Source organism: Pseudoalteromonas sp. MTN2-4 (assembly GCF_042848605.1).
Lineage (GTDB): Bacteria > Pseudomonadota > Gammaproteobacteria > Enterobacterales > Alteromonadaceae > Pseudoalteromonas.
Map to the genome: position 1 here is coordinate 1 of NZ_BTGK01000003.1, position 57671 is coordinate 57671.

Consider the following 57671-nt stretch of genomic DNA (forward strand, 5'->3'; position numbering starts at 1 on the left):
GAAAGTGGTGTGTCAACGCATAACAAGGTCGTCAACGCGGACAAAAAACTGTTGGCTGTTACGCTTCGCTTCACATTTTAGCCAACAATTTTTTGCCGATTACAACGGCGTTATGTGCTTCCAGCGCCAAGATATAAAGTTTTAATCGGATGAAATTTAAGAAACCTATAATTTGGGCAATATCACTAGTTATTATTTGTGTTGTTGCTCTTGCAATAACACAGCCTGTATTGGTCAAAGCTATCTTAGCCAAGTACAAATCTACTGATCATTTTCTAGTTCTACAAGCTGATAATCGTATTAGATACGAAGCGCCTGCAAAGCGAAGCGCTCTTATTCTGAGTGGCTTCTTAAATGACAGCCAAGGTGCAGTAGAGTACGCGCTTAACGCTAATTTCAAAAAGCCAGTGGAGATTTATATATGTGCCTCCCAGGAGTCTTTTAATGAATATGTGTTTTTATCCAAAAATGTTAGAGGGGCTGTGTATTGGGGCAAGTTGTTTTTGTCTCCAGGCGCATTCAGTAGAGGAACAGCCAAAAGATTAACTTCGCATGAATTGACGCACTACCTTTTTTATACTCACCTCGGTGAGAAAGCACATATGGAAGGAATTCCGCTATGGTTTAGAGAAGGGATCGCTGAGTTTGTCGCCAATGGAGGGGCTGATTACACAGTAGAAAAAGAAGTATTGGAATTAATGAGTCACAAGGAAAAGGAAGCCTACTTGTCAGGCAAATTGAACTTTTTGTTCTTTACTCAAAATGCAGCTGATGCAGTAACTAAAGACGGAGTTGTAAACTGGTTACTCTATAGAGTTGGTGCATTGATTGTGCATTTTATACACGACTCAAATCCCCAAGAATTCGATAACTTGATAAAGTCACTTCTATCCGGGGTTGAGTTCGGTGAAGCTCTTCAAGAATCTTATGGGAAAGATACTGAATCTCTGCTTAAAGAATTCACCCTGTATCTATCTCACGAGGATTAAAACGATGGGAAACACATCTATGACGGCTTATATCTTAGTGGCAATATGGATAATCGGTGGCTTAGCCTTATATTTCATTGGTAAACGCCGCGGTCTTAAATTTGGTTTTCTGCTCGATTTAGCAGCAGCCTTCTTGGGGCCCTTTTCTATCCCATTGGCTTTTCTATTAAAGCCCAAAAACCGTACATCATAAATGAGGCACATAACAAGCCAATCAACTTCGCGCCTTTGGCGCCGGACGCAGCAAAGCTGCGCCGGTTATTGGGGCGTTGGAATGACTCCCACTGTCAAGTTAAACACACTGATCCCTGCTTAACTTTTAAGCCATAATTTCTCATCTCGAATTAGAGCGAGTTAATACATTGGATGAAGCAAGTAATTTCGTCGGTTTTAATGGCGAAGCGTCGCCCCGGTGATATTCGTTGGTTACTCGTTTTCATGAGCAGAGCAGACCTTACTTAACTCGACGTGGCACCTGTTTTCAGTCTATGTTCGTGGTTCAATTCTGCGTTAGCAGCATTGCCATCTTAACGCCGTCGGTGGTTGTGCCACACCCGATGCTTAACCCAATGCATTAACTCTAATTCGTTCATATTAAGCGGGTACTCGAGCAATTCGTAATTTTGGATTAACGGGGACTAGCACCACTTCTTTTGCGATTGCCCAGATATAAGCAATCATTTCACGGGCAATGGCGATGACAACGAGGTTGTAATGTTTGCCTTTATTAATGAGCTTCTTATAACGTTTACAGAGTCTTAGTTGTGCTTTCCATGCGATATCAACAATCTGTTTTGGTAAGCCTTCTTGTCGTTTTTGTAACTCGGTGGATATGTTAGCAGCATGACGGTAACTATGAGCGCCTTCGACTAATAACCGCCTTGCGCGACCATTGCCACATTTAGTAATTGCGCCAATATGTCTTTTACCGCCGCTCGAGTGTTCACTTGGTACGAGGCCAAGATAGCTCATTAGTTTACGGGGATGGTCGAAGCGCGTTAAATCACCAAGCTCAGCCACAACACCAGCGGCTACGAGTAAACGAACACCGCGCATAGCCTGAATGGCTTTCACAACGGGGTAGTAACGCCACTGATACACATGGTGAGAGAGTTCGTTGTCGAGTCGCTCCAATCTTGTAATTCGTTCGTTAATGGTTTGAATAAACTCTTGTAAAACGATTTGCTGTGCTGGATGCGGCAGTACTAGTACCTGCATAGTTGATATTGTTGCGAAGAAGGAGCGCTTTTATCTGGTATTTGGCATCTTTTAAGTCTTTCATCGCGACTTCTCGAGCGCGAGATAAATCACGAACAGCTTCATCTTCCGGCTCAGGTACATAAATAGGGGTTAAGTCTTCAGATTTGAGAAGTTTTGCAAGCTTCAGAGCGTCACGCCTGTCAGTTTTTACGCGCTCCCCAGGCTTTTTAGGAATAAGCGAGGGTGCAACCACGTAGCAGCAATGTCCAAGAGAAGTAATTAAGCAGTAAACCCAATACCCACAAGGGCCAGCTTCATAAACAAAATGCAGGGTTGCACTGGGATATTTAGATTCAAATTGACTGATAAGCTTTTTAATAGCGACTTTAGAGGAAGGAATTCGGCCGTGATGGATAGGTTGAGCGCCGCGTTGGTCTTCAATATAAGCGACTTCAACAAACTCTTTATGAGTATCTAAGCCAATGAAAAGTATGTTATGTTTAGTCATGCTAGCCTTTGCTATTTAGTTATTTGACAAACTAATTATGGCTCTGGCTTTAAGCTAACCCACGAAAATGCGGAGGCTAGCACTGTGTGGGAGTCATTATGTCTATGTTTCAAGGAGGCTTAGGTGAAAATCGGACTACAGAGTAAAACCCAAGTTAAGAATGGAGTTATCCAATCATACTGGTTTGAAAACGAGAGCATTGGCTTGCCTAAAACTCTTTTCCACAGAGTAACCCTTCCTCTTACAGAGTTTGATTCTGGTTTAGATTATGATGAGCAGCCTACTAAAACTGAAATTATTTTAGATTGGTATAAACTGGACTTAAGCTCACCTTCAAGGTTAGATGGAATGAATTTGAGTCACTCAATTTATACAGATGCCGAAGGTTCTGTTTATATTGGTTGTGCTCATAACTGGTGTGATGTTAAGGAACTAATTATCACGAAAAATGAAGACGGAAGTTTCAAGGTGTCTGGAACTATTTTCGTTGAGTTTGAAAATGAAGGTGTCGGTGAAAACGAAAGTTTTACTTTTCAAACGTGTTGCGAGTACATTGAAACATAACAAACGCTTCAACCAAAGGACGCAAAACAGCAGGCTTGCGCTCCTTCGTCGCTAATTTTAGCCTGCTATTTTGCGCCGGTTAAGCGAGGCGTTATGCGGTTTTAGATAAGGACGTGCAATGAAAAGAATATGTTTAGTTACTCATTCAGAAGCCAGTCACAGTGTTGAACGTCTGGTTGGTGGTTGGTACAACTCTGAGTTAACTGAAAAAGGTGTAGAACAAGCCAAACTGATTAAAGAAAAAATTATGGAGCTGGGTTTTAATCCACACATACACAATGTCTTTTCATCCGACCTTAATAGAGCAAGACAAACCGCCGAGATTATCCGTGGTAACGCAAAAATCCATTTGGATAGTCGATTAAGAGAAATGTCTTTCGGTAAAAATGAAGGATTACCACAAGCAGACCATAATAAATTAATTCGCTTTCCACCTAAAAAGGGAAATCGTCTCGATCATCGTATTTGTGAGGGAGCAGAGTCACCAAGAGACGTGGCAGTTAGGGTTGTAGATTTTGTAAAATCAGTTTTGAGCAATAGCGATGAAAATACTATCGTCGTTGCGCATGGTTTTTCAGCTAGCTTTGTCATTGCTGCTTTCCAAATGATCGACATCGAAAGTATGGCGTACATTGATTACAAACTTGGTTCAGGGAGTATTTCGGTACTCGAAATTGACGATTATTTTCACAACCATGCTATCAAGCTATTGAACTACCAACCGCATAACAAACCAATCAACACGGACGCCTAACGCTTGGCTGGGTCGCGTTGCTCCCATTTTAGCCAAGCGTTATCCGCCGGTTATTGAGGCTACATGGACTCCCCCGATTGTCAACGAATTCACCTTTGATAATTAGATATAAGACTGCACCTCTACATTCGGCCTATTGATTGAGTATTAAACTCGGACCTAGATGAGTATTCGTTAGACGAGCTTTTTAAGCTCACTCGCCATAAACAGGCTATGGCTTCCTCGGTCTGACCTAATTGTCATCGATGCCTTCGCAGGACTCGAGTAAAACAGATAAACCTTCAAAACTAAATAAATCGTGTTACTTCATAATGGTAGCTTTAATAAATAGTGCATAGTCATTCAGATTAATTAATGACCTTGTAATCTTCTTGTTTAACCATCAGCGTCCAAATAAGTCTGGCGTTTCTTGCAGCTAATGCGACATCGGCTTTGAGATATCCACGACGAGCGATAAGCTCACGTATCCAACAACTGACTTTATCTTCTTTTTCTCTTAGATTTGCCATTACAGCTCTTGCCCCATGAACGAGGCACATTCGAAGATATTTATCACCACGCTTAGTAATTCTTCCGAGTCGTATTTTGCCACCTGTGGTGAACTGGCGAGGTACTAATCCTAACCATGCACAGAATTGGCGGCTATTTCTGAATAACCTAGGGTCAGGCACATTGGCTGTAACAGCAGTTGCAACTTGCTCACCGACACCTCGAATGGTCATTAAACGCTTGGCGACAGAGTCTTCTCTAACCTGTTTCGATAATGCTCGGTCATAACTGAGTATTTGTTCATTTGCTTGTTTAATACGTAGCCATAGATTGCTTGTCATCTCTCGCGCAAGATGGGGAAGTTTATTATCAGCGTCTTCTAAAATATCCCCAATGACATCATGTAAGCTGTAACGACCTTTGGGGATGATGATACCAAACTCGCTCAGCAAGCCTCTAAGCTGATTAATCATAGAGGTGTGCTCTTTAACTAAGCCTTGCCTAACTCTATGGAGAGTCATAACGGCCTGTTGTTCGGCGGTTTTTACAGGAACATGTCAGATATTAGGTCGCATAGCGGCTTCACAAATTGCTTCGGCATCGTTATTATCATTTTTACCGCCGGTACGAAAAGGTTCGATACTTTCGTTTATATGAAGAACGCGGCGATAATCGCCACTTGGTGACCAAGAAGTTTAAACTCTCGCGCCCAAGAATACGCACCAGAGCAGGCTTCCATGGCGATGAAGCAAGGATTGAGTTGTGCAATAAAGGCGAGTAGCTTTTTACGCGATAATGTTTTCCTGAACACAACCTTTCCATGAGCATTCATTCCAACAAGAGAGAATGAATTTTTTGCTAAATCGATACCAAGTGTTTTAATGTTATTCATGATGGATCCCTCTTATTTGAGTGTCGCACCTTAAACATGGCACAAGTGCCTAGAAAGGGGGAGTCCATCTCATTCGTTAGGCATCACTGTTCCCCTAAATTGTAGCGTTTTAGAAATAATAAAGAAAAAGAAGATTAGATGAATCAGCATAGTGAAAATATATTCTGTGAGTACACCGTTGACTCTTGGAGCGACTGTATAGAATTATTTAAAATTATTGAAGGGTGGGTCTTTAGAGGACAGGCTGATAGTGACTGGTCTTTACAAACTACCCTTGAAAGAGGGGCTAAAATAAACACTACCGATATTAGAAGTGTTCCTCAAGTAGAGCAAAATATCATAGATAAGTTTCAACGAAGAGCCGTCCATTATTTGGATAAACTTCCAGAGAAAGAAAATATTTTGGAGTGGTTATCTTTAATTCAACATCATGGTGGCCCAACTAGGTTATTAGATTTTTCATACTCTTATTATGTTTCACTATTTTTTTCAATAGACCAATCATTTAAAGAGTCTTCAGTATACTGTCTTAATAAAGATTTGGTTAAACAGAAAGGACTAGAAACAGAAGAATGGAGAGGGCTGGATGATGAGAATAAATTCGGAACTAGGGAGTATTGCAATGATGCACTTAAAGAACAAACCTTAAGCCCTTTAGTAATGCTAGTTGAGCCTTTCAATATCCATGAAAGATTATCCAGACAACAAGGATTATTTGCCGTACCTTTTGAAGGGAGGCAATCATTTGAATACAACTTGTCACTAACAGTAAATCGTTTTCAAAAAGAGTTACCAGAAAGTAGGGTAATAGATAGTTATGTTGATGAACTTGATGTACTGCAAGATGAATGTGCATTATTGAAAGTTAGGATTCCTAAGAGTTTACATAATGAAATACGTAAAGAATTAAAGCTAATGAACATTACAAGTGAAACACTTTATCCTGGAATTGATGGATTCTCTAAGTCATTATATGGCGAATTTGACTTAAATATATCTTAATTAATTGTGAGAAATGCCTAACAAAAGGCTGCAATATGACCTCCGACCACTGTCACCTTTTTTGCGATGGAGCGGCAAAAACGGTGCCATTGGCCTCCGGCAGTTGAGCCGAGCGTTAGGTTTACAAGTATATCTGGAAGCATCAGGATGAAAACGGGCAATAAAAGACTACTTATCAGCTTATTAATTATAATTGCTTTAATCACTACGGGAGCAATCTTTTGGAAAGTAGGTAAAGATGAGGTTTTCTATCTTTGTAGTAATTTTTCGGAGGGTGTAATGAAATCAAGTGTAGCTAGGCAACTTGATACAGCTAACTTATCCAGCTACACGCATTCTGTTAACGAAAGTGGTTCAACTATTGTGTTTAGTAGTAAGCTCTTTTTTGTCACCAATCAATGTGTAATCGAATTTGATAAAAGTGATAAGGTTGCCCTTGCTGGTTTTAAGTAAACCTAACAAGTGCCTAAACCAAAGGACGCAAAACAGCAGGCTTGCGCTCCTTCGTCGCTAACTTTAGCTTGCTATTTCTCGCTGGTTAGGCAAGCGTTGGTATTACTCCCACTGTCAAGTTAAACACACTGATCCTTGCCTAACTTTAAGCCATAATCTCTTAACTCAAATTAGAGCGAGTTAACGCATAGGATAAAGCAAGTAATTTCGTCGGTTATCTTGGCGAAGCGTCGGCCCGGTGATATTCGTTGGTTATTACTATTGCTAGTAACAGAGCAGACCTTACTTAACTCGACGTGGCTGCTTCACAGCGACACTGTCTTCAGTCTATGTTTGTGGTTCAATGTTGCGCTAGCAATATTGCCATCCTAACGCCGTCGTTGGTTGTGCCACACCCGATGCTTGACTCAATACATTAACTCTAATTCGTTCATATTAAGCAGGTACTCTAGATAATCTTAATTTTGTATTTACTGGTGTGAGTACAATGTGTTTTGCAATGGCGCAGATATAGGCAATCATTTCTCGCGCAATCGCGGTGACCACAAGGTTGTAATGCTTGCCTTTATTAATGAGCTTTTTATAGCGCTTGCAGAGCCTGAATTGTGCTTTCCATGCGATATCAACAATCTGTTTTGGTAAACCTTCTTGTCGTTTTTGTAACTCAGTTGATATGTTGGCAGCATAGCGATAACTATGAGCACCTTCGACTAACAATCGTCTTGCTCGACCATTACCACATTTAGTAATTGCACCAATATGCCTTTTACCGCCACTTGAGTGTTCATCAGGTACAAGACCGAGGTAACTCATCAGCTTACGCGGATGGTCGAAGCGGGTTAAATCGCCAAGCTCAGCCACAACACCAGCAGCCACAAGCAAACGAACCCCATGCATAGATTGAATAGCTTTAACAACGGGGTAGTAACGCCATTGATAAACATGGTGTGCTAGTTCGTTATCAAGTCGCGCTAATCTTGCCATTCGCTAATTTATAGTTTGAATAAATTCTTGTAAAACGATTTGTTGTGCGGGGTGCGGCAGTACTAGTTCAGTGAGCCACCGTAAGTGTTTGAGAGACCAGTTTGCAGTGCCTGCATAGTTGATATTGTTACGAAGGAGCAGTGCTTTTAGCTGGTACTTTGCATCTTTTAGGTCTTTCATTGCGACCTCTCGAGCACGAGATAAATCACGAACATCTCCATCTTCCGGCTCAGGTACATAAATAGGGGTTAGGTCTTCGGACTTAAGTAATTTAGCTAGTTTAAGGGCATCACGCTTGTCAGTTTTTACGCGCTCACCAGGTTTTTTAGTAATGAGTGAAGGGGCAACTACGTAACAGCAATGTCCAAGAGAAGTGATTAAGCGATAAATCCAGTAACCACAAGGGTCAGCTTCATAAACAAAATGCAGGGTTGAATGAGGGTATTTAGACTCAAACTGACGAATGAGCTTCTTTATGGCTAACTTGGCTGAAGATACTCGTCCAAAATGAATGGGTTTTGCACCCCGATTATCTTCAATGTAAGCGACTTCAATAAACTCTTTATGAGTATGTAAGTCATTGTGAAAAGTATGTTGTGTTTAGTCATGCTAGCCTCTGCTGTTTAGTTATTTGACAAACTAATTATGGCTATGGCTTTAAGCTAACCCACGAAAATGCGGAGGCTAGTACCGTGAGGGAGTCATAATGTCTATGCACTTATTACAAAGTTAGTTTTTTGTTTAGAATAATTGCTATAGTGTAGTTCTTCCATTAAACATTTTACGATAAGAACTTACATTACAGGTTAAGAGACTACATAGTTGAGTTTTTAAGGGGTACTAAATATGAGTACAGAATCTGCTCAAGAAAAATCTAGTAATAAAAGCACCATATTAAAAGCAGTTTTAATTGGCTTTGCAGTTGGTGTGGCATTTATGTTGACCGCAAAGTTTGTAAATTTCGTTATTATGTAATTGCTATGCTTTTGTGACAGGCAGTTAAAATTAGGGCTAACAATATTAGTACCTTGTGCATCAAAAGATGATGAAGCGAAAGAACATTTTAAAGTTGGCTATGGGTCCATTGTTCGCTAATTTTAGCCAACATTAATACGCCGTTTATTAAGGCGTCATATTTCAAGGAGGACTAAGTGCAATTTCCAGAGCTAGCAACACCTCGGTTGATTCTTAATGAGTTATCAGAAAGTGATAGCCAGGCTTTACTTGATATTTTCTCTGATGAAAACGTTATTAAATTTTACGATATTGATGTTTATGATTCTGAGAAACAATCTTTGGAGTTAATTAAATTTTTTAATCAACGATTTGCTGACAAAAGTGGTGTTCGTTGGGCTATTCGAGTTAAGAGTACGGGAAAGTTAATTGGTACGTGTGGTTTTAACTCAATAAACCTAAAGATGAAAAGTGCAGGTATTGGGTACGAGTTGTCCTCAAAGTATTGGGGGGTTGGGTATGCTTCCGAGGCCGTTAGTAAGATTATACAATTTGTATTCTCTAATGGCCAACCATTAGGTGAACTCTACCGTATTCAAGGTGATACTATGATTGGAAATACAGCTTCTGACTCGGTGTTAAAAAAGCTGGGTTTCAAAGAGGAAGGAATTAGGCGTTCCAGTGGTTTTTGGAAAAACGAGTTCCATGATTTAAAGTGTTTTGGCTTAATAAAGCCTGAGTTTAAAGAAATATAATAAGAGACTAAACCAAAGCTAACTTTAGTCTGCTATATTGTGTCGGCTAAGCAATGCGTTATTCGCCAAGGAGGTAATGTGGAAAATAATTACTGGTTCATCATTTTAGCTTTTGTAGCTCTATTAAATTTAGTTGTTTCTATTTACTTGGCTAAGAGGACTGATTTAGAAGCTTTTCAAAAAATAGCTCAGATTATTATTGTTTGGCTAATTCCAGTATTTGCACCGGTTGGGTTGTGGTTATTCCACCGCTCACAAGATGCACCTTTTAGTTCATCAAAGCCTTTGGGCGGTGGTTCAAGCGATAGCTCAAATATCACTGGTGGCGGAGATTAAAAGGCTTATTGCAATTGACTATGGCGTCAATAACAAACTTTAAACTTTTGGCGTCTCCCACATTACACCATCTCTGAGTATAGAACTTAAAAACATAATTATTTTGCGAACGCACGCTATAGATGCCACTTTGCGCGGTTTGCTTGCTGTGACAAACTAGGTTGTACTAAAAGCAATTTGGTTACGAGTAAACATTTTAATTATCAGGACCTTTAAAGGTTACATCTTCTGTTTTTAGTTAGAACAAATGATGTTCTTGATTCTGTACCTGATTATGCTTATTGGTATACACATATATCTTGCTGCGATGTTATATCTTACGTATAGAATGAGGCCTCATCAAATTTAGAAAGTAGGTCATGTAAGCTCAGTTTAAACCGTATAAGAAGGAGAATTTCTAATTATTGAGGTTAAATAAATTAAAATGCCAAAAAACATTGATATTTTTGCTCAAGATGTCTTAATTATTAAGTAAAGAAAATAAAAAATAACTTTTTCTTCCAATACTGTATCGGATTGATCAAAACAGCTATGAGTGAACAAAAAATATTTCTTTTCAAAGACTTTCCTGCACAAATACTTGCACTTGATTTCGAAGATAAACGCAAGTTATTACTTCCTTCAATTTATTTTTGCGTCGCTTTTTTCTTCTTATACTATACTTTTCTAATAGTTCCTAAATTTGGCACTGATTCAGTTGTTTTCATTATCGACAATATTGGTGGGTTATTCATTATTTCAGGTTTCATCGTGAGTTATTTTTTATCACGTGTTTACAAAAACCACTTCGTGCTTTTTTTACCATCATTGATGTCAGTATTCACAACGTCACTTTTTCTGCTTCATCAACCTTTTTATGAGTCGGTTGATCACCTATGGATCTCTTCACAAATTATCGGCATTATTTTCTCAATTTACTTAGGTAGCCCTAAGTGGAATGTCTGTTTATTCATACTTAATGCACTTATTCCTCCATTAATTGGTGTTTTTTCAGATCATCTCAGTCCAACAAACATTATTTACAAACAAGCGATTGTTTATTACGCCAGCGTGATATCTATTTATTTGTCATACAGAGTTTTAGAAGGAAAATCTGAACTTGCACTAGCAAGAGATAAAGCAATAAATACAGAAGCGTTTAAATCACAGTTCCTTGCCAACATGTCACATGAATTACGCACACCTATGAATGGCGTTTTAGGGAGTCTGCAATTACTCGAACGTGAACCACTTAATCATAAGCAGCAGCAACTTCTATGTAATGGTATTTCAAGTTCAAAGCTTCTGCTTTGTGTGCTTAATGACATACTTGATATTTCAAAGCTTGAATCACGCCAGCTTAAACTTGATATTAAAAGTGAAAATATTGTTTTGACTATTGAAGAAGCAGTCAGGGAGATGAGCTACCTTGCTTCTGAAAAAAAACTTAGCTTGAACTTTAAATATGACCTAGAGATGGAACAGTTTTGGCAATTTGATTCGTTGAGACTCAAACAAATCATGTTGAATCTGTTATCTAACGCAGTAAAGTTTACCGAGCAAGGCCAGGTTTCTGTAAATCTTTCACAAAAAACGACGAACTTGGAAATCTCTGTTTCTGATACTGGCATTGGCATGAGTGAGGATTTTCTTCAGCAAATTTTCCAACGTTTTACACAAGCAGAGCCGTCTACTTCAAAGCAATATGGTGGTACAGGCCTCGGAACCGCAATTTGTTTTGAGATTGTTAGTTTAATGAATGGTCAAATCGAGGTGACAAGTGAGTTGGGTAAGGGAAGCACTTTTACCGTAAGTTTGCCTTTGCAAGTGAGTCAAACTCATGATGTAGAGCAAGTAAAAGAACAAGATATAAAGGTGCCAAATGGCGAAGGGCTTACAACTTTAATTGCTGAAGACAACATGATCAACTATGTCGTCTTCGAGGCGATGATGTCACCCACAAATACACATATTTTATTTGCTAAGGATGGGGTAGAAGCCATCGACTTATTTTCAAAGTCACATGTGGATATTATCTTTTTAGATATTCAAATGCCTAATATGGACGGTATAGAAGCATGTAAAGCAATTAGACAACTGTCAAATAATATACCGATCATAGCAATAACTGCTAACCTTTTTGAAGATGACATTAGAAAATATGAAGAGGTAGGCTTTGATGGGTATTTATCTAAGCCATTGGACATGCAAAAACTATATGACCTTTATGCTTCATTTACTCATCAAAGTAGGGCTAATTAGCCAACTAAGCTTTCGTAATCTTTAAAAGTTAGTGCGGTTATGAACCGCAGATTTCTTGTTAACTTGCAAGCTTATATTAATCGACTTCTCCGAAAGCACCATAAAAATAACGCGATTTGCAGCCCAGCTACCCCGCTGTAAAACCACAGTGTGTCTATACCCCCTGAAATGAATATGACCATGACGCTGAATAAAAGAAAACCACCTAAATAGCACCAATGACTGCCGTTAAAAAACTTAGTTGCAATGAAATGAGTCGGTAAGCCGAAAATAACCCAGCCAATAATAGAAAAAGTAAAGTAAAAGAGGCCAACAAAGGTAATTGAGGTGTAGAAGTAATATAAATCAATTGAAACATAACTTGATTCGTTAGACCAAAACAGCACCATGAATGGAATAAACGACATCAAGATGGCTCTAAATATTGAGTGAAAGCTGTGAAGCACTGGTTTTTTATTGAGGCACAACAGAGTGCGGGAGCTAGGTTTCATCGTCTTCATTTAACATCGCCATTAGAGCAGGTCTTACCACAGACAGAATGAGCACGATTATGACAATTGCACCGAGTGCTAACCTAACGGTTTTAAAAAACCATGGCGTTTGCCATATCTCTCCAGTTTCTTCTTGTAACTTTTTCTGTTTCATGAATTCGTCATAAGCTTTATTTAAATCTGCGTGTTTGGTGATTTCTGGATACTCGATAACATAGTCAATTTTAGCCAGCGAGATCCGTGCAAGCTCAGATTGTGCTTGGTCAACATAAAGCATGTGGTTTTTAACATCAGCGCGATATTGAATACGCTCTTGATCTAATACATCGGCAATTTTTACCGAGTCGACTAAGCGCATGTCTTGAATAAGTGGTCTATAGATAGGGCTTTCGCTTCTGGCCCATATAATAACAAAAATGGCTATGATGAGTGATATACCAAGTGTCATCATTAATTTGAGTTCTTTTGTGATAAGTGTATTGATGTTGTTTCTCCAAAACTTCGATTCTAAAGCTTTAATTCATAATAGTTATTTTCTTGGAGGCCCATTAAATCACAGAGCCTCAATGACTCTTCTTTTAAACCGCTCCCGCAAACAATCTCGCATGTGTCTTTCTCGCATATTCATCAGACATGCCCGATAAATAGTCGGTTAGTACGCGCATTCTCGCATTTTCATCTTTTGCTTCTTCAAAGATCACTTGGGTTGTGTGTGGCAGTAGTCGCATTGGGTCGCTGGCGAATGCTTTGAATAAATCCATTAAAAGGTTTTGACCGCTGAATTCTATTTGCTGCATTTTGGGCTCGCGGATGAGTCGCTCGTAAACGAAAATTTTCAGCACTTGCAGAATTGCTGCGAACTCGGGTTCGAGTTTCACGGTGTTTTTAAGTAACTCTGATTCAAACGCGTCGTTTTGTTTTTGCATGCTGCTGTTTACAATGAATAAGTTTACAAGCTCGCCAATGGCGTCTTTTCTGAGTGACTCGTCATCTGAGAATAAGCGCTGCGTGAGTGCGTCTAAGTTTTGCTTTAACCAAGGTGAGTCCAGCGCTTTGAGTTTTGGCATGGCATAGTTGTGCCAATCAGAGGCCGACAATGTCTCAGTGGCAATGGCGTCTTCTAAATCGTGAACGGCATAGGCGATGTCGTCAGCCATTTCCATGATGGCGCAATCGAGCGACTTAAATTGGGTTTTATTTCTAAAGTCATCCCAAGGTTTATTCGATTGCAGTAAGTCTTTATCGGCGTTTGAGAAAGGCGCGAGTACCCAGTCAAAAATGTCTTGGTCGCAGTTATACACGCCTTTGGCTGGCAGCCAGTGGTGGGCAGTAATAAATGGCGAAGCAGGGTCGTGCTCGGCTTGCGAGTGCCAAAGTTGGTTGATTAATGCCGGATATTTTATAAAGCCCAGTAAGGTGCGGCGAGTAAGGTTCATGCCGAACCCTTTTGAGTAAGGCTCAAGTTTGGCGACAATGCGCAGTGTTTGGGCGTTGCCCTCAAAGCCACCGTGTTCGCGCATCATAAAGTTCAGTGCGGTTTCTCCGCCATGACCAAATGGCGGGTGGCCGATATCATGCGCTAAACATAAGGTTTCAATTAAGCTTGTGCTTGGAAACAGTGAAAAATCAGGATGGCTATTTTGTAAGTGGCGTAATAAGCCGGTACCAATTTGTGCAACTTCGAGCGAGTGAGTTAGTCGGGTGCGGTAAAAGTCGTTAACGCCAATTGACATGATCTGAGTCTTGGCTTGCAGTCGCCTGAAAGCGGCTGCATGAATAATACGAGAGCGGTCAACTTGAAAAGCTGAGCGGTTATCGTTGGGTCTATTTTTACGTTGTTCACATCGTCTTTGCTGCCAAATCAAGTCCATAAATCCTCGAATATTCCTCATTCAGGTGTATCAAAATAGTGACATAATCTCAGCGTATTTTGGGGTAATTCGCCTTTATTGGCGAATTTATATATAATTACGCGCTTTTGAGTTCATTAATAGTATACATAGTGCAGGTTACAATTGCTTTTCGCAACGCATAAAGTGTGGTGTTTAGCAGGTAACAACCCATTCATGGAAGCGGGGAATGTGCTGTTTTATCGGAGAAAAAATGCTAAGAAATTTACTTAAACTGGTTATTGCTGTGGTTGCAATTTATGGTTTGATTTACCCATTTATTCAGCCTGAAGAAGTGATTGAAGAGGTGGTTGAAGCGCCTGTTCAAGAGCAGCTACCAGTAAAAAAAGTGGAAGTAGAAAAACCACTTCATGATGTAGAGTTACCAGACTTTGCAAATATCAAAGATGTAAGAGCCAAGAAAAAGGCATTCTTTGATTTCATAAAACCTCATGTAGTAAAAGAAAACCAAGCTATTTTGCAGCAACGCGCGTCGATTGAGATTGCATTAATGATGCTGCAATTTGAAGAAGAGTTGACCTCAACACAAGTTAAAAAACTAGACGATATTTTTGCTTATTACCGTTTGGGTGATGCCGACTATACAGTCGAAAGTCTACAAACTGCTTTGGTACATGTTGATATTATTCCAAAAGAATTGGCGCTAATGCAGGCAGCCAATGAATCGGCTTGGGGTACATCAAGATTTGCACGAATTGGCCTTAACTTTTTTGGACAGTGGTGTTACAAGAAGGGCTGCGGTTTGGTTCCTAAAAGACGCGCAGACGAAGCTGCCCATGAAGTTGCAGCGTTTAAGTCTGTGAGAGCCAGTGTTAAATCGTATTTTAGAAATTTAAACACCCATAATGCGTACACCGAGCTAAGGGCAAAACGTGCACAATTACGTGCTGAGAAAAAGCCAATTGATGCAACAGAGCTGACTGCAGGCCTGCTTTCTTATTCTGAGCGCGGTGATGCGTATATTGAAGAATTAAATGACATGATCCGTCAGAACAAGGCTTATTTTAATGAAGAATAAATTTTTTGCGCTCGCGTTAGCGGCTATTGGGTTTGCTCAACCAGCTATGGCCGATAACTTTGTAGTGTCTTACGATGGCTTTCACGACCGTTTGAAGGTGATTGAAAAAGGTGAGTTCGAGTTTGCCCGCGTTAATTTTTACATTGTTGATATTGCTACACTTGAGCCGTGCAAAATTGCCAAAGGTAAAATTGTAACTGAGAACAGTGAAACGCCTTTAACTTACACTGAAGACGCGCAATTACTACTCCCTTACGACGACAAGCTAGACAAAGACAAAGCGGTATTGGTCATCGAGCCACAAAACCCAAAGCATGATTGTCAGTTAAAGTTTCAGATTGAAGCTGAACACTTTGGGTTAGAAAATTTAACCAAAGCTGACATTTATCAGCTTCATCATGAGTTTGATGAATTATTATCGGACTTATCTGGCTTCTTTGTAAGTAAGCTAATGAGCTTTTTATTGCCATCGCAGAAAGGAGTCTCGGTTAAGTTTGATAATCAGGTTGCTTTCAAGCAGCCCGGTGTCAGTTGCGCGAATAACGTGTGTAAATTTACAGTGGAAGACAGCTGGGAAGGCGATGATTTTAAATTTACCAGTGATTCCATGAGTGCAAAGCCTGTATTAATCACACCTTGGATAGAGAAATAAGCGTTTAAATTAACGGTTTCTTTTATCGACCTTGAGAAAGCGGTGAGTTATGAACTCAGCGCTTTTTTTATGGGGGTTAAACCCGACATAAAGTCGGTACTACCGGGGTTTTAGAATTTGTGAAGAGGCTTGATGCTTCTTTGTGGGTTTGCGGGTTTTGATCCGACATAAAGTCGGTGCTATTGAGATGTGGTTTATAAAATAGGGCATTGAAACAGCAATTTTGTACAAAACAGATTGCTTAAATAGTGTTATAAAAGAAATACTATTATTTAGAGGCAAATCGGTTGGCAAAAGAGCAGGCAAAATATCACTATGCCGATGTATTAAACGGCCTTGAGGTAGTCGATGCACAATATGAGCGACAAACCTTTTCTAAGCATGTTCATGAAGGCTATACCATTGGCTTGATTGAGCAGGGGGCGCAGCGTTTTTATCGCAGTGGGGCAAATCATGTTGCTGCTCAAAATAGCATTATTCTAGTTAATGCCGATGATGTTCACACAGGCGAAACAGCAACGGCGGGTGGCTGGAAATATAAAGCCCTTTATCCGACTGTTGAGCACTTTAATCAAATCTCTAAAGATTTAGTAAATAATCAAAGCCTCACACCTTATTTTAAAGACTCTGTGATTGAAGATGCTCGAATAGCGGCCCAGCTCAGATGTATATTCGAACAGATTGAAAATGGGGCATCAAAATTACTTATTGAAACGCTGTTGTACAGTACCTTGGCACAATTAGCGGCTGGCTATGGTCGTCATGTCGAAGCTGTAAAAGCAGCCAGTGTTGATGTACAAAAACTCAAACTCGCGAGAGAGTTTTTAGACGAATATACCCAAGTTAACGTCTCGTTAGAGCAGCTAGCTAATATAGTTGGCTGCAGTAAATTTCACTTTGTGCGCCAATTCAATCAGGCATTTGGTATCACGCCCCATGCCTATCAAATTCAGGCCAGGCTTATCAAAGCAAAGAAGATGCTTCGCACTGGTGCATCGATTTTAGATACCGCTATCGGCTGTGGTTTTCACGACCAAAGTCATTTCAACCGCCATTTTAAAAAAGCATTGGGCACAACCCCTAAACAGTTTCAACTCACGTCAGTAGTAGCCTAGCTAAAACCAACCCTCAAAATAGAACACTTATTTAAGAGGATGGGTATAAAAGCAATTTACGAGCGCAACTTTGTACAATAAATTGTTTTGCACACTGATTATGCTTTAACGATAAACTATTCATCGTTGAGCTTTAAATATGGCATCATCCAAACCCTTAATAGAAGAATTAGACAATACAGCACCTATGCAAGCTGAAAATCAACAAGGTAATTTGAGTATTATTGTGCGCGGGTTCATTGATATGTTTCCGCTCTGTGTGGCTGTGATCCCGTGGGGGATCTTATGTGGTTCTTTAGCCATTCAAGTTGGGTTGTCGCCTTGGCAGGCACAGGCCATGTCTTTGTTTGTTTTTGCAGGAGCCGCGCAGTTAGCTGGCATGCAATTAATTGGCTTGGGTAGCCCTGCTATGCCGATTTTATCTTCAACATTTGTAATAAGCTCTCGTCACTTATTATATTCAGCAGTTTTTCAGAGTTACGTGAAAGATTTACCCTTGTTTAAACGTTTCGTTTTTGCCTTTTTTTTAACAGATGAAATGTTTGCGTTGACTAACGCCTACATCGCAAAACATAAACGTTTTTGTTATGTATATGCGGTTGCGTCGGGTATTGCCTTTTATGTGATGTGGAATCTAGCCACGCTGGTGGGCATAGTGGCGGGTAATAATATAGAGAATCTGCAAGCCTACGGATTGGAGTTTGCGATTGCGGCAACTTTCATCGCTTTAGTGGTGCCAGCCATAAAAGACAAACCCGTTTTTATGTCGGTATTGGCAAGTGGTGTCTCTGTTCTGATTCTAGAGCTGTTAGCATTTGAGTATGCATTAATTGCCTCAACTTTTATCGGTATGTTTACTGGGTACTACTTTGCAAAAAAGAGTTCAGCAAAAGAGAGTACCACAATAAAGAGCGAAGCGAAGAAGCGTGCCGTGAGTGTCGAAACTAAACAGGAGTTAAGGGATGAATAACGATCTATTGATAGTATTAATGACTGCCATCACTTTCTCATGTCGATATCTATTTTTTATGAAGTCACTACCAATTAACTTGAGCCCGAGAGTAAAACAATTGTTGCAGTACACAGCACCATCAGTGTTGACTGCAATGTGGGTGCCGATTGTGTTTTTAGGACATAAAACGGAAGGCGTTGCGTTTTTTCATAGTCCATTTTTGTATGCTGGATTAATTACAGTGTTGGCGAGTTTAAAAATTAAAAATACCTTGGCAGTGGTGGTTATAGGTATGGGGTCATTTTTGATACTGAATTGGGTTTTATGATTTGAGAGTGAAAAGCTAAAAGCTAAAAAGTCTGGAGTTATACCCCGCGTAAACAAAACGCAGCTAAAAAGCTGCGTTTTGTTTAGAGTAAAAAGTAAAATTTAATAAGCGTCGTTATGCACTTTTGCTGCGCGACCAGATGGGTCGGCATTTTCTTGGAATGCTTTATCCCAAGCTAAAGCCTGCGGGGTTGAACATGCAACTGATTTTCCGTGTGGTACACATTTCGCAGCGGCTTCACCTGGGAAGTGCTCTTCAAAGATTGTGCGATAGAAATAGGCTTCTTTGCTATCAGGGGTATTGATAGGGAAGCGATATTGCGCATTTTCAAGTTCAGAATCAGATACTTGCTCTTCAACAAACTCTTTCAAAGAATCAATCCAAGAATAGCCTACGCCATCAGAGAACTGCTCTTTTTGGCGCCATAACACTTCATCAGGTAAATAGCCGTCGAATGCTTCACGAACGATATGCTTCTCAATGCGGCCATCTTTACACATCTTGTAATCAGGGTTGGTGCGCATGGCAATATCAACAAACTCTTTGTCTAAGAATGGTACGCGCGCTTCAACACCCCAAGCGGCCATTGATTTGTTCGCGCGCAAACAGTCAAACATATGCAGTTTTGAAACTTTACGGTTTAACTCTTCATGGAATTCTTGCGTATTTGGCGCTTTATGGAAGTATAAGTAACCGCCAAATAGCTCATCAGCCCCTTCACCTGAAAGTACCATTTTAATGCCCATGGCTTTAATTTGACGCGACATTAAATACATTGGCGTCGATGCGCGAACCGTAGTTACATCATAGGTTTCAAGGTGATAGATCACTTCTCGTAGTGCATCTAACCCCTGTTGAACGGTAAAGTGAATAGGGTGGTGCACTGTACCAATTTCATCTGCAACTTTTTGCGCCGCAGCTAAATCAGGTGAGCCTTCAAGACCAATAGAAAAAGAGTGTAGTTTAGGCCACCATGCATCTGACTCATCGTTGTCTTCAATACGTTTCGCGGCAAACTTTTGCGTTATTGCCGAAATAACCGATGAATCTAAGCCGCCAGACAGTAATACGCCATAAGGTACGTCACACATAAGTTGGCGTTTAACTGCAGCTTCAAGACCGTCTTTTACTTCTTCAGCACTGGCTGGGTTGTCTTTTACAGCATCAAATGACTGCCAGTCACGTTGATAGTAGCTATGTAGCGAGCCTTCTTTTGAATATAGATAATGACCCGGAGGAAACTCTTCGATGCTGGTGCAAATCGGTGTTAGCGCTTTCATTTCACTGGCGACATAAAAGTTGCCGTGCTGATCGCGACCCGTATAAAGTGGAATAATACCAATGTGGTCACGACCAATTAAATAAGCATCGTTTTCTTCATCGTATAAGCAGAACGCGAAAATACCGTTCAGATCGTCTAAAAACTCAGGGCCTTTTTGTTTGTATAGCGCTAAGATGACTTCGCAATCTGATTCGGTTTGAAATTCAAAGTCAGTGGTTAAGTTCGCAGCAAGTTCTTTGTGGTTATAGATTTCACCGTTTACTGCGAGAATATGGGTTTTCTCAGGATTGTATAGTGGTTGCGCACCACTTGAAACGCCAACGATTGCTAAGCGCTCATGGACTAAAATGGCTTTATCTGATGAATAGACACCTGACCAATCTGGGCCTCGATGTCGCAGCTTTTTAGACATCTCAATTGCTTGTGTTCGCAACTGAGCGGGATCTGTCTTAAGTTCTAGTACTCCAAAAATAGAACACATAATTACCTCATTCCTGTTAATTGCTGTCTGCGCATTGCCTGTTTTGTCAGGCATAGTTAAAGAATTGTAAAATTGCGCAGGTACAGCCTCTATAACTAACAGAAAATTTTAGTTAAGTCACATAGATAATTAGGCTTAAAATGAATTTTTTATGTCAAAGTTGGTGCAATAGCAAAGCGCTATTGCACCAATATGAAAAAGAGGGTGAATTGCTGTGATTAGTGTGTGGTGCCAGCGGCTAATTTGAGATCAGCCTCGCTTGAAAGTCCATTTTTTATCAATAGCTTGAGTGCATCAACAACCGTTGTTTGACTCATGCTTGGTGCACCACCGTGGTGCACAGCTTGCTCTGGCAAAAATGGAATATGGATAAAGCCACCTCGGATTGATTCGTCGTTCTCACCAAAATGGCGCGCTATATAATGCAGTAAACCAAACATCACATGGTTGCACACATAGGTGCCTGCCGTATTCGAAACTTCAGCCGGAATACCTGCTTCAACCAAGCCTTTAAACATGGTTTTGATAGGCAACTTGGCAAAATATGCAGCGGGAGCATCAGTAATTATGGCAGTATCAATGGGTTGGTTACCTGCATTGTCGGCAATGCGGGCATCGTCGATATTAATGGCGATACGCTCAATTGAAATATGAGAGCGGCCGCCTGCTTGACCAATGCACAATACTAAGCTTGGCTGATGTTTTTCTATCGCTTGATATAAGTGTTCAAGGGAGCGGCCGAACTCACAAGGCAACTCTACACATTCAACCTGGTGGTCATTAATGCTTTGACCATGTAATTGTTTTACCGCTTGCCATGATGGGTTAATACTTTCTCCACCAAAGGGTTCAAAACCCGTCAGGAGCACGGTCTTTAATTCGGTCTTGGCCTGTTTAGTCATTAAAGATCACTCCGTACATTAAGAAAATATTGATAATAAGTAATGCAATGGCCGTTGGGATCTGCACTTTAATAACTTGATATTTGTCTTTTAAATCAAGCAGTGCGGCAGGCACAATATTAAAGTTCGCAGCCATTGGCGTCATCAGCGTACCGCAGTAACCAGAATACATGCCTATGGCAACAAGCGGTGCTGCAGCGGCGCTGTGGCCTTCAATTAAAAACGGTAGGGCGACACCCGCAGTCATCACAGGGAAAGCCGCAAAGGCATTACCCATGATCATGGTAAATAGCGCCATACCAACACAGTACAACACCACTAACATAAAGCGGTTATCTGGCGAGATAAATAGCTTCACGAGGTCTTGAATAGCCGTGCCGGTATTAGCCACGATAAAGACACCACCTAACATGGCGAGCATTTGCGGTAAAATGGCCGCCCAGCCAATTGAATCTACCAAACGGCGCGATTCAGAGAGTGCTTGGAAAGGCGAGCCTGAGGTAAAACGCCAAGCAACAATCAGTGCAACACCACATGCGAGGGTGAGTGAAGCAAGCGTTACATGTTTTTGGTCAAATAAATACACCTCAGCAATATTCAAATTACTTAAGAGCAATGTACAGACCACAGTGACGACTGGGATTAAAACTGCGGGCACAAATAACTTATTGCCTATTCGCTTAGCGTCACTTTCAAGTTGCTCTTCTGATGGCTGATGGTAAGAGCCCATCGAGACTTTGCCAAAGCCAGCAAGTAAGGCAATGGCGATGACACTAAAGCCAACCCACTGATAGGTGAGAGACTCGCCAATTAATTGTATTGAGAGATCACCAAATAAAAATACATTACCAAACAAGAACCAAAATAGGGCTGTGGTGTATTTTTGCGGATGCTGTTTATCTTGTAAGGTTTTAACCACTAAAAACATCACAACAAATCCAATCAAAAGATAGATGTTTTCAATTGAAATAATGGCTGTGCTATTCACTGTATTCTCGTTTACTGGGGCACTCATGATAATGCCCCCTCAGCGTTTTTCGTTTGCTGTGATTTATGCTCTGCAATGAGGTTTCTAATTTTTGCTTCAAAGCGCGCAAGACGGAACAGGTGAACGATTAAAGCGGCGATAGCAGTTGGAATAGCCCAAAGACCAATGTGTAGAGGCTCAATGCCCGCAATGCCATTTTCTTTTAAGAAGGCGTCCATCAAAAGTACAGCGCCAAAAGCAATAAAGATATCTTCACCAAAAAACACCGCGATGTTGTCGCAAGCCGCGGCGTGGGCACTAATTAAGTCTTTAATTGGTTTAGGTAATTCACCATGCGTATTCGCGGCGGCACCTAATGCCATAGGGGCAAGTAATGGGCGAACTGTTTGCGCTTGGCCCGCTAGACTTAAAAGGCCTAGCGCCGCAGAGCATTCACGTACCACAAAATACATGCTTAAAATACGGGCGGTTGTAGCGCCTTTAATGACAGCAATCCAAGTTTTTGCTCGCTGCTGCAGACCGTAGCGTTCTAGAATAGCTATCACAGGCAAGATAAGTAAAAAGCTAGCGAGTTGGCGGGAGTTCATAAACTTTTCGCCAAAGGTTTCGATTAAGGCGATAAAGTCCATGTCCACAGCTATACCTGTGGCAAGACCTGCCGCGGTCACAACCAGTAGTGGGTTGAACTTTAAGGCAAAGCCAACCACAACGACTAGAATGCCAATCAGCGGCATATAGTTTAAATCAAACATGATGTTACTTCTTATTTTCTAATTGTTGTTTTGCGATTTTGAACCGCGTTATTTCTTGTTCTTGTTTTTTCAATGCAGTGTTAGCCACATCAAAATCTACCAGCTCAAAGCGACAAGTTTTAGTTGGCGCTAATTGGCTAAAATGACGTAAGTCTGCTTGGATCACAGAGGCAATAATTGGGTACCCACCTGTTGTTTGGCAGTCATTGAGCAAAACAATCGGGGTGCCTGTTGGCGGTAATTGAATAACGCCGGGGTGAACACCTTGCGAATCAATGCTTTTTTGGTGCGTTAACAATGAGGAGTGTTCTAAACGGGCACCCATACGATTACTCAAGTCGCTGATCGTCCAAGTTTTCGATAAAAGCTGTGCTAAATAATTCTCTGGCAAGATATCACAATGTGGGCCTTTGAGTACTCTTACCACGTTTGTATAGTCAGAGGGTTTTACAGCCAGCTCTGAGCAAGGAGCTAAGCTTTCAGAGAATGGAATGCAGTCAGCTTTTTGCAGCGGGTTTCCTTCAAAACCGCCAAATTTCGCTTGGCAGTCGGTACTGCGAGAGTTCATTACTTTCGGTACATCGAAACCATGTTCTACACATAAATAGGCGCGTAAAAACTCTGGATGACTGGAAAATTTAATGATGTCGCGCGCTTTTGCATGATAACGCCATCCAGGGTAGAGGGCTTTTGAATTGAGTTTTGCATTCAGGTTGCCCCCTGTAATGGTAAAATTACATGGCTTAGTAAATTCAAATTCAGCCAGACCAACAGTAATTTCAATACAGGCGGCAGTTTCTTTATTTCCTAGTAGTGCATTGCCTGCTTTCAATGCGATTGGATCGAGTACGCCAGATTGCGAGACACCTAAATGACGATGAGCTTTACGACCTAAATCTTGAATGCTGCTGAAAACGCCGGGTTTGATCACTTTTAGCATTGGCGGTGCTCCTTAGGAATAAATCTCACAATATCACCGGGTGCTAACAAGCTTGGCGAATCAGCATTAGGCTCAAATAAGGGGTGTTCGCACCTGCCTATAAGGTGCCAACCTCCTGGAGAGCTAGACGGGTAAATAGCAGTAAGAGATTCTGCTATTGCAACACTGAGTGAAGGTACATGCGCCCTTGGCGAGGCTTTTCGAGGCAACCTAAGTTGCTCTGGGAGCGACTCTAAATAACCAAACCCAGGTAAAAAGCCTAAAAATCCGACCAGATACTCTTTCGATGCATGTAACTCGACGACTTGTTTTTGGTTTAAACCGGTAAGCTCAGATACCTCATTTAAGTCAGGGCCGTATTCACCGCCATAGAAGGTATCGATTAGATGTGTCTTCGGTGTGAATGCTTCAGGTTCACTTTTTTCCCATAGGGTGATTAGCTGTTCTAACCAATAATCAGCTCGAGTAAAGTCATTGAGGTAGAAGGTAATAGATGAGTTGGCTGGAACTATGTCAAAAAAATCATTGGTATTGTTTGCGGTTTGTGCGAGCGCAAAGATTTTTTGTCGTATTTCCTGAGTAATTAATCCGTCAATTGATAGAACTAATGCTTGTTCACTAAGTTGATAGCATTGCACGCAGGTCATGGTTGTTCCGATTATTATATTTATTTTCTTATTGTGTCATAACAGACAAGTATTGAGTACCTTAGCGACAAACCAATACAAAAAAACCACATCTATAAATGGATGTGGCTTTTTAGATGAACTGTTTTAACTGGTGCAGTTATTACTGCTTGTTAGTTAAAAGCCAGTTACTTAGCATACGAACACCGTAACCTGTGCCGCCTGCTGGTATTTCATCTTTTGCAGAGTTAGTTAACGCGTTACCCGCGATATCTATGTGTAACCAACGTGTATCACCTGCAAAGTGTTGTAAGAATGATGCTGCAGTTGTTGCACCTGGGCCACCTGAACCGATGTTTGCGATGTCAGCAATTGGTGACTTAAGCATGTCTTTGTAGCCTAATGGTAAACGCCATACTGGCTCGTTTACTTGCTTACCAGCAACAGTGATTTGGTCAACTAGCGTTTGGTCATCTGAGAAGATTGCAGAGTAACGGTTACCTACTGCACGGATCTTAGAACCAGTTAGTGTTGCCACATCGATCATGATCTCTGGTTTGTAGTATTCACGTGCGTACCACATAGCGTCACTTAATACTAAACGACCTTCAGCGTCAGTGTTTAATACTTCAACACTAATGCCTTCAGCCGTGCGAAGTACATCACCTGGAGCGATTGAGTTTTCTGAAACCATGTTTGCAGCCATACCCATAACCGCAACTACGTTTACGTCTGCTTTGCTTAGTGCCATTGCTTTAACAGTACCAAGAACCGCTGCAGCACCTGCCATGTCAGATTTCATGCGGTTGATAGATGAACCAGTTTTGATGCTGTAACCACCTGAATCGAATGTAATACCTTTACCAACAAGTGCGATTGGTGTGCTTTTATTACCTTCATAATGTGCAACAACTAGACGTGAACCGTCTTTAGAGCCACGACCAACACCTTCAAGTGCGCCCATACCAAGCTCTTTAAGTTTTGCAGGCTCTAAAATAATTACTTTAACGCCGTATTGCTCAAGCTCTTTTGCTGCTTTTGCGAAATCAACAGGCGTCATTTCAGTTGGTACTTCAGACGTTAGGTCACGTGCTAAAAATACACCTTTTTCGATGTTTGCTAGTTGCTGGTACGCTTTCGATGCTGCTTTTTTGTTAGCTACATCGATGTTGTAAGTTACGTTGAATTTGTTTGGCTCTTTTTTGTATAGCTCAAACGTGTAATCACGTAAGTTTGCACCGTGTGCAAGTTGTGCTGCAAGGTCAGCGTTGCTAGCTGCGCCTTTTACATCTTCAAACGCGATTGTCGCTTTATTTACTTTTTTACCTTCAAGTCTAGCGTGTAAGTTAGCACCAAGCTTAGCCATTTTTGCTGAGTCAAGCTTGTCTTCTTCACCTAAACCAACCACTAAGATGCGGCCGTAATCGCTGTCAACTGGTGCGATTACTTCTAATGTTTTACCGTAAGCACCTTTGAATTCAGCTGTTCTAATAGCGCGATTAATTTGTTTTTTGGTATCTCTATCTAAGAAATCAAATTGTGTTGCTGCTTCGCCTGCTTGGAAAACAACAAGTGCATCACCCTTGCTTAATTTAGAGTTGAAATTGAAGTCTGCTGCAAATGCGCTCGATGCAGAAACTGCTAACGCGATTGCACTGATCTGTGAAACAAATTTCATAGTACATTCCTAGATAAATAATTTGTTGGCTTTTTACATTAAATTCGTAAAAAAAGACACTCAATGTCGTTCAATTTACGAGTTTAAACGGTGGATGAAAGTAAATTCACATCCACAAGGTCATAGTTAATATGTTTTAAGCACATTTTAGGTCAATTAAATGAAAGTAATAATTACGATTTTGTCTACATTGCTATTTTTTCCTCTATTTTCAAATGCAATGGATAAAGACAATGCAACTTCTCATATTCAAACATTGGTGCTGGGTTCGGGATGTTTCTGGGGGGCTGAAAAAGGCTATGAACAGTTAGAAGGGGTGCTAGACGCTGAGTCTGGTTATGCAGATGGCCGTGGCTTTAAAGCAACCTATAAAGAGATCATCAAACGTAAACGACGTTTTGATGACGATAATTATGCTGAAGTCGTGAAAGTTACTTACAACGCCAATATGCTCAATACACGTGCATTGCTTGAACATTTTTTTGAAAAGCATGATCCAACACAAGAAAATCGCCAAGGCAATGACATTGGTACTCAGTACCGTTCAATTATTTTGTATAACACACCTGAACAGCTTTCAGTGATCAATGAAGCAAAAACAGAGTTTCAGAACTTATTAAGCAAGGCTGGGTATGGAGAAATAAAGACCCAAGTGAAGCCACTTGAGCAGTTTTATCGTGCCGAAGAATATCATCAAAACTACATTGCTAAAAACCCAAATGGTTACTGCCCTGATCATTCTACTGGTGTGACGTTTAAGCAAACAAAACCAAATAAAGTTGATAACAGTTCATTGCTGGTGGGCAAGCAAGTGGTGATCATTGATTCTCGCAATTACTGCCCATATTGTGAAAAACTTAAATCTACCGTACTGAACGACTATCAAGGCACCATTCCATTAACTTATCGCTATTCAGATCAACTTGACGGTTTAGTGGTTCGTTCAGCGACTTGGGCAACGCCTACCATTTTATTTTTTGAAAATGGTAAAGAAGTGGCTGGTTTTCAGGGTTATATGACCCGTGAAGACTTTTATCAAGCGCTGGGTGCATTTAAATTAGGTGACTCAGAAGCCTATGAAGTTGCTTTTCAAAAGGGAACTGACAGACCGTTTTGTAAAGAATACGATCTGTTCAAGAAAACAGGCGAGGGCGTGTTTATTGATAAACTAAGCGGTGCGCCATTGTTTGAAACATCAAAACGGTTCAACTCAGGTACAGGTTGGTTGTCGTTTACTCGTCCTGTAAAAGACAGTGTCACTTACCATGACGACAGTAGTTTTGGTATGCAACGAATTGAAATACGTTCTAAATCGAGCGGCATTCATCTAGGTCATGTTTTTAAAGGCGAAGGTCCAAGAGGACAAGACAGATACTGTATTAACGCTACCGTATTAGAATTTAAAGAAAAAGCATAAATTTGACTGTAAAATACAACTAATTAATTTAGTGTTATACAGAACATGTTTATGCTAAATGATGCAAAAGTGCACTATTTTTCATTGTTTAGCGTATACTTTAATTGTAGAAAATACGTGAGTTAGGGCATGTTTCTATTCGCAGGTTATTAATTTGTTAGATGGTGTAGTTTTGGACCAAAATTTATTTTTATTAACAGTTCATAGGCAATTTAATCGCCTTCTAAGCGATTTAGCATTGAGTTCGGATATCGCTCCTTTTCTCAAAGAAGTGATCGGAACAGTAGAACGATTTTTGCCTGGCTGTAAGGTTTCTATTCTAACTTTAAATAAAGAACACAATACACTACACAGTGGTGCTGAAAATAACCTACCTGATTTCTACAACGATGCCATTGAAGGCGTGAAAATAGGCGAAAATGTGGGAAGCTGTGGCGCAGCAGCATTTTTAAATAAACCTGTTATTGTCGAAAATATAAATTCGCACGCAAATTGGCAACCATATTTAGCGCTTACCCAACAAGCTAATCTTCATGCATGTTGGTCTATTCCTTTCACTGACTCTTACAAAGAGGTCATGGGGACGTTTGCGATTTATCATCACGAAGTAAAGTCTCCGACAGAAGCTGAAATTGAGGTTGTTAAAGTAGCTGCCCTTATAACATCAGTTGCAATGGAAAAGCTGAAACTAGAAGAGCAACTAATATTTAGTGCGACACATGATGAACTCACTCGTCTCCATAACCGCGCTTTTTTAAACGAAGCTGGTGAAAACTTTTTATCACTTTGCGCCAGAAATGAAATGAATTGCTCTGTGCTATTCATGGATCTAAACAAATTTAAACGCGTCAACGACGAACTTGGTCACAAAGCCGGCGATGAATTACTTGTTCATGTCGCTAAAATAATTCAAAAGCAAACTCGTAAAAGCGATATTTCGGCGAGGTTTGGCGGTGATGAATTTATTATCATTATGGAAAATACATCAGAAGATGATGGTGAATCAGTAGCAAAGCGAATCCATAACGCAATTATGGACAGCGTATCTGAAAATATACTCGCGTTGCATTTTGGAATGAGTATAGGTGTCGCTAGAATGTCTGCGTATGAGAAGTTATCTCTGAAAAAGTTGATTAATATTGCTGATGAAGCTATGTATTTTGCAAAACAAAATGATTTAGGTGTTTATATCAAAAGGGTGTAAATGTTAGTTTTAGGGAAAGTTATTTAGAGTGGTGGTACAACCGAGTGGATTCGAACCACCGACCCCTACCATGTCAAGGTAGTGCTCTAACCAACTGAGCTACGGTTGTATAAAGGAATAGTTGGTACAACCGAGTGGATTCGAACCACCGACCCCTACCATGTCAAGGTAGTGCTCTAACCAACTGAGCTACGGTTGTACAATTCTAGGAAGTTCCTAGGCAACGGCGGCTAATATATAGCGCTAAAATAAAATGTTCAAGCGTTGAAACTAAAATTTTGTTTAATTGCAGTTTTTTTGTTCATAAAGTTCTAATGTCACATGCTTTATAAAAATTTTGCCACCATATAACGTGCTCTTTGCTTGTTTGTTTTAACTGGTTAAGTAACGAGTTCTTACTTTCAACATCAATTAGCTGTGCCAGTTCAGGATGTGCTTGCCACAATTCAAACAACATAGGAGAGGTCTTTTCTAGTAGACCTGTTAAGTCGGCTTGATACCCCTGAATTTTATTTAAATAAAATTTGTTGAAAATCGTATTTAGGATTTGGGCCTCTTTCTTACTTTTCCCTTCTCTACACACAGAATTCATATAATTAAAACCGGAAATCCAAGCAGTCAATTGTTGGTTGTAGGCAATTTGCAACTGGGCACTTGATAAAAGCTGTCTAATAAATCGATTTTGGTGCAACTTTTCTAACGATGTAGTGATTGACGATACATCGATAGAGTCGATTTTTTCGCTGGCTATTTGTTTGCGTATATTCAGAAGGTTATCTAACGCTTCAAAAGCACTAGCACTACTGTATTGATTACTGTCTGTAGGAAGCAAGTCGCTAGTAAGTTGCAATAAACCTTTTAATTCAACTTCATTAAAAAGCATATAATTAAACTCGCTCATTAGGTTTTGCTGCTTTTCTATAGCTGCGCTTTTAAGTGTTGCTTTTAGCGATTCATCATTGGTAAGGGGGTCATTTAAACATTCATTGGCAAATTTAATGAACTGAATCTGATACTTTAGCCGCTCACTGGCAACTTGCGTTTTACCAAGCTGATTATTTCTTTTTGCAACTAAGTTAGAAAGCTTACAGTGTCCCAATGAACCGAGTTCGAGTATAGAAATTTGAAACTGCGATTCAAGCTGTGATACAACAGGCACTTGGATATTTTTTAATACCGGCTTGTCAGGAGCATTCCCTAATACGGTATTTAAGCGCGCTTTGTAATCATCATTTATATCAACAGCCTGCTCAGTACACGCTGACAGAATAAGCAAACTACTAATCAGTAACCATTTTTGCAAGACGAGACCTCACACTAAGTAAAAGTAAACAGGCGGCAACAGATAAACCGAGGATAATGCCAATCCAAAACCCTTTCGCACCCATAGGTGCAACCAGCCAATTTGTTTTTGCCAGCACATATCCTAAAGCGAAGCCAATCAACCAATAAGAGACAAAAGTGATACCCATGATAGGCTGAGTATGTTTTAGGCCTCTGAGTACACCGCTGGCTGCAACTTGAAGGGCATCTGGTAACTGATAAAAACAAGCTAAGATGATGATCCCCATTGCCAACTGAGCAACTTGTTCGTTTTGAGTATACAAGTATGTAACTGGCTCTCTGAATATAAATGTAACGAGTGCGACAAAGAAAGCGATCATTGCAGCTAAGCAAAAACTCGTAAAAATGGCCGTTTTAAGTTGTGTGTATGCTTGTTGGCCTGAAAGGTTACCTATACGGATCGCAATGGCCATAGAGAGGCTTAAAGGCATCATAAATAAAACGGCTGTGACACTCGCGGCAATCTGGTGTCCAGATACCATAATGGCACCTAAATCAGCAATAAACAGTGGAATACATGCAAATAAAGTGACTTCAAAAAAGGTCGCCATCGAAATTGGAAAACCAAGCTTAGTGAGGTAAAACATGGACTTTAAGTTTGGTTTTTCAAAGCGGCTAACCAGCCAATGGCCTTTCAGTTTTTTGCTATTGAAACTATAAATAATTTGGCTCAACGCCATCGCACATGCCACTAAACTTGTCGCCACGCCACAGCCAGCTGCCCCCATCGCCGGCATGCCTAACTTTCCGTATATAAAAATATAGTTAGCTACTATGTTTACCAACAGCCCGATGATGCTGATATAAAAAGTGACTTTAGTCAGCCCGATACCTTCTGAGACGTTTCGATAAACGTTAAACACCAAAAAACCAAGCACACCCCATTTAACATACTCAATATAGGCTTGCGAGGTGTTAATAATTTCAGCTTTCGCCCCAAGCTTTGAAAAGATATATGGCGTTATGAGAGGGAGCAGAAAGACCAATGCACTTAATATGGCAACTAAAAATAAGCTTTGTTGAAAGTAGTGCTTTATTCCTTTTGTGTCTTTGGCGCCATGACAGTGGGCAACCACGCTGGTCAATGCCAATAAGATTCCTTGTAATGAAAAGATAACCGGGTTTAATACCCCAGTTGCGATCGACAAAGCCGCGAGGTCATTGGCACTAACTTGACCAGCCATCATAGTGTCTACCACAGACATCAAGACAAGAATGATCTGTGCAAAAAATACAGGTAAGGCAAGTTGTAGAAGGCGTTTGGCTTCCCAAAGACTAAATTTCATAATGTATGATTGTAAAAAACCTGATTCTAATCTGGTAATAAATCATAAGCTAATAAAAGAGATAAATAACTTAAATGATCGCTTACTGCAGTTGTTTCGTTCCTGTATGATTGCCTTATTACGATAGAGGAGTATTCATGTTTACAGGCATTATTCAAACAAAAGCGAGTGTAATTTCGACAAACCTTGATGGTGGTGTGCTCAGACTGGTGTTGTCAGTTGGTTCTGAATACTTACAGCACCTTGATTTAGGAGCAAGTATTGCAATCAATGGATGTTGTTTAACCGTCGTAAGTTATGAATTAAACCCGCAAGATGTGGTTGGGCAAGCGACTTTTGATGTGATTGAAGAAACGCTGAAGCTCACCAATCTTGGCGAGTTAAAACGTGGCATGTTTGTAAACTTAGAACGCTCGGTAACATTTGGCACTGAACTCGGCGGCCATATCGTTTCAGGTCATATTCACTGTACGGCTGAAATTGAAGATATTGTTGTGAGTGGCAATAACTGCAAAATCTTGCTTGATTTACCTAAAGCGTGGTTGAAATACATAGTGTATAAGGGCTTTGTCTGTATTAATGGTGCAAGTTTGACGGTGGGAGAAATGACTGACACCGGGTTCTGGCTACACTTAATCCCAGAAACCTTGTCGATCACCAACCTTGGACTTGCACAAGTAGGCGATAAACTTAATATTGAGGTTGATCAGCAAACCTACACAATAGTAAATACAGTAGAAAAGTATATGCAAAAGCATATTCAATAATGGTTTATGCGAACAGATCTAAAAGATCTGTTCGTCATCGCTATCTACATGTAGCTCTAATTTATTTTGTGCATAGTCAATATGCATATTCAAGTGAATGGGGTTGCAACACGCAGCACAATCTTCATACATATCTTGATCGCCCTCGCTAGCATCTAAACTGACAAATACATGATGGCCACAATGTGGACAGCTAATACGTTGTTGATATAAAGACTTCATGGAAGCCTCCATAAATCAAAGAATGTAATTTAAATATAGCAGCTGTCATGAGAATTACATTGTTGTCAAAAGATGTATAATTTAAAACTGTTCAAGTATGTGTTTTATTTTTTCTTTCGATTGATTTATATAATCTCCAGAGAAACGGTTAGCTAACACTAGAAGTGGGTAGAGTTGGTAAATATCTTTCAAGATAGGCGATAAATTTATCGCAGAGATTGACTGATACCCAGCATAAAACTCATCAGGCAATGTAGCGAACAGTTCGGCTGTTGCAATATCAACAAGCTTATCACCGTAATAACAAGCGGGATCAAGCAACATGGGCCTACCATGATAGAAACGAATATTTCCTTTCCAAAAGTGACCATGCAGTAAAGAAGGTGTAATGTGATGGGGGATATGGGGTTTTATGATATGTACAAATTCATCAATATCGACCAGTTTTATTCCTTGCTCTGATAAGAGTTGCAGTTGCCAGCCAAGGCGTTCTTCACCAAAGAATATGTGCCATTTTTTATGCCACTGATTGGGCTGAGGTTGGTCAATAACGTAGTTATCTTTATCTGAGCCAAACATTTCTTGCTCACACTTAATGTGCATTTTTGCTAAGGTTTGCCCGCATAGGTACCAATTATCGTGAGATGTTAAATCTTCAAGAAACTCTAATACAATGAATGCAAACTCTTTTGAAGTACCAAGTGTAATTGTGTCTGCAATGATGAAATCAGAATCTCTGGTGAGTGTATCTCTGGCGTGCTTTTCAGCTTCGAAAAGTTCAATTTGTTCTATTGGGGCAACTTTGACTAAAAAGCAGTAGTTATCATCAGAAATCTTGTAGTGCTTGAAAGCAGAGTGTGTAGTAATTGCTTGTTTTTGGGTTAATTCAAAAGAGGTATGAATGGCCGCGGAAACTTGTTGTTTAACACATTGCCACATAAGACAGCTCAGCTTTTTCGATTTGAATACTAAAACTATGGTTTAAATTTCAAATAACTCAATAAAAGCAAACAAAAATATCCATGATATTTGTGATTGAATCTGTATTTTGCGCAAAAGCATAGTTACAATTCGTGTCCTTAGCATGGGAGGACAAATGAATAAGAGCTACATTACAAACATAATTGCATGTCTACTGGTTTTTATTGGTTACTTTTACCCTCAACCGATTTTATTTTCAGTTGGTATATTTGCTTTGTCTGGTGCAATGACAAACCTTATTGCAATCCATATGTTGTTTGAAAAAGTCCCATTTTTATATGGCAGCGGTGTGATCACGCTAAAGTTTAAAGAATTTAAAGCATCTATACGCTCACTCATTTTGGAACAATTCTTTACCAAAGAAAAAATAGAATCGGTATTAGAAAGTCAAGGTGACGTAGATCTCAAACCTGTTATTGAAAAAGTAGATTTAAGCCCGGCTTTTGATAAGTTAGTCACTGTGATTGAAGGATCTCAATTTGGTCCAATGTTAGGTATGTTTGGTGGAAAAGAAGCCTTAGAGCCTATGCGCGAGCCATTCACTGAAAAGATGCAAGGGGCGATCATAGAAATTACCGAAGAAGAAAAATTTAAGCTGTTATTAAAAGATGAACTATTTAGCCATGGCGGCTCAGATAAAATATTTTCCACCATTGAAAAAGCAGTTGATGGTAGGCTTGCTGAATTAACCCCTGTGATGGTGAAAGACATTATTCAAAATATGATCAGAACTCATTTGGGTTGGTTAGTTGTTTGGGGCGGTGTATTTGGCGGCTTGTTCGGTTTAGTGGCTGCGTTATTGGGTTAGAAAATAGAATGCGTCAACTAAAAGATTTTGACGCATTTTGTTCGTAAAGCATATAAACCAAACCTGCAGTTATCTTGAACCAGCAACAACAAGAACTTTCTGATCACGTTTAGCAGCTAAATCTCGAATGGTTGTGACTGTATTCAAATCTAGGTTGAGAATTTTAGCACTATTATTTAAATCATAAGTTGCAGTAAAGTTAGCGACGCTTAAATCATTACAGGTCAGCTTGTTAACTAGTGAGTGCTTCTTAATGTGTACATCTTTCATTTTTTTTGATAGCGCTAGTTTGTTGTCTTTCGCAATTGCCATGCATAGTTGAGTGCCAATTGAATTGTCAGCAGCTGTAAATTCGGTTGCATTTGCATTAGTCGCTACAAATGTTGATGTTGCTAAAATTAAAGTTGCACCAAGTGTTGTTAATGTATTCATCATTTTGCTCCATGTGTTTATGAGATACAGGGTAAGTATTGCCTGTTCTTAAACAGAATGCTGTAAAACAAAATCGACAGAATGTAATGAAATGTGTTTTATATTTCGAGCTTTTTAAGATTTTGTTTTATTTGGGTTTTATATTCCTGAAATGTAAATTAAACACTGGAAAAAATTGTAGATATTTCATTGTTAACAGCCTGTTTTCATAATTTGTACCTTATATTATCTGAAAGTATTTATTTGCAACGGTAAATGGCAAAATGTGTCATTTGCGACATACTTTTCGGTAATTCTTACAACTGATTATTTAAACCTTTTTTGTAATACCAACCCTAAATAATACTTAATCATTTTGAGGGACTAATACTGACGCTAGCATCGTTGAAAATCTCTTATTTAGAACAACTAAAAAGCAAAATTTCCGCCTTGCTATCGACAAGTTTTATTTGCCTCAAAATAGATCACTTAATTAAGAGGATTGGTATAAGCTTGGTATGTGGCGTAAAAATGTAATATTTCGTCGTAAATCATTGCAGTGACAGCTCTACACGTCGTAACCTATTAATGACAAACTAAAACAACAAACTGAGATAACCTTATGCAAAAATTTGCAATGTCAACGGTTGTACTTGCACTTGCTGCAGCTTTATCTGGATGTCAGGATAAAGGCCCGCAAAAAGAGTTTGTATCAATCGAAAAAAATCCATATCCGAGTACTTATAAGCCAGTGTCTAATAAATCAGTGTTAATTACTGATGCCACTGTACTTACCGGTACGGGTGAGCGTTTAGAAAGTGCTGACGTATATATTGTTGACGGTAAAATTCAACAAGTAGGTAAAGACTTAGCTGTTCAAGCTGATACTACAGTAGATGCAGCTGGTAAATGGGTAACACCAGGTATCATAGATGTTCACTCACATCTTGGTGCATATCCAAGCCCGTCTGTTGAGTCACACCAAGACGGTAATGAAATGATCAGCCCAAACACTGCTGAAGTGTGGGTTGAGCACTCGGTATGGCCGCAAGATCCTGGTTTCAACCGTGCGCGTGAAGGCGGTATCACCACGCTTCAAATCTTACCTGGTTCAGCTAACTTATTTGGTGGTCGTGCAGTAACACTTAAAAATGTGCCAGCACATACCATGCAAGCAATGAAATTTCCTGAAGCACCTTACGGTCTAAAAATGGCATGTGGTGAAAACCCGAAACGTGTTTATGGTCGTAAAGGTGTTGCGCCATATACACGTATGGGTAACATGGCCGGCTACCGTCAAGCTTGGATCGAAGCTACTGAATATAAAGCGGCTTGGGAACAATATGAAGCAGCTTATAAAGCAGGTTTGAACCCAACAGCACCAGAACGTGATATTAAGTACGATACGTTACGTGGTGTATTAGACGGTGAAATCCTAATTCATAACCACTGTTATAAAGCAGAAGAAATGGCGATGATGATCGACCTATCTAAAGAGTTTGGTTATCACGCTGGTACTTTCCACCACGGTATTGAAGCATATAAAGTCGCTGACTTACTCGCTGAAAATGGTAACTGTGCGGCGCTTTGGCCAGACTGGTGGGGCTTCAAGATGGAAGCGTATGACATGGTTCAAGAAAACGTAGCTATTGTTGATGCAGTTAAGAACTCATGTGCGGTTGTTCATTCAGATTCAGATACGACAATTCAGCGTCTAAACCAGGAAGCTGCAAAAATCATGTACACAGCAAACCAAAATGGCTTCAACCTAACTGAAGAACACGCCATTAAGTGGATCACTTACAATGCAGCTAAATCACTAGGTGTTGCAGATAAAACAGGTTCACTTGAAGCGGGCAAACAAGCTGATGTTGTAATTTGGGATAAAAACCCGTTCAGCGTATACAGTAAAGCTCAAGAAGTTTACGTTGATGGTGCAAAAGTATATGACCGTAACGACGAAAAGTATCAAGCAGTCAGTGACTTTATGTTAGGTCAGCGATAGGAGTAAAGCATGAAAAAGTTTAATTTATCTTTGGTAACGGGTGCTTTACTTGCGAGCTCTGCAGCATTTGCACAAGTTACGGCAATTACGAATGCCACAGTTCATACTATGACTGATAAAGGTGTACTTAAAGACGCCACAGTACTAATTGAAAACGGTAAAATCATTGCGATTAATCCATCATCAGTATCAGCAGACGTAACAATCGATGCGCAAGACAAAATCTTAACACCGGGTTTCATTGGTTCAATGAATCAGGTGGGTCTCGTTGAAGTGGGTGCTGTTTCACGTTCAAACGATGGTTATGACAAAAAAGCGAGTGCAATGTTTGATGCAAGCACAGCATTCAACCCTCGCTCTTCGTTAATTCCTTATGCGCGTAAAGGTGGTCTAACACAAAATGTAGTTGTACCACATGGTGGTGAGAGCATTTTCTCAGGTTTAAGCTTTGTTACAGATCTAAGCGGTGACTTTGAAAGTGTTACAGCTACAGAGACAGCCTTGATTGTGCGCTTAGGTGCAAAGAGCAGTGGTTCTCGAGCAGTGTCTCTAAAGCAGCTAGTTGACAAACTTGAAGGTCAACAAAAGAAATTAGCTAAGAAAGACAAAAAAAAGGATAAGAAAGACGAACCTAGTAAAGAAGAGCAGGTTTTAACAAAAGTTCTTAAAGGCGAGCTACCTGTTATTACTAAAGTATCTCGTGCATCAGACATTTTAGAGTTGTTAAAGGTTAAAAAGCAGTTTGGCTTAAACCTAGTACTTTGGAATGCTGAAGATGCGCCTTTGGTAAAAACTCAGATCTCTGAAAGCAAAACGCCGGTTATCTTAAGCGCTGTTAGCAATTTACCTAGTGACTTTGATTCGCTTCACGCAAGTCTTGAAACGGCGGGTGAGCTTGAAAAAGCGGGTGTTAAAGTTCTTTTAGCAGTGGGTTCAGACTCAAGCCACAATGTCTATCAGCTCCGTTTTGATGCGGGTATTGCTGTTGCAAATGGCATGAGCCATGACGGTGCATTAAAAGCAGTAACAAGCAATATTGCAGATGTATTTGGTCTGAATGCAGGTAAAGTAGCTAAAGGTCAACGCGCTGATTTAGTACTTTGGAGCGCAGATCCATTTGAATTCAGCACAAGTATTGAATCAATGTGGATCAACGGCGAAAAAGTGAATACAAATGATTCACGCCATGACAAGTTACGTGACCGTTACAATACGCCTTCAGATATGCCACGAGCATATACTAAGTAAGGTCTAAAAAATGAGAAAGGGCTGATAATCAGCCCTTTTTTATAACTAAATTTTGGTTAGATGCTTAAATACACCGCGCAGGTTTTGGTAGACCAGCTATTTTTGTCGCCTGTTTAGCTGGACCTTTTGGAAATAGTTTATATAAATACATACTATTGCCTTTATCTTCACCAAGCGCTTTGGCCATTGCTTTCACGAGCATACGGATTGCAGGGCTGGTGTTGTACTCTTCATAAAAGTCTCTGACAAAACGCACAACTTCCCAATGTGCTTCTGATAGCTCGATATTTTCTTCCGCAGCAATAATAGGCGCTAATGATTCGCACCACTGTGTATGGTCAAGTAAGTAACCTTGCTTATCGGTCTCTATTTGGGTGTTATTAAATTCGATCATATTACCAATTTACTGTGTTGTTGGTGGTGATTAGCTCGACCCAAGTTGAGTCGTCAACTAAGTTAACAGCGTCTGAAGTTTCAATATTTCGAAGCTCAACACATGTTTTTAATAAATATATATTCTTCACTTGTAGTGACGTAAACGCGCGCCAATCAAAGCAAGCATCACCTGTTAATAAAAGCGGGTTAGCTCCATTCTTTGTCAGCTCAATTGTCGTAGCGCTATATGAACTGAATGGTTTTGAAAAAATATGAACAGTACTCATGATAAAACCACCGTATGATCTTGCTTAGTAATTAGTGATTGCTGTTCTTTTAAAGAGAGTGGGGTGACCTCGATACTTAAATTATCGGAAGTCATCGCATACTTTTTAAGGCTTTCAGCACACACATAGACTTGTTCAACATCATAGATTTCAAGCGTCTTAAGGGTTTTAAAAAAATCTTTTAAACCTGAATTTGAGAGGTTATAGCCAGCTTTTAAAGCTAAAACAGCATCATCTTTAAATAGCCAACTGATGTTTTGCTCAATGGCAGCGAAAATTAAGCACGTATCCAATGATTCGCGAATATGCATTTTATAGAAAGGGGCTTTATAGCTGATGACTAAAATATTCTTCATTTGAATTGCACCCATTTATCAGCTTTTGCTGCCAACATTGAAAACTCAGCCAGACCTGCGACTTTAAAACTACCCGTGTTATCTATATCAATGCCTCGTTTTTCTGCAGCTGTTACACACAGTAAAATAGGAATGTTTAGAGCATGTAGCGATTGCCAAGTCTCTACGAGAGGAAACTCGTCACTAGCAAGTTGTATATTTTGGTTGGCGTGATACACACCATCTTGGTACAAGAAAATACAATCAATCTGATGACCTGCTTGTAAAGCAGCAACAACAAACCGTTTTAAAAGGAATACATTGTGGTGATCATCAACACCAGAATGCAGTGACAAGACGAAATTACGCAAATTTTTCTCATAAAAAAAGCCCCAGATGGGGCTTATTTTAACAAAACTTATGACTTAGTCATCATTTGACATGCCAAGAAGTTGAAGTAGTGATACGAACAGGTTGTAGATGTTTAGGTAAAGACTTACCGTCGCCATTACATAGTTTGTTTCGCCTCCGTTAATGATACGGCTAGTATCAAATAAAATCATACCTGACATCAGCAATACAACAGCAGCGTTAATAGCCATAAACGCAACTGAACTACCAATGAAAAGGTTTACTAGGCTTGAGATTACAACCACGATTAAACCAACTGTTAAAAAACCGCCCATGAATGAGAAGTCTTTTTTAGTTGTTAACGCGTACGCTGAAAGACCGAAGAAAATCAGTGCTGTAGAACCTAGCGCTTGAGTAATAAGTAGGCCGCCATTCGGCATTGCTGCGTAGTGAGCAAGTAGAGGACCTAAACCAAAACCCATAATACCAGTGAAAAGGAACACTAGACCGATTGCTGATGATGAGTTGGCTTTTTTCTGAATTACGAAGATCAAACCAAAACCAATCAACGAGCAAACCAGGCCAGTGAAGCGTGGTAATGCCATTGTCATTGAAATAGCGGCAGTCACTGCACTAAATGCCAGTGTCATAGCTAGTAGGAAATAAGTATTTTTTAAAACCTTGTTCGTTTCAATTGTCGACATTACCGGTTTAGCGGCGCCGTACGAATGATTGAATGCCATGGTTAAACTCCTTAAATGAAACAAATGTTCCGATAAATGAACTACCTAAGAGTATCAAGTCTTATAAATGTGGGCAAATATAGTTAATCAAATACCCGATCGGTTTTTTTTGGGTAAAACACAATAAAAACCTGATTTCGATATATTGAATGACCATTTTCGCTGAAATAACGAACGTTATGTCCTTTTTTTGCTCGGTTAAACAAAAAGTTGAAAAAAAAGCTTCACAACTGGCTCAGCTTTCCCTATCATTCGCCCCGCTGCGGAGAGATGGCTGAGTGGTTGAAAGCACCGGTCTTGAAAACCGGCATACGTTAATAGCGTATCTAGGGTTCAAATCCCTATCTCTCCGCCACTAATTTTGACTTTTTGAGTAATCGAAAAGTTCCGACTTCGGAGAGATGGCTGAGTGGTTGAAAGCACCGGTCTTGAAAACCGGCATACGTTAATAGCGTATCTAGGGTTCAAATCCCTATCTCTCCGCCACTTATTCATAGAATAAGTAAGCCGCTATAATCTAGCGGCTTTTTTTTTGCCTTTCATTCACTCACTTAAATAGAGCTTCGACTAAAGTCCACTGGTTATTTGTACGTTTTCATACACTCTCTAATTGATACAATAAAAAGAAGGCAGAGAATGTATGAAACAGCAATTAGCTAAAAGTGTGGCAATGTCACTACTGGCTCCTGTAATTGTAGGGACAACGTTAGGGGTATATTACGCATTGAGTGTAGAAAGCGGTGGGGCAAAAATGTTTTTTTCTTTGTTGATGAGTGCCATTGCTAATGCGCATATTGTCGGTCTTTCTATGGCGTTACTCGTTGTGCCTGGTTATATGCTCATGTATAAATATAATAAAGTTCAATATTCAGGTGTCTTGACTCTAGGGATGCTTGGCGGAGCCTTATTTAGTTTCTTATTCTCAGCTTCAGCAGGTATGGTATTTTTAGTCAACACAGTGATGGCTGCACTTGCTTCAGGTCTGTTTTTATATGGCTTAAGGCGCTTTAATTAACGCGCCGCCTGAAAACTAACCAATTAATGCTCTGTTTTTCAGTTTATTAACAGTTTTTCTGCTGAAAAGGTTTTAATTCTTAACGCTAAAGAGTACCTTAAGCATTTGAACATTTTATTTTGATGAGTCGAATGCAAAAAACAGACTTCTATCAATCTTTGGCCAAACAGGCCGAAGGTTTGATCAGCGACGAAAAAAACGCAATCGCAAACATGGCAAATCTCAGTGCTTTGCTTTTTACATCGTTAGATGACGTTAACTGGGCAGGTTTCTACTTAATTGATACGCCTGATGAGTTAGTGTTAGGGCCTTTCCAAGGTAACCCTGCATGTATCCGAATTCCGGTTGGAAAAGGGGTATGTGGTACTGCAGCACATTCGAAAAGCACTCAACTTGTTGAAGATGTGCACGCTTTTGCAGGTCATATCGCCTGTGATGCTGCGTCAAACTCTGAAATTGTAGTGCCTGTTTTCAAAAACGGTGAAGTATTTGGCGTATTAGATATTGATAGCCCACTGCATGCTCGCTTTGATTTAGATGACCAAGCTGGTCTTGAACAAATTGTGAAGATTTTTGAGGCCACACTTTAGTGAAAGACCTTTTAAATGTACAAGATTATCTTTTTGCCATTCATGATGTTGGTGATTGGGAAGGGGAAGAAGAGCAGGTAGCTGAAACCTTAAATGAATTAATTCATTTTGCATGGGATATGCTACCTGATGATTTAGATTGTGAAACAATCGACAACTTGATTAACGGCATCTGGGAACATCTTCGTGGTGATTTAGCGCTGATTGAGGCTGAATTTGAAGAGTTAACAGATTGGGTTACTCACTATATTCATTCATCACTAGATGAACAGGTATAACAAATAGGTTAAACATGGAAACCACAAACAAGCTAAAAGACATTAATGAAGTACTGGAGTTCTTATTTAAAGAATTTCCTAACTGCTTCAAGAAAAAAGACGGCATCAAACCGTTAAAAGTTGGTATTTTTAAAGACGTTGCAGAGCGTATTGAAGGCTCAGAAGTTGTAAGTAAAACGCAAGTTCGTCAAGCGCTTCGCAAGTACACTTCTAACTGGCGTTATTTGGAAGCCGTCACTAAAAACGAATTCCGCGTTGACCTTGATGGCAATGATGCTGAAAAAGTGGAACAAGAGCACATTGAACATGCTCAAAAAGCACTTGAAGAAAGCCGTGCGAAAATGGCCAAGCGCAAAAAGCCTCAGCGTCCTCGTCAACAAGACGGTGACACAAAATCTTACAAAAAGAAACCGCATGGTCAGTCACGTTCTAACGACAAAGGCGCTAGAGTTAATAAGAAGCCTGCAGCTCAACAAGCAAAACGTAGCTCAGGAAAAGTTGAACCTTTGCCAGCTTCTGAAGTCAAGGTTAATAACAAAGTAAAAGTTAAACTTGGTCAGGCCCTTGTTAATGCGACCATTACTGAAGTAAACAAAGACGAAGTTCATGTTGAACTAGTAACTGGTATGCAAGTTAAAACAAAAGCTGACAGCTTATTTATCGTTTAAGGAGTAGTGTATGAGTAAAAAGTTTTCGCTCATTCCCGTTGTCGCTGCACTCATCTCTAGTGCTTCTTTTGCTGCAGTTGATGCTGTTACAGCGAAGGATATCCCCGTATTAAAGCAAGAGGCTCAGCATACAACAGCAAGTAAAAGGGTGACTAACTTATTTACTCGTCAGCATTACAAGCGATTTAGCTTCAATGACGCGCTGTCAGAGCAAATTTTTGATAGATATGTTGAATCTTTAGATTTCAGTAAGTCTATCTTTTTGCAATCTGATATTGCGCGTTTTGAAGCGAACAAAAAACAATTTGACGATGCCCTTATGTCAGGCAAACTTGATTTTGCTTATGACTTATTCAACTTAAGTTTACAACGCCGTTTTGAGCGCTTTCAATACGCCATATCGTTGTTAGACAAAGAAATGACTTTTGATAAAGAAGATGCATTTTACTATGACAGAGAAGAAGCTGAGTTTGCTAAAACACAAGACGAGTTGAATGAGTATTGGCGTCAACGCGTAAAATCTGATGCGTTACGTTTAAAATTGACAGGCAAAACGTGGCCTGAAATTAAAGAATTACTGACTAAACGTTACAACAATGCGTTAAAACGTTTAAGCCAAACAGACAGTGAAGATGCATTCCAAGTCGTGATGAATGCGTTTGCGCGAAGCATTGAGGCACATACATCCTACTTATCGCCTCGTAGAGCTGAACAATTCAAGATGGATATGGATCTTGAGTTAGAAGGCATTGGCGCAGTACTTGGTTATGATGAAGACTATACGGTTATTCGTTCACTTGTACCAGGTGGTCCGGCGGACAAGTCTGAAAAGATAAAACCAGATGATAAAATTGTTGGTGTGGCACAAGAGGGTGAAGAATTTATCGATGTTATCGGCTGGCGTTTAGATAACGTTGTAGATCTGATTAAAGGTCCTAAAGGTACTAAAGTTCGTCTTCAGTATTTAAAAGGCTCAGATACCCATGGCACGCCAAAAATTGTCGAAATTGTTCGCGACAAAATTAAGCTTGAAGACCGTGCTGCGAAATCCAACGTATTCGAAGCTAAGTACTCAGATTTAACATCAAAAATTGGTGTGATTGAGATCCCTAGTTTCTATAATAACTTATCTAAAGACGTTAAGGTCGAGCTAACAAAATTAAAAGAACAAAACGTTGATGGTATTGTGATTGACCTTCGTCAAAATGGTGGTGGTTCGTTATACGAAGCCACGCAACTGACTGGTTTATTCATCGACCAAGGGCCAGTTGTTCAAATTCATACAGCTTACAATAGAGTAGAAGCACAAAAAGACCGTGACGGCATTACTTTTTATGATGGTCCAATCACTGTTCTTGTAGATAGATATAGTGCATCGGCATCAGAAATTTTTGCGGCAGCTATTCAAGATTACGGTCGTGGTATTGTAATTGGTGAGCAAACTTTTGGTAAAGGTACAGTCCAGCAGCACCGACCACTTGCAAAAAACTATGACTTATTCAGTAATGCCCTAGGTAGCGTGACTTACACAATTGCAAAGTTTTATCGTATTAACGGCGGTAGTACGCAACATAAAGGTGTCGTACCTGACATTTTATTACCCTCAGCGATTGATCCTGATGAGTGGGGTGAGAGTCAAGAGGACAATGCACTACCTTGGGATAAGATTAAGCAAGCGAAATATAAGAGTTTAGATAACTTAAACCCGCTTGTAACATACCTAAATGAAAAGCATTCATTACGTGTGGCACAAGAGCCTGAATTTAATTATGTATTGGCTGATATCGCCCGTTATAACGAAGAAAAAGATAAAAACTTTATTTCTTTAGTTGAATCACAAAGATTAAAAGACAGAGAAGAATCAGAACAGCGTTCATTGGCGAGAACCAATGAAAGGCTAAAACGTCTTGGTTTGGAACCTGTGAAAGATTTAGATGATGTGCCTGATGTGATCTCTGAGTTAGACCCTTATTTAGAAGAGGCGGCTCTGATCACTCAAGATTTAATCAGATATGGGCGATTAGCTAAGAACAATCTTCAGAATTAAGTATGAACCTATTTAAAAAAGGCGCTTAGGCGCCTTTTTTATTACTCTAAGCAATATGTTTTGTTATTATTGGAATAAGTACGTAATTTTTTCATAAAAGAAGATTACTGTAAGTAAGACCAGTCTTAAAAATAGAGCACTCAATTAAAAAGATTGGTATGGCTTCCACACGAAAAACTGAGCTTTTGCTAAAACACTGAGAAGATGTCAGTGCTTTAGCAAATATTCAATCGTGTAAATGGTATAAAAATAAAAACGGCCTTGAGCCTTTTGAATATTAATTAGAGCAAGGTCCACCTTGCCGGGAGAACCCAGTTGAAACAACAAAAGCAAGCATCATTTCTTGATGCATTTATACCAATCTTTGTATTAGTCTGTTTATTAGGCTCTGCAGTGTATCTGTATGGTGATAACTCTTCATCAGGCCCTAATCAAATTGCGCTTCTTTTTGCCACATTTACAGCTGCCCTTGTTGGTTTAAAAAATGGCTACACATGGCGTTTATTAGAAGAGGCAATGATCAAAGGCATCACCTTATCTTTGGGCGCTATATTAATCCTACTAATGGTTGGTGCTTTAATTGGTACGTGGTTGCTGTCAGGTACTGTTCCGACATTAATCTATTACGGTTTACAAATAATCAGTCCGCAATGGTTCTATGCAGCGAGTTGTCTAATTTGTGGCATTGTGGCTATGAGTATCGGCTCTTCATGGACGACTGCTGCCACCATAGGTGTTGCTTTACTTGGTGTTGCAACAGGCCTTGGCTTAGATCAAGTTGTCACAGCTGGGGCGGTGATCTCAGGCGCATATTTTGGTGATAAATTAAGCCCACTATCTGAGACAACAAATTTAGCACCAGCCGTTGCTGGAAGTGACCTTTTTGAGCATATTCAACATATGCTTTGGACGACGGTACCAAGCTTTGTGATTGCAATGATCATCTTTGTCATCATGGGGTTCAGTGCAGATGTATCAAGTGATATTGGTCGAATTGATGACATTGTTTCAATTTTAAATGCCAACTTCAATATTAATCCTATGATGCTGGTTCCTTTAATTGTCTTGCTAGTTTTAGCTTATAAAAAAATGCCAGCCTTTCCGGCAATTTCAATCGGCGCAGTGATCGGGGCTGTTTGGGCACTTATCTTTCAATCAGATCTACTAGCAACGCAAGTTGATGTATCTCAAGGGCAATTAGTTGGTTACTTTAAACTTGTTTGGGCGACATTCTATGATGGTTTCGCAATTCAAACAGGTGATAACACCATGGATGACTTATTAAGTGGTGGCGGTATGGCTGGCATGCTGACAACGACATGGTTGGTCATGACAGCTTTAATGTTTGGTGCCATTATGGAAAAGACAGGCCTGCTGGAAGTGTTTGTAAGAAGTATTTTAAGAGTGGCACGAAGTACTGGTTCTTTGATAGCTTCAACGATTGCAACTTGTTTCGGTACGAATTTAATTGCCGCTGATCAATACATCGCCATTGTTGTACCTGGACGTATGTTTAAAGAAGAATACAAAAAACGTGGATTGAAAAGTGTGAACTTATCAAGAACACTCGAAGACGGTGGTACAATTACTAGTCCATTAATCCCATGGAATACATGTGGTGCGTACATGCAAAGTGTATTAATGATAAATCCACTCGACTACGCAGTTTATGCGTTCTTTAACTTAATTAATCCTTTCTTGGCAATTATCTATGCATATATAGGCATTAAGATTTTAAAAATTGAGCCAAAATCGTTAGACAAAGAACAAGCATAATTCATGTGTAATGATTAGCCCTTTTTAAGGGCTAATTCTTTTAAGGAATTCGACATGTCAAGCCAGCCTCAAGCTAAGTATTTAAAAGATTATCAAGCACCTTCTCATACAGTAACGAATTTAGAGTTAATTGTAGAATTACATCCAACAGATACCAAGGTAGTTAGCAAAGCTTTTTATTCAGCAACGAAAGTTGTCTCTGAGCTTTGTTTAGATGGTGTTGAATTAAACTTATTCTCGGTAAAAGTGAATGATCAATTATTTGAAGACTTCGTTCAAACAGAAACATCATTGACGCTAAAGAATCTTCCAAATGAATTCACACTAGAAATTGAGAACGCGATTTCTCCTAGTACTAACACATCATTAGAGGGCCTTTATCTGTCAGATGGTGCTTATTGCACCCAGTGTGAGGCTGAAGGGTTCAGAAAAATCACATATTTCTTAGATAGACCCGACGTGTTAACTGATTACTTAGTGACAATTATTGCTGATAAAGATATTCCTTACTTGTTATCTAATGGCAATAAAATCGAAGAGGGCACTTTGCCTGATGGACGTTGTTTCACTAAGTGGCAAGATCCACATAAAAAGCCGAGTTATTTATTTGCCCTTGTAGCCGGTGATTTTGATGTTCTTAGAGACACTTTTGTAACAAGAAGCGGTCGTGAAGTTGCGCTTGAGATTTTTGTTGATAAAGGCAATTTAGATAAAACGCCTCATGCAATGGAATCGCTTAAAAATGCCATGAAGTGGGATGAAGAGCGCTTTGACCTAGAGTACGATCTAGATATCTATATGATCGTAGCGGTTGATTTCTTCAATATGGGGGCAATGGAAAATAAAGGATTAAACGTCTTCAACAGTGCGTGTGTTTTGGCTAATCAACAAACGGCAACAGATCGTGACTATCACACAATCGAATCAATAGTTGGCCACGAGTACTTCCATAATTGGACTGGCAACCGTGTTACTTGCCGCGACTGGTTTCAGCTATCTTTAAAAGAAGGATTGACCGTATTCAGAGATCAAGAGTTTAGTAGTGATCTTGGTTCGCGCGCGCTGAATCGCATCGACGCAGTTATGGCAATGAGAACACATCAGTTTGCAGAAGATGCCGGCCCGATGGCTCATCCTATACGTCCAGAAAAAGTGATTGAGATGAATAACTTTTATACTGTGACGGTTTATAACAAGGGTGCAGAAGTCATTCGAATGATGCACACTTTACTAGGTGAAGTGAACTTCCAAAAAGGCATGAAACTTTACTTTGCACGTCACGACGGTCATGCAGTCACGTGCGATGACTTTGTTACTGCAATGAGTGATGCCAGTGGCAAATGTTTAGAGCAATTTAAGCTTTGGTACCGTCAGTTTGGTACGCCGTCGGTTCAAGTCGAAACTTCTTATAATGCTGAGCAACAAACTTTCACATTAAAACTTAATCAGATTCATGCAGAAAATGATCCTATTTCTGAGCCTCTGCATATTCCTTTTGCAATCGAGCTCCTTGATACAGTAGGCAATTCAATACCCCTTATTTCCAATGGTAAAGTTCTCGATACTGTTATTGAATTGAAGGAAATGAGCGCAGAATTCACTTTTGAAAATATCTTATCTAAGCCAACACCTGTATTACTAGAAAACTTTTCTGCCCCTTGTGTTGTGAACTATGATTACGAGGCTGAAGAGTTGATACATATTCTGAAGCATGCTTCTAGTGACTTTACGCGCTGGGAAGCGGCCCAGCGTGCTTTCACGATGGAAATTAAACACTCTGTGAAGACAATGTCGGGTAGTGATACAGTTAGTATCTCTGACACATTAATTAAGGCGCTTAAATCAATTGTTACTGAAGAAGACACTGACAAAGCGCTTATCTCTGAACTGATCAAACTACCTAATTTTGACACTGTCAGTGCTGAGTTTTCTCCTGTTCCGATCACTGAGCTGGTTCACATTTACAAGCAATTCGAACTTCAAATTGCGACACAATTGCAATCAGAACTGATTGCTGCTTATGAAAGTTGTTCAGAGTCAGGTGAGATTAGTGCTAGTGCGGTTGCAGCCAGGAGCTTAAAAGCAACGGCACTGTATTATTTAGCGCTTATTGAAAATAATGAGGTTACTGGTTGGTTACTTGCTAACAGCCAGCAAGACAATATGACACTGAAATTGGCTGCGCTTAAGGCGGTAAAAAATGCCGATCATAAAATTACGGAACAGTTGATTGCACAATTCGATGCGCAATGGCGACATGATGCTTTAGTCATGGATAAATGGTTTGCACTTCAGGCGACTACAGATAATGATGGCGCGATTGACTTAATAAAGTCTTTATATGATCACCCTTGTTTTGATAAATCAAATCCAAACCGAGTGCGCGCTTTAGTTGGTCAATTTGCGCTCAGTAATCCTGCTCAATTCCATCGTATAGATGGAAAGGGCTATGAACTACTTGCTGACTTATTAATAGAGCTAAATGCAATTAATCCACAGAATGCGTCGAGAATGGTGACGCCTTTTATGTCATGGAAACGCTTTGACCACACTCGTCAACAGTTGATAAAAGCACAGCTACAGCGAATTGCAAGTATTGATAACTTGAGTGATGACTTGTTTGAAAAAGTGGATAAGGCATTAAACGCATAAATGATAGAGTACTATTTTTATTTATCTTTAAGTTATGACGAATGCATGGCCTACTATCGAGGCGATTACGAGTATGTACAAGTAATTGAAGACGGCGGTAAAAGCATTCGTTTTCCCGCTACACATATTAGACGTTTTGTCAGCTCCCTTGGTATAAGGGGGCGATTTAGACTCTGTCTCACAGATAAGAATAGCTTTATTTCTCTTGATAAAGTGTCTTAAAAACAAAAATTTTATCGTTATTAATAACTTCAAATTTCGGCTGATTAATACCCAATAATTTAGAATAAAATATTATTAGTTTATTGTTCAGCACATTAAATCGTGACAATTTTAAGAATAGGATTTGTTATAAAGCAGAATTACGTGTTATAAATTATCTGGTAAGACGTCTTACCAAGGGTAAAGTCGTGTCCAGAACAAAAAAATAGTAACTTTTGGTTTAGTGGATTTGAGTTTTTGTACTTTCACTTCTAATGTTACTTCAATATAAAAACAACAACTTGATTAAAATAACCCGCATAGGGGGAACGCATAATGATTAAAAGAGCGCTCTTTGTTCCAAACAAAATAATGCTCGGCTTAGCGGCCACAGTTGCTGTAACAAGTGCAAATGTTTCAGCTGCAAGTTTCCAAGTCGGTGATTTTGACATCACATTCGATTCAACTTTTTCATACGGCCAAAGTATTCGTGTGGAAGATCGCGACTTCCAATATATTGGTAAAAGTAACCACCCAAGGTTTGACTGGTCTGGTTACAATGCAGGTCTTGGTAATACAAAGTATGGCTCTGCTCAAGTTTGGGCTCAGCCAGGCGCTTATTCAAATAATGGCGACGCTGGTAACCTGAACTTTGATTCTGGTGACACTTTTTCTCAACTAATTAAAGGTACTCACGATTTCAGTATCTCTAAAGATAACTGGGGTATTTTCTCGCGCTTTATGTATTTTAAAGATTTTGCGATGGAAGATGGTGACTTTGCTTATACCAATCCAGTATCAGGTAAAAAAGTAGATCCTTGTGCTGATAAACAAACTAAAGAGCAGGTATGCTCTGATGTGCGTTTATTAGATGCCTTCATTTGGGCTGACTTTGATCTAAATGATGGTCAAAACCCTCTTTCTGTTCGACTTGGTCAACAAGTTGTAAACTGGGGGGAAAGTACACTCATCTCTCACGGTATTAATGTAAACCCTGTGGATATTGACCGTTTAAGAGCGCCTGGTTCTGAATTAAAAGAAGCGTTTATTCCTGTGGGCATGTTCTGGGCGTCATTAGGTATTACTGAAAATGTAACCCTAGAGGGCTTCTATCAGTACCAGTGGCATGAGACTCGTTTGCCTGCAACGGGTAGTTATTTCTCTACAAACGATTTTGCATCTGAAAACGGTTATATGCAAAACGTACAGCTAGGTTTTACGTCAAACCCTGATATTGATTTACACCATTTAACTGAGTCGCTTAACAGCCTTTATACTGATGCAACTGCGGCTTTAATTGCACAAGGTGTAGAGCCAACGCCTGAATTAGTTGGTCAAACTGCTGCGTCAATGTATATGGCTTACCCAACGAAAGTTGCGCTGAAAGGCAAGGGCTTAAACGGTAAGAGTGAACCTAAAGACGCAGGCCAGTATGGTATTCGTCTTGGTATGTTTGCACCTGAGTTAAATGATACAGAATTTGCACTGTACTACATTAACTATCATAGCCGCCGTCCGCTTATTTCTGGTAAAGCATCAAACTTTGAAGCGGATTCTATCGCACAAGATTTAGCATATATTGCTGCAAATCCAATTGATGAGAATAATGTAACTAATCTAAACGCTTTCACTCAAGCTACTATTACATACCCTGAAGATATCAAGCTTTATGGTTTAAGTTTTAATACAGCCATTGGTGAAACTGCTTTCTCAGGTGAGTTTTCTTATCGTCAAGACGAACCTCTACAAATTGACGACGTAGAGTTACTTTACGCTGGTATGGCTGAACAATTAGCGTATTCTGGTATTCGTCCTGATTTCAATAGCCTTTCGCAATTAAGTGCTAAAGATGAGAAAAGTTATGTTGGACCAGGTGAAGTCGCGCAAGGTTACATTTTACGAGATTCAATGCAGCTTCAATTTACGGCAACGCATTTATTTGGACCATCGCTAGGTGCTGATAGCTGGGCTGTTGTTGGCGAAGTTGGTGCCGTAACCATTAAAGACATGCCAAGCTATGATGAGCTGCGCTTAAATGTTGCTGGTACTGGGCGAAGTGGTTCAATTGAAGGTTACAAAGAGTTCACTGATGAAGGCGCCCGTTATGATCTTCTTCATTTGGCACTTTCGAACGGTCCAGAAACAAACCCATTCCCAACAGCGTCTTCTTGGGGTTATCGTTTAATCGCGAAGGGGGATTACAATAACCTTTTTGCTGGCGTGAACTTCTCTCCTCGTATTGTGTTTTCACATGATGTAAATGGTACGACACCTGATCCTATGTATCTATTTGTCGAAGACAGAAAGTCTTTAGGTATGACGATGAACTTCACTTACCAGAATGCTTGGTCATTTGACTTTAGTTACAACACATTCTGGGGTGGCGGTGCAACCAATACCTTTGCAGACCGTGATTTTGTCTCTTTCAATATTAAGTATTCAATTTAAGGGCTTGTTATATGTTTAAAAAACCAAGCATGATCGCAGCAACAATAATAACAATGATGGCTGCTCCATTCGCTCATGCAGATATGACTGCTGAGCAAGTAGCTAGATTAGGTGCTGATTTAACGCCAATTGGTGCAGAAAAAGCGGGCAACGCTGATGGTTCAATTCCGGCATGGACAGGTGGTATTACCAAGCCACCCGCAGGCTTTGAACCGGGCATGCACCATATTGACCCATATGCTGATGATAAAGTTATTCTAACTATCGATAAGAGTAATCTTGATAAGCATAAAGATTTATTAAGTCCGGGCCAAATTGCGTTATTTGAAACGTATCCAGATACTTTCAAAATGAACGTTTACCCAACACGCCGAAGTGCTGCGTATCCTCAGTTTGTTTATGATGCTACTAAGAAGTATGCAACTACCGCAGAACTAATTGAAGGTGGTAATGGTATTAAAAATACGGCTATTGGTATTCCATTTCCAGTGCCTGCAAATGGTTTAGAAGCAATCTGGAACCATTTATTACGATACCGTGGTCTATCAATCGCACGCTTTGGTGGTCAAGCAATGCCTACGGCGTCTGGTTCATATAACATTATCGGCTTTGATGAAAAGTTACTTGTTAAATACTCTGATCCAGCGGCAACGCCTGAAGCTCTTCAAGAGTCGAATGTATTATTTAAATTTAAGCAAAAGGTTACAGAACCAGCACGACTTGCAGGTACTGCGCTTCTTGTACATGAAACCATGGACCAAATTTTAACGCCTCGTCAAGCTTGGACATACAACACAGGTCAACGCCGTGTTCGTCGTGCACCAAATGTTGCGTATGACGCACCTGGAACAGCCTCAGATAGTCTTCGTACAACTGATGATTTCGATATGTTCAACGGTTCACCAAATCGCTATGAGTGGACTTTGAAAGGTAAAAAAGAAATGTACATTCCGTACAACAGCTATAAGCTTCACAGCGATAAGCTAAAGTATGATGACATTCTTCATGCAGGCCATATCAATCCTGAACATGTGCGCTATGAGAAGCACCGAGTATGGGTTGTTGAAGCAAATCTTAAAGAAGGTACCCGCCATATTTATAAGAAGCGCGTATTCTACATAGACGAAGATAGCTGGCAGATCCATGTTACGGATATTTATGATAACCGTGATCAAATGTACCGCGTGGCTATGGCACATGGTCTAAACTACTATGATGTGCCTACGCATTGGAGTACTTTAGATGTTTATCATGATCTAAATTCTCGTCGTTATTTAGCGATTGGTCTTGATAATGAAGAGTCAATGTATGACTTCACTCAGTCATTTAAAGACAATGAGTTTACGCAAAGTGCACTTCGTCGTGAAGGTAAGCGTTAATCTTCAAAAATAAATAAAAAGTGGCTGTCACCCAGCCACTTTATTCAACATTCAAGACAAACTTCCTTTGTCTTCGACAACAGATGTTCGAGTATTCATCATGAAATTTAATCAGTATGCGTTTTGCTTAATGGCGGCTTTATCTTCCTATGAAGTAGTATCAGCACCGTCAGCTTCATTACAAGTTGCAAAACCAAATTCAACATTATTTACCGATATAGATAGCACAGCTAATCAAGTCGTTGCAGTTGGCAAGTTTGGCACTATTGTGACTTCACTAGATGGGCACAATTGGCAACAAGCTGAAGTGCCTGTTCAATCTCTTTTGACCGCTGTGACTATAAAATCTGATAAAGCAGCATGGGCATGTGGTCATGATGCAACCATAGTACATAGCTCAGATAATGGTAAAACTTGGCAATTACAGCAATACTTACCAGAACAAGGTAAACCATGCTTAGATATTGAATTTATCGATGAAAATACAGGTTTTGCTATTGGTGCCTATGGCATGTTTTATAAAACCAGTAATGGCGGCCAAACTTGGCAGCCTCAATTCATCAGTGATTTTGTGCACCCTGATGACAAAGAATATCTTGAAGAACTAAAGCAGGATGATCCTGAAGCCTATCAAGACGAAATTAAGTTTATTCTTCCGCATTTTAACCGTTTGCTAATTAAAGATAGTGTTTTTTATCTAGTGGGTGAAATGGGCTTAGTGGCCAAAAGTGTAGACAAAGGCATTTCTTGGCAAAAATTTGAAGAGTTTTACCCTGGTTCCTTTTTTAGTGTTAATGAATCAGCAAATGGCCAAATTCTGGTTGCAGGGCTAAGAGGTAATGCTTTTACTAAGTCTCAAAGTGATACTGATTTTACTGAAATCGACATTGCGCAAACGGCAACAATTAATACGATTTTGCCATTTAAGGATTCAACATTACTGTTTGCAAACTCTGGGTTAATCCATGCTTTTGATGGTCAAAAGGTTTCCAGTGAACAACTGCCTTCAGGTCATGCAATTTTGTCAGCGACCATATTTAACAATAAAGTAATTATGGCAACAGAAAAAGGGCTAATTACTTGGGGAGATAGCAAGTAATGCAAGCTATATTAAATAAACTCGAATATGTCGTATTCCGTCACAGACTCTTTATGGTTTTGGCTTTTTTATTCGCCACTATTTTTCTTTGCTACAAAGCAACACATATTCAACTAGACGCCGCGTTTACGAAGAATATTCCTCTGCAACATGACTACATGAAAGTGTATCTTAAACATGAAAAGCAGTTCGGTGGTGCTAACAGTATTTTAATTTCAGTGTGTGATGCAAATGGCGACATTTTCAACGAACCATTTTTCTCTACACTGAAGTCAGTACACGACCAACTCTATTTTATTCCTGGTGTAAATAGACCATTGGTTAATTCAATCTTTTCACCGAGCGCACGCTTTGTGGAAGTTGTAGAAGATGGCTTCGCCGGTGGACCTATTATTCCTGCTAATTTTGCACCAACAGATGATGGTTTAGCAGTCGTAAAGCAAAACATTGAAAAAGCCAATGTAGTAGGGCGCATGATTGCCAGTGACTACAGTTGTGCCATGGTAACAGCGCAATTACTAGAGACGGATCCACAAACACAGGAAAAGTTAGATACGTTGGCGTTTGCTAAAAAATTAGAAGATGAAATTCGCAAGCCTCTAGAGAATGATAATGTGAGTATTCATATTATTGGCTTCGCGAAAATGGCTGGTGATATCGCAGACGGTGCAAAAGGTGTAGTTTTATTTTTTGTTATTGCTATCGTTTTCACCTTTATAATGGTGTGGTTATTCTGCAAAAGTTTTAAATTAACGCTGCTACCTATTTTATGTTCATTAATTGCTGTTATTTGGCAAATGGGCTTGTTGTCTTCTCTAGGCTTTGGCCTAGATCCTATGTCAATTCTGGTGCCATTCTTAGTGTTTGCAATTGGTGTGAGCCATGGCGTGCAAATGATCAATGCAATCGGTAAGAAAGTATCTGAAGGGGTATCGAGTAAAGTTGCCGCGCAAGCCAGTTTTAAGGCGCTACTTATTCCGGGTGGTATCGCATTACTATCAGACACAGTTGGTTTCTTAACGCTACTAGCAATTGATATAGGCATTATTCGTGAGCTTGCTATCACAGCGAGTTTAGGTGTTGCCGTAATTATCTTTACTAATTTACTGTTGTTACCAGTCTTAGCTTCTTATTTTAACCCTTCAAAGATCCACCGTGTTGATGATGGTGATACAGCCTCGCATAAGTTATTCACTGCGATGCGTGAAAGTTTAGTTGCAGCGACAGACCCTAAAAAAGCGAAAGTGATTATTTTTGTATCTGTGGTGCTATTCGCTTTTGGTTATTGGCAATCAAACAACATGAAGATAGGTGATTTGCACGCTGGCGCACCAGCGCTTCATGAAACAGCAAGATACAATCAAGATACCTTCTTGATTAATGACAGATATACGATTTCTTCAGATATTCTCAAGGTACTAGTAGAAGCGTACCCAGCAGCCTGTACTGAGTTTGAGACCATGGAACGAGTTAGTCGTTTCCAATGGAGAATTGAGAACTTAGAAGGTGTTCAATCGGCGGTGTCTTTAAGTTCTGTTGCGCAATCAGTGAATGCAGGCTACAACGAAGGCAACCTGAAGTGGCAAACGCTTCCACGTAATAGTGCTTCTTTAGTTCAGGCAACTTCTCGTGTTGAAACGAGCACGGGTTTACTAAACGGCGATTGCTCTGTGATGCCGATTGTTATTTTTATGGAAGATCACAAAGCTGAAACCATTGACCATGTGGTTGCTAAGATCAAAGAGTTTGCGACGATAGAGAATACTGACCAAGTTCAATTCAAGTTAGCTTCGGGCCCGATAGGGGTAATGGCAGCGACCAATGAGTCGGTAGCTGAAGCACAAATTCCGATGATGATCTATGTATATGGTGCAGTCATCATTCTATGCTTATTGAGCTTTAGAAGTGTTAAAGCGACGATTGCAGTTGTCCTACCTCTGTACATTGTATCAACTTTGGCGCAAGCACTGATGGTGAAGCTGGAAATTGGTTTAACTGTATCAACATTACCAGTTATTGCTCTCGGTGTGGGCATTGGTGTTGACTATGGTATCTATATCCTTTCATCGATGATGACACAGCTTAAGCAAAATGTACCTTTAGCGATTGCCTATCGTAATGCTCTTGCTGAACGTGGCAGTGCTGTATTATTCACGGGTATTACGCTAGCAATAGGTGTGAGTACTTGGATATTCTCTGCACTTAAATTCCAAGTAGATATGGGTATTCTGCTCACCTTCATGTTTTTAGTGAATATGCTTGGTGCAGTCCTGTTATTGCCTGCTATAGGGACACTTCTCTGGCCTGACCAGAAAAAAAATTGTGAATAAATGTGCTGTAAAATGGCAAGGATTGCCTATTTATATCTATTATTTGTGAATAGATGAGCAAATGGCTGAAAAGCTTGAAATGTTTTCGTCGAAAAAGCTGTTTATTAGCGTCAGAAAGGTTAGAATTTACCTGACTCCACGCTAATAAATGGCTGTACAAATAATCTACCGTTCAAGGTGGTATAGATTAAGGAACACATATGACACAAAATGAAGGTCCAGCATCTGTTATCTTAGATAATGTATGTAAGTTGATCCAAAAGAAAGTTCATGCAGACAATGTGTCACTCGTTGAAACTTTTGCCAAAGCCTTGTACAGCAATATGTCTAAAGAGGATCTGGCAAAACGTAACGACAGTGACCTATACGGTGCAGCACTGAGCCTTTGGAATTCACTTGAAAAAAATACGTCTGATGAAGCCGTAATTAGAGTGTTTAACCCAGAGGTATCAAAAGATGGTTGGCAATCGTCTCATACTATTGTTGAGATCATTGCAAACGACATGCCGTTCTTGGTTGATTCAGTGCGTATGGCAATGAATCGTCTGAACATCGTCTCTCATCTTCTTCTTCACAGTCCGTTGAAAATCAAACGTGACGAAAACAGCCAAATCTCAGCAATCTCAAACTTAAAAGCCGAGCAAGAATCAAATTCTACTAAAACTGTTTTCTTTATCGAAATTGATCGTCAAACAGATACACAAGCAATCGAAACTTTGACAAGTGAATTGCAGTCAGTTCTAAAAGACGTTTCGCTTGCTGTGGCTGACTGGTTACCAATCAGAGACAAACTTGTTTCTGTGACAAATGAGTTACCATCTCGTAACTTTGGTTGTTCTGAAGCTGAAGTAAAAGAAGCAGCAGAATTCTTAGAATGGTTAGTGAAAGATAACTTCACTTTCATGGGCTATCGCCAGTATGACTTGAACCCAGTGCAAGGGGACTACGAGTTAAAACCGGTTTCAGGCACTTCTTTAGGTCTTATGAAAAATACGTCTGATGAAAACAGTCGTTTACTTTCTGAGTTACCAGAAGTTGCTCGTAAAGAAGCACGTAGCAATAACTTATTAATTCTTACAAAAACAAATTCGTTATCGCGTGTACACAGACCAGCTTATGTTGATTATGTAGGTATCAAACGTTTTGATGATAAAGGCAATGTAGTAGG

At 39.9% G+C, this 57671-nt stretch carries 53 protein-coding genes, 4 tRNA genes and 4 pseudogenes (1 of these 61 running past the window's edge); 36 read left to right on the top strand and 25 right to left on the bottom strand.

Features of this window, described 5'->3' with window-relative positions; all coding sequences use genetic code 11:
• Window positions 1-149 precede the first annotated feature (149 nt).
• On the top strand, window positions 150-989 hold the full coding sequence (locus ACGHEH_RS08860) for a peptidase MA family metallohydrolase (protein ID WP_390444213.1): 840 nt from the start codon (window positions 150-152) through the stop codon (window positions 987-989).
• A gap of 4 nt (window positions 990-993) precedes the next feature.
• Window positions 994-1182, top strand: a complete 189-nt coding sequence (locus tag ACGHEH_RS08865; protein ID WP_390444216.1) for a hypothetical protein — start codon at window positions 994-996, stop codon at window positions 1180-1182.
• A 401-nt stretch (window positions 1183-1583) separates the two neighbouring features.
• Here ACGHEH_RS08865 and ACGHEH_RS08870 read toward each other — a convergent pair.
• Window positions 1584-2697: pseudogene (locus ACGHEH_RS08870) on the bottom strand (IS110 family transposase).
• 123 nt (window positions 2698-2820) lie between these two features.
• Between ACGHEH_RS08870 and ACGHEH_RS08875 the strand changes: the two are divergent.
• Both ACGHEH_RS08875 and ACGHEH_RS08880 read left to right on the top strand, forming a co-directional pair.
• Window positions 2821-3261 carry a hypothetical protein gene (locus ACGHEH_RS08875; RefSeq protein WP_390444218.1) on the top strand — a complete coding sequence of 147 codons (441 nt, stop codon included), beginning with the start codon at window positions 2821-2823 and terminating at the stop codon, window positions 3259-3261.
• A 118-nt stretch (window positions 3262-3379) separates the two neighbouring features.
• The gene (locus tag ACGHEH_RS08880) at window positions 3380-4015 is read left to right on the top strand and encodes a histidine phosphatase family protein (RefSeq protein ID WP_390444221.1); all 636 of its coding nucleotides are present in this window, start codon (window positions 3380-3382) and stop codon (window positions 4013-4015) included.
• Window positions 4016-4362: 347 nt separating this feature from the next.
• On the opposite strand, the pseudogene ACGHEH_RS08885 reads toward ACGHEH_RS08880, so the two are convergent.
• Window positions 4363-5396: pseudogene (locus ACGHEH_RS08885) on the bottom strand (IS110 family transposase).
• Window positions 5397-5534: 138 nt separating this feature from the next.
• On the opposite strand from ACGHEH_RS08885, the gene ACGHEH_RS08890 reads away from it, so the two are divergent.
• Together ACGHEH_RS08890 and ACGHEH_RS08895 are read left to right on the top strand one after the other, a co-directional pair.
• Complete coding sequence (locus ACGHEH_RS08890; RefSeq protein ID WP_390444223.1) at window positions 5535-6398, top strand: FRG domain-containing protein; 864 nt, start codon at window positions 5535-5537, stop codon at window positions 6396-6398.
• 147 nt (window positions 6399-6545) lie between these two features.
• The gene (locus ACGHEH_RS08895) at window positions 6546-6851 is read left to right on the top strand and encodes a hypothetical protein (RefSeq protein ID WP_390444226.1); all 306 of its coding nucleotides are present in this window, start codon (window positions 6546-6548) and stop codon (window positions 6849-6851) included.
• A gap of 435 nt (window positions 6852-7286) precedes the next feature.
• Here ACGHEH_RS08895 and ACGHEH_RS08900 read toward each other — a convergent pair.
• Window positions 7287-8443, bottom strand: a pseudogene (locus ACGHEH_RS08900) (IS110 family transposase).
• A gap of 238 nt (window positions 8444-8681) precedes the next feature.
• Here ACGHEH_RS08900 and ACGHEH_RS08905 point away from each other — a divergent pair.
• From ACGHEH_RS08905 to ACGHEH_RS08915, 3 genes are all read left to right on the top strand, one after another.
• Window positions 8682-8810 (top strand): hypothetical protein, encoded by a 129-nt coding sequence (locus tag ACGHEH_RS08905; protein WP_390444228.1) that lies wholly within the window; start codon window positions 8682-8684, stop codon window positions 8808-8810.
• 176 nt (window positions 8811-8986) lie between these two features.
• A complete protein-coding gene (locus ACGHEH_RS08910; protein ID WP_390444230.1) occupies window positions 8987-9544 on the top strand; it encodes a GNAT family N-acetyltransferase in 558 nt (185 codons plus the stop codon).
• A 78-nt stretch (window positions 9545-9622) separates the two neighbouring features.
• Window positions 9623-9880, top strand: coding sequence for a hypothetical protein (locus ACGHEH_RS08915; protein WP_349286476.1), 258 nt, complete (start codon window positions 9623-9625; stop codon window positions 9878-9880).
• A 39-nt stretch (window positions 9881-9919) separates the two neighbouring features.
• On the opposite strand, the pseudogene ACGHEH_RS08920 reads toward ACGHEH_RS08915, so the two are convergent.
• A pseudogene (locus tag ACGHEH_RS08920) lies at window positions 9920-10033 on the bottom strand (IS110 family transposase); the annotation flags it as partial.
• 378 nt (window positions 10034-10411) lie between these two features.
• Here ACGHEH_RS08920 and ACGHEH_RS08925 point away from each other — a divergent pair.
• Entirely contained in the window at window positions 10412-12121 is a 1710-nt protein-coding gene (locus tag ACGHEH_RS08925; RefSeq protein WP_390444232.1) for an ATP-binding protein, read from the top strand.
• Between the two features lie 480 nt (window positions 12122-12601).
• On the opposite strand, the gene ACGHEH_RS08930 is transcribed toward ACGHEH_RS08925, so the two are convergent.
• Complete coding sequence (locus ACGHEH_RS08930) at window positions 12602-13063, bottom strand: hypothetical protein (RefSeq protein ID WP_390444235.1); 462 nt, start codon at window positions 13061-13063, stop codon at window positions 12602-12604.
• Between the two features lie 127 nt (window positions 13064-13190).
• Complete coding sequence (locus ACGHEH_RS08935) at window positions 13191-14483, bottom strand: anti-phage deoxyguanosine triphosphatase (RefSeq protein ID WP_390444237.1); 1293 nt, start codon at window positions 14481-14483, stop codon at window positions 13191-13193.
• Between the two features lie 232 nt (window positions 14484-14715).
• Between ACGHEH_RS08935 and ACGHEH_RS08940 the strand changes: the two genes are divergently transcribed.
• From ACGHEH_RS08940 to ACGHEH_RS08960, 5 genes are all read left to right on the top strand, one after another.
• The gene (locus ACGHEH_RS08940; protein WP_349286480.1) at window positions 14716-15540 is read left to right on the top strand and encodes a glucosaminidase domain-containing protein; all 825 of its coding nucleotides are present in this window, start codon (window positions 14716-14718) and stop codon (window positions 15538-15540) included.
• On the top strand, window positions 15530-16192 hold the full coding sequence (locus ACGHEH_RS08945) for a DUF2987 domain-containing protein (protein ID WP_390444241.1): 663 nt from the start codon (window positions 15530-15532) through the stop codon (window positions 16190-16192). The genes ACGHEH_RS08940 and ACGHEH_RS08945 overlap by 11 nt, the downstream gene beginning before the upstream one ends.
• Window positions 16193-16479: 287 nt before the next feature.
• The gene (locus ACGHEH_RS08950; protein ID WP_390444244.1) at window positions 16480-17307 is read left to right on the top strand and encodes an AraC family transcriptional regulator; all 828 of its coding nucleotides are present in this window, start codon (window positions 16480-16482) and stop codon (window positions 17305-17307) included.
• Between the two features lie 139 nt (window positions 17308-17446).
• Complete coding sequence (locus ACGHEH_RS08955; protein WP_390444247.1) at window positions 17447-18277, top strand: AzlC family ABC transporter permease; 831 nt, start codon at window positions 17447-17449, stop codon at window positions 18275-18277.
• Window positions 18270-18587: an AzlD domain-containing protein gene (locus ACGHEH_RS08960; protein WP_390444250.1), complete on the top strand. Its 318-nt coding sequence runs from the start codon at window positions 18270-18272 to the stop codon at window positions 18585-18587. Before ACGHEH_RS08955 ends, ACGHEH_RS08960 begins: the two co-directional genes overlap by 8 nt.
• A 101-nt stretch (window positions 18588-18688) precedes the next feature.
• On the opposite strand, the gene asnB is transcribed toward ACGHEH_RS08960, so the two are convergent.
• The 7 genes from asnB to ACGHEH_RS08995 form a co-directional block, all read right to left on the bottom strand.
• Window positions 18689-20350 carry an asparagine synthase B gene (gene asnB / locus ACGHEH_RS08965; protein ID WP_390444253.1) on the bottom strand — a complete coding sequence of 554 codons (1662 nt, stop codon included), beginning with the start codon at window positions 20348-20350 and terminating at the stop codon, window positions 18689-18691.
• Window positions 20351-20568: 218 nt separating this feature from the next.
• Window positions 20569-21252: a pyroglutamyl-peptidase I gene (pcp, locus tag ACGHEH_RS08970; RefSeq protein WP_390444255.1), complete on the bottom strand. Its 684-nt coding sequence runs from the start codon at window positions 21250-21252 to the stop codon at window positions 20569-20571.
• Window positions 21245-22267, bottom strand: coding sequence for a DUF979 domain-containing protein (locus tag ACGHEH_RS08975; RefSeq protein ID WP_390444258.1), 1023 nt, complete (start codon window positions 22265-22267; stop codon window positions 21245-21247). The genes pcp and ACGHEH_RS08975 overlap by 8 nt, the downstream gene beginning before the upstream one ends.
• The gene (locus ACGHEH_RS08980; protein ID WP_390444261.1) at window positions 22264-22992 is read right to left on the bottom strand and encodes a DUF969 domain-containing protein; all 729 of its coding nucleotides are present in this window, start codon (window positions 22990-22992) and stop codon (window positions 22264-22266) included. Before ACGHEH_RS08980 ends, ACGHEH_RS08975 begins: the two co-directional genes overlap by 4 nt.
• 4 nt (window positions 22993-22996) lie before the next feature.
• The gene (locus tag ACGHEH_RS08985; protein WP_390444263.1) at window positions 22997-23932 is read right to left on the bottom strand and encodes a biotin-dependent carboxyltransferase family protein; all 936 of its coding nucleotides are present in this window, start codon (window positions 23930-23932) and stop codon (window positions 22997-22999) included.
• Window positions 23926-24579 (bottom strand): 5-oxoprolinase subunit PxpB, encoded by a 654-nt coding sequence (pxpB, locus tag ACGHEH_RS08990; RefSeq protein WP_390444265.1) that lies wholly within the window; start codon window positions 24577-24579, stop codon window positions 23926-23928. The genes ACGHEH_RS08985 and pxpB overlap by 7 nt, the downstream gene beginning before the upstream one ends.
• Before the next feature lie 142 nt (window positions 24580-24721).
• On the bottom strand, window positions 24722-26236 hold the full coding sequence (locus tag ACGHEH_RS08995) for a leucyl aminopeptidase (RefSeq protein ID WP_390444267.1): 1515 nt from the start codon (window positions 26234-26236) through the stop codon (window positions 24722-24724).
• A 220-nt stretch (window positions 26237-26456) separates the two neighbouring features.
• Between ACGHEH_RS08995 and msrA the strand changes: the two genes are divergently transcribed.
• The gene (gene msrA / locus ACGHEH_RS09000) at window positions 26457-27653 is read left to right on the top strand and encodes a peptide-methionine (S)-S-oxide reductase MsrA (RefSeq protein WP_390445170.1); all 1197 of its coding nucleotides are present in this window, start codon (window positions 26457-26459) and stop codon (window positions 27651-27653) included.
• Window positions 27654-27825: 172 nt separating this feature from the next.
• Window positions 27826-28857, top strand: a complete 1032-nt coding sequence (locus ACGHEH_RS09005) for a diguanylate cyclase (RefSeq protein ID WP_390444269.1) — start codon at window positions 27826-27828, stop codon at window positions 28855-28857.
• A 32-nt stretch (window positions 28858-28889) separates the two neighbouring features.
• On the opposite strand, the gene ACGHEH_RS09010 is transcribed toward ACGHEH_RS09005, so the two are convergent.
• The 4 genes from ACGHEH_RS09010 to ACGHEH_RS09025 form a co-directional block, all read right to left on the bottom strand.
• Window positions 28890-28966: transfer RNA gene (locus tag ACGHEH_RS09010), tRNA-Val, on the bottom strand.
• A gap of 13 nt (window positions 28967-28979) precedes the next feature.
• Window positions 28980-29056: transfer RNA gene (locus tag ACGHEH_RS09015), tRNA-Val, on the bottom strand.
• A 102-nt stretch (window positions 29057-29158) separates the two neighbouring features.
• Window positions 29159-30160 carry a DUF3080 family protein gene (locus ACGHEH_RS09020; protein WP_390444272.1) on the bottom strand — a complete coding sequence of 334 codons (1002 nt, stop codon included), beginning with the start codon at window positions 30158-30160 and terminating at the stop codon, window positions 29159-29161.
• Window positions 30138-31487: an MATE family efflux transporter gene (locus ACGHEH_RS09025; protein ID WP_390444275.1), complete on the bottom strand. Its 1350-nt coding sequence runs from the start codon at window positions 31485-31487 to the stop codon at window positions 30138-30140. Before ACGHEH_RS09025 ends, ACGHEH_RS09020 begins: the two co-directional genes overlap by 23 nt.
• Window positions 31488-31624: 137 nt before the next feature.
• Here ACGHEH_RS09025 and ACGHEH_RS09030 point away from each other — a divergent pair, with 137 nt between their 5' ends.
• Complete coding sequence (locus tag ACGHEH_RS09030) at window positions 31625-32254, top strand: riboflavin synthase subunit alpha (RefSeq protein WP_390444277.1); 630 nt, start codon at window positions 31625-31627, stop codon at window positions 32252-32254.
• A gap of 18 nt (window positions 32255-32272) precedes the next feature.
• Here ACGHEH_RS09030 and ACGHEH_RS09035 read toward each other — a convergent pair whose 3' ends face one another.
• The gene (locus ACGHEH_RS09035) at window positions 32273-32476 is read right to left on the bottom strand and encodes a CPXCG motif-containing cysteine-rich protein (protein ID WP_138478534.1); all 204 of its coding nucleotides are present in this window, start codon (window positions 32474-32476) and stop codon (window positions 32273-32275) included.
• An 81-nt stretch (window positions 32477-32557) separates the two neighbouring features.
• Window positions 32558-33415 carry a fructosamine kinase family protein gene (locus ACGHEH_RS09040; protein WP_390444280.1) on the bottom strand — a complete coding sequence of 286 codons (858 nt, stop codon included), beginning with the start codon at window positions 33413-33415 and terminating at the stop codon, window positions 32558-32560.
• A 157-nt stretch (window positions 33416-33572) separates the two neighbouring features.
• Here ACGHEH_RS09040 and ACGHEH_RS09045 point away from each other — a divergent pair, with 157 nt between their 5' ends.
• Window positions 33573-34265, top strand: a complete 693-nt coding sequence (locus tag ACGHEH_RS09045; RefSeq protein WP_390444283.1) for a DUF445 domain-containing protein — start codon at window positions 33573-33575, stop codon at window positions 34263-34265.
• Between the two features lie 69 nt (window positions 34266-34334).
• Here the strand turns inward: ACGHEH_RS09045 and ACGHEH_RS09050 are convergent, their stop codons facing one another.
• Window positions 34335-34700: a DUF3718 domain-containing protein gene (locus ACGHEH_RS09050; protein ID WP_390444286.1), complete on the bottom strand. Its 366-nt coding sequence runs from the start codon at window positions 34698-34700 to the stop codon at window positions 34335-34337.
• Between the two features lie 598 nt (window positions 34701-35298).
• Between ACGHEH_RS09050 and ACGHEH_RS09055 the strand changes: the two genes are divergently transcribed.
• On the top strand, window positions 35299-36681 hold the full coding sequence (locus ACGHEH_RS09055) for an amidohydrolase (RefSeq protein ID WP_138478542.1): 1383 nt from the start codon (window positions 35299-35301) through the stop codon (window positions 36679-36681).
• 9 nt (window positions 36682-36690) lie between these two features.
• Window positions 36691-37929 (top strand): amidohydrolase family protein, encoded by a 1239-nt coding sequence (locus tag ACGHEH_RS09060; protein ID WP_390444290.1) that lies wholly within the window; start codon window positions 36691-36693, stop codon window positions 37927-37929.
• Window positions 37930-37993: 64 nt separating this feature from the next.
• Here ACGHEH_RS09060 and ACGHEH_RS09065 read toward each other — a convergent pair whose 3' ends face one another.
• The 5 genes from ACGHEH_RS09065 to ACGHEH_RS09085 are packed head-to-tail and all read right to left on the bottom strand — an operon-like array spanning window position 37994 to window position 40020.
• Window positions 37994-38323, bottom strand: a complete 330-nt coding sequence (locus tag ACGHEH_RS09065) for a TusE/DsrC/DsvC family sulfur relay protein (RefSeq protein WP_349286500.1) — start codon at window positions 38321-38323, stop codon at window positions 37994-37996.
• Window position 38324: 1 nt separating this feature from the next.
• Window positions 38325-38591, bottom strand: a complete 267-nt coding sequence (locus tag ACGHEH_RS09070; RefSeq protein WP_390444293.1) for a hypothetical protein — start codon at window positions 38589-38591, stop codon at window positions 38325-38327.
• The gene (gene tusC, locus ACGHEH_RS09075) at window positions 38588-38947 is read right to left on the bottom strand and encodes a sulfurtransferase complex subunit TusC (RefSeq protein ID WP_390444296.1); all 360 of its coding nucleotides are present in this window, start codon (window positions 38945-38947) and stop codon (window positions 38588-38590) included. Before tusC ends, ACGHEH_RS09070 begins: the two co-directional genes overlap by 4 nt.
• Window positions 38944-39297, bottom strand: coding sequence for a sulfurtransferase complex subunit TusD (gene tusD, locus ACGHEH_RS09080; protein ID WP_390444299.1), 354 nt, complete (start codon window positions 39295-39297; stop codon window positions 38944-38946). Before tusD ends, tusC begins: the two co-directional genes overlap by 4 nt.
• A 54-nt stretch (window positions 39298-39351) precedes the next feature.
• A complete protein-coding gene (locus ACGHEH_RS09085) occupies window positions 39352-40020 on the bottom strand; it encodes a Bax inhibitor-1/YccA family protein (RefSeq protein ID WP_058029962.1) in 669 nt (222 codons plus the stop codon).
• 264 nt (window positions 40021-40284) lie between these two features.
• On the opposite strand from ACGHEH_RS09085, the gene ACGHEH_RS09090 reads away from it, so the two are divergent.
• The 15 genes from ACGHEH_RS09090 to ACGHEH_RS09160 form a co-directional block, all read left to right on the top strand.
• A tRNA-Ser gene (locus tag ACGHEH_RS09090) sits at window positions 40285-40375 on the top strand.
• Between the two features lie 40 nt (window positions 40376-40415).
• Window positions 40416-40506, top strand: a tRNA-Ser gene (locus ACGHEH_RS09095).
• Window positions 40507-40660: 154 nt separating this feature from the next.
• The gene (locus tag ACGHEH_RS09100) at window positions 40661-41035 is read left to right on the top strand and encodes a hypothetical protein (RefSeq protein WP_058029961.1); all 375 of its coding nucleotides are present in this window, start codon (window positions 40661-40663) and stop codon (window positions 41033-41035) included.
• 131 nt (window positions 41036-41166) lie between these two features.
• Window positions 41167-41625 (top strand): GAF domain-containing protein, encoded by a 459-nt coding sequence (locus ACGHEH_RS09105; RefSeq protein WP_138568362.1) that lies wholly within the window; start codon window positions 41167-41169, stop codon window positions 41623-41625.
• Window positions 41625-41903: a hypothetical protein gene (locus ACGHEH_RS09110; protein WP_130253618.1), complete on the top strand. Its 279-nt coding sequence runs from the start codon at window positions 41625-41627 to the stop codon at window positions 41901-41903. The genes ACGHEH_RS09105 and ACGHEH_RS09110 overlap by 1 nt, the downstream gene beginning before the upstream one ends.
• A 14-nt stretch (window positions 41904-41917) precedes the next feature.
• Window positions 41918-42571, top strand: a complete 654-nt coding sequence (proQ, locus tag ACGHEH_RS09115) for an RNA chaperone ProQ (protein WP_138478556.1) — start codon at window positions 41918-41920, stop codon at window positions 42569-42571.
• 10 nt (window positions 42572-42581) lie between these two features.
• Complete coding sequence (prc, locus tag ACGHEH_RS09120) at window positions 42582-44618, top strand: carboxy terminal-processing peptidase (RefSeq protein ID WP_390444304.1); 2037 nt, start codon at window positions 42582-42584, stop codon at window positions 44616-44618.
• A gap of 315 nt (window positions 44619-44933) precedes the next feature.
• Window positions 44934-46394 (top strand): Na+/H+ antiporter NhaC, encoded by a 1461-nt coding sequence (gene nhaC / locus ACGHEH_RS09125; RefSeq protein ID WP_390444307.1) that lies wholly within the window; start codon window positions 44934-44936, stop codon window positions 46392-46394.
• 54 nt (window positions 46395-46448) lie between these two features.
• Complete coding sequence (gene pepN, locus ACGHEH_RS09130) at window positions 46449-49046, top strand: aminopeptidase N (protein WP_390444310.1); 2598 nt, start codon at window positions 46449-46451, stop codon at window positions 49044-49046.
• A complete protein-coding gene (locus ACGHEH_RS09135) occupies window positions 49047-49268 on the top strand; it encodes a DUF2835 domain-containing protein (RefSeq protein ID WP_390444312.1) in 222 nt (73 codons plus the stop codon).
• A gap of 315 nt (window positions 49269-49583) precedes the next feature.
• On the top strand, window positions 49584-51695 hold the full coding sequence (locus ACGHEH_RS09140; RefSeq protein ID WP_390444315.1) for a DUF1302 domain-containing protein: 2112 nt from the start codon (window positions 49584-49586) through the stop codon (window positions 51693-51695).
• Between the two features lie 11 nt (window positions 51696-51706).
• Window positions 51707-53074 carry a DUF1329 domain-containing protein gene (locus tag ACGHEH_RS09145; RefSeq protein WP_390444317.1) on the top strand — a complete coding sequence of 456 codons (1368 nt, stop codon included), beginning with the start codon at window positions 51707-51709 and terminating at the stop codon, window positions 53072-53074.
• 100 nt (window positions 53075-53174) lie between these two features.
• Complete coding sequence (locus ACGHEH_RS09150; protein WP_390444320.1) at window positions 53175-54173, top strand: YCF48-related protein; 999 nt, start codon at window positions 53175-53177, stop codon at window positions 54171-54173.
• A complete protein-coding gene (locus ACGHEH_RS09155; RefSeq protein WP_390444323.1) occupies window positions 54173-56503 on the top strand; it encodes an RND family transporter in 2331 nt (776 codons plus the stop codon). Before ACGHEH_RS09150 ends, ACGHEH_RS09155 begins: the two co-directional genes overlap by 1 nt.
• 200 nt (window positions 56504-56703) lie before the next feature.
• Window positions 56704-57671: the 5' portion of an NAD-glutamate dehydrogenase gene (locus ACGHEH_RS09160; protein WP_390444326.1), read on the top strand. 3871 nt of this gene lie beyond the right edge of the window; 968 of the gene's 4839 nt are visible here — the first part of the coding sequence; the start codon lies at window positions 56704-56706; its stop codon lies beyond the right edge, outside the window.

Bases quoted from the DNA above. Each gene is read 5' to 3' on its own strand.
- ACGHEH_RS09150 (WP_390444320.1), top strand. From the start codon at position 53,175: ATGAAATTTAATCAGTATGCGTTTTGCTTAATGGCGGCTTTATCTTCC.
- ACGHEH_RS08960 (WP_390444250.1), top strand. From the start codon at position 18,270: ATGAATAACGATCTATTGATAGTATTAATGACTGCCATCACTTTCTCA.
- ACGHEH_RS09035 (WP_138478534.1), bottom strand. From the start codon at position 32,476: ATGAAGTCTTTATATCAACAACGTATTAGCTGTCCACATTGTGGCCAT.
- pepN (WP_390444310.1), top strand. From the start codon at position 46,449: ATGTCAAGCCAGCCTCAAGCTAAGTATTTAAAAGATTATCAAGCACCT.
- ACGHEH_RS08895 (WP_390444226.1), top strand. From the start codon at position 6,546: ATGAAAACGGGCAATAAAAGACTACTTATCAGCTTATTAATTATAATT.
- ACGHEH_RS08925 (WP_390444232.1), top strand. From the start codon at position 10,412: ATGAGTGAACAAAAAATATTTCTTTTCAAAGACTTTCCTGCACAAATA.
- ACGHEH_RS09045 (WP_390444283.1), top strand. From the start codon at position 33,573: ATGAATAAGAGCTACATTACAAACATAATTGCATGTCTACTGGTTTTT.
- ACGHEH_RS08985 (WP_390444263.1), bottom strand. From the start codon at position 23,932: ATGCTAAAAGTGATCAAACCCGGCGTTTTCAGCAGCATTCAAGATTTA.
- ACGHEH_RS08880 (WP_390444221.1), top strand. From the start codon at position 3,380: ATGAAAAGAATATGTTTAGTTACTCATTCAGAAGCCAGTCACAGTGTT.
- ACGHEH_RS08980 (WP_390444261.1), bottom strand. From the start codon at position 22,992: ATGTTTGATTTAAACTATATGCCGCTGATTGGCATTCTAGTCGTTGTG.
- msrA (WP_390445170.1), top strand. From the start codon at position 26,457: ATGGATAAAGACAATGCAACTTCTCATATTCAAACATTGGTGCTGGGT.
- ACGHEH_RS09155 (WP_390444323.1), top strand. From the start codon at position 54,173: ATGCAAGCTATATTAAATAAACTCGAATATGTCGTATTCCGTCACAGA.
- ACGHEH_RS08940 (WP_349286480.1), top strand. From the start codon at position 14,716: ATGCTAAGAAATTTACTTAAACTGGTTATTGCTGTGGTTGCAATTTAT.
- ACGHEH_RS08995 (WP_390444267.1), bottom strand. From the start codon at position 26,236: ATGAAATTTGTTTCACAGATCAGTGCAATCGCGTTAGCAGTTTCTGCA.
- ACGHEH_RS08860 (WP_390444213.1), top strand. From the start codon at position 150: ATGAAATTTAAGAAACCTATAATTTGGGCAATATCACTAGTTATTATT.
- ACGHEH_RS08945 (WP_390444241.1), top strand. From the start codon at position 15,530: ATGAAGAATAAATTTTTTGCGCTCGCGTTAGCGGCTATTGGGTTTGCT.
- ACGHEH_RS08955 (WP_390444247.1), top strand. From the start codon at position 17,447: ATGGCATCATCCAAACCCTTAATAGAAGAATTAGACAATACAGCACCT.
- tusC (WP_390444296.1), bottom strand. From the start codon at position 38,947: ATGAAGAATATTTTAGTCATCAGCTATAAAGCCCCTTTCTATAAAATG.
- ACGHEH_RS09025 (WP_390444275.1), bottom strand. From the start codon at position 31,487: ATGAAATTTAGTCTTTGGGAAGCCAAACGCCTTCTACAACTTGCCTTA.
- ACGHEH_RS09055 (WP_138478542.1), top strand. From the start codon at position 35,299: ATGCAAAAATTTGCAATGTCAACGGTTGTACTTGCACTTGCTGCAGCT.
- ACGHEH_RS09140 (WP_390444315.1), top strand. From the start codon at position 49,584: ATGATTAAAAGAGCGCTCTTTGTTCCAAACAAAATAATGCTCGGCTTA.
- asnB (WP_390444253.1), bottom strand. From the start codon at position 20,350: ATGTGTTCTATTTTTGGAGTACTAGAACTTAAGACAGATCCCGCTCAG.
- ACGHEH_RS08865 (WP_390444216.1), top strand. From the start codon at position 994: ATGGGAAACACATCTATGACGGCTTATATCTTAGTGGCAATATGGATA.
- ACGHEH_RS09050 (WP_390444286.1), bottom strand. From the start codon at position 34,700: ATGATGAATACATTAACAACACTTGGTGCAACTTTAATTTTAGCAACA.
- ACGHEH_RS08905 (WP_390444228.1), top strand. From the start codon at position 8,682: ATGAGTACAGAATCTGCTCAAGAAAAATCTAGTAATAAAAGCACCATA.
- ACGHEH_RS09135 (WP_390444312.1), top strand. From the start codon at position 49,047: ATGATAGAGTACTATTTTTATTTATCTTTAAGTTATGACGAATGCATG.
- ACGHEH_RS08975 (WP_390444258.1), bottom strand. From the start codon at position 22,267: ATGAGTGCCCCAGTAAACGAGAATACAGTGAATAGCACAGCCATTATT.
- ACGHEH_RS08935 (WP_390444237.1), bottom strand. From the start codon at position 14,483: ATGGACTTGATTTGGCAGCAAAGACGATGTGAACAACGTAAAAATAGA.
- ACGHEH_RS08930 (WP_390444235.1), bottom strand. From the start codon at position 13,063: ATGATGACACTTGGTATATCACTCATCATAGCCATTTTTGTTATTATA.
- pxpB (WP_390444265.1), bottom strand. From the start codon at position 24,579: ATGACCTGCGTGCAATGCTATCAACTTAGTGAACAAGCATTAGTTCTA.
- pcp (WP_390444255.1), bottom strand. From the start codon at position 21,252: ATGACTAAACAGGCCAAGACCGAATTAAAGACCGTGCTCCTGACGGGT.
- prc (WP_390444304.1), top strand. From the start codon at position 42,582: ATGAGTAAAAAGTTTTCGCTCATTCCCGTTGTCGCTGCACTCATCTCT.
- ACGHEH_RS09105 (WP_138568362.1), top strand. From the start codon at position 41,167: ATGCAAAAAACAGACTTCTATCAATCTTTGGCCAAACAGGCCGAAGGT.
- ACGHEH_RS09070 (WP_390444293.1), bottom strand. From the start codon at position 38,591: ATGAGTACTGTTCATATTTTTTCAAAACCATTCAGTTCATATAGCGCT.
- ACGHEH_RS08890 (WP_390444223.1), top strand. From the start codon at position 5,535: ATGAATCAGCATAGTGAAAATATATTCTGTGAGTACACCGTTGACTCT.
- ACGHEH_RS09085 (WP_058029962.1), bottom strand. From the start codon at position 40,020: ATGGCATTCAATCATTCGTACGGCGCCGCTAAACCGGTAATGTCGACA.
- proQ (WP_138478556.1), top strand. From the start codon at position 41,918: ATGGAAACCACAAACAAGCTAAAAGACATTAATGAAGTACTGGAGTTC.
- ACGHEH_RS09100 (WP_058029961.1), top strand. From the start codon at position 40,661: ATGAAACAGCAATTAGCTAAAAGTGTGGCAATGTCACTACTGGCTCCT.
- ACGHEH_RS09040 (WP_390444280.1), bottom strand. From the start codon at position 33,415: ATGTGGCAATGTGTTAAACAACAAGTTTCCGCGGCCATTCATACCTCT.
- ACGHEH_RS09145 (WP_390444317.1), top strand. From the start codon at position 51,707: ATGTTTAAAAAACCAAGCATGATCGCAGCAACAATAATAACAATGATG.
- ACGHEH_RS09065 (WP_349286500.1), bottom strand. From the start codon at position 38,323: ATGATCGAATTTAATAACACCCAAATAGAGACCGATAAGCAAGGTTAC.
- ACGHEH_RS09060 (WP_390444290.1), top strand. From the start codon at position 36,691: ATGAAAAAGTTTAATTTATCTTTGGTAACGGGTGCTTTACTTGCGAGC.
- ACGHEH_RS09030 (WP_390444277.1), top strand. From the start codon at position 31,625: ATGTTTACAGGCATTATTCAAACAAAAGCGAGTGTAATTTCGACAAAC.